A 55913-nucleotide genomic window follows, 5' to 3' on the forward strand; every position below is an offset into this window, starting at 1 on the left:
CTGCCCTTGAGCCTGTTCTGGGTGGTTCTGGTATCCGGCTGGCTGGTGTTCACGGGCCATTATTCGGCCCCGGTGGCCGCGCCGACGGTTGTTACAGGGGGGGCAGCATGAGCATCTTTCAAGCCGCCAAGTCGCTGCTGCTGCTGGAGTTTATCCGCGGCCATGCGCTGACCTTCAGCTACATGTTCAAGCCGACGCGCACGGTGAACTATCCTTATGAAAAGGGGCCGATCAGCCCGCGCTTCCGGGGTGAACATGCGCTGCGCCGCTACCCGAATGGCGAGGAACGTTGCATCGCCTGCAAGCTGTGCGAAGCGGTGTGCCCGGCGCAGGCGATCACCATCGAGGCGGAGCCGCGCGCGGACGGATCGCGCCGCACCACGCGCTACGACATCGACATGACGAAGTGCATCTATTGCGGCCTCTGTCAGGAGGCTTGCCCGGTGGACGCCATCGTGGAGGGGCCGAATTTTGAGTTCGCCACCGAAACCCGCGAGGAGCTGATGTACGACAAGGACAAGCTGCTCGCCAATGGGGAGCGCTGGGAACGGGCGATTGCGGCAAACCTTGCCGCCGACGCCCCCTATCGCTAACGGCTGCCGGGGCTTTTTCGATGACTCTTTCCAACAGGGGCCGCGCACAGCCGTGATACAGGCCGCAATCTTCTATCTGTTCGCAACCGTCGTCGTCGCCTCCGGGCTGATGGTGATCCTTGCGAAAAACCCGGTGCACTCCGTGCTCTGGCTCATCCTTGCCTTTTTCAACGCGGCGGGCCTGTTCCTGGTGATCGGGGCGGAGTTCGTGGCGATGATTTTGGTGATCGTCTATGTCGGAGCGGTCGCCGTGCTGTTCCTGTTCGTGGTGATGATGCTGGACATCGATTTCACCGAAATGCGGGCCGGTTTCGTGCGATATCTGCCGTTCGGCATGGTGCTGGCGCTGATCCTTGCAGTCGAGCTGGTGATGGTGGCCGGGGCCTGGGCCTTTGGCGACATGGTGCCCGAAGCGCGGATGGCACCGAAGCCCGGCGTGGATGCGCAGCTTTCGAACACGCAGGCGATCGGGACGATCCTCTACACGGATTATGTCTTCATCTTCCAGATGGCGGGGATGATCCTGCTGACGGCGATGATCGGCGCGATTGTGCTGACGCTCAGGCATCGGCCGGGCGTGAAGCGGCAGAATGTGGCGGCACAGAATGCGCGCACACCCGCGAGCGCCGTGACCATCACCAAACCCGCCATCGGCGCGGGCGTGGATACCGGCGCAGGCGTGCAGCCGCTGATCGAGAAGGAGGGCCGTTCATGATCGGCATCGGCCATTACCTGACGGTGGGGGCGATCCTGTTCACGCTGGGCGTGTTCGGCATCTTCATCACCCGCAAGAACATCATCGTCATCCTGATGTCGGTCGAACTGATCCTGCTGGCGGTGAACATCAATTTCGTCGCCTTTTCGGTGTTCCTGAACGATATGGTGGGGCAGATCTTCGCCATGTTCGTGCTGACCGTCGCCGCGGGCGAGGCCGCCATCGGGCTGGCCATTCTCGTCATCTATTTCCGGAACCGCGGGACCATCGCTGTCGATGATGTCCGCCAGATGCGTGGCTGACATGATCCAGGCAATCGTCTTCCTTCCCCTCATCGCCTTCCTGATCGCCGGCATCGGCAATCGGGCCATCGGCAACACGGCGGCCAAGTTCGTCACCACCGGCGCGCTGTTCATCAGCTGCGCGCTGTCGTGGGTGATCTTCATCGGCCTGATCGGCGGCGCGCCCGCTGAGGATCATGTGGTGGCCGAATGGTTCAGCAGCGGCGACCTCGCCGTGAACTGGACCTTGAAGGTGGATATCCTGACGGGCGTGATGCTGGTGGTGATCACCTCGGTGTCGGCGCTGGTTCACCTGTATAGCTGGGGCTATATGGCGGAAGACCCGGATCAGCCGCGCTTCTTCGCCTATCTGTCGCTGTTCACCTTCGCCATGCTGATGCTGGTGACGGCGGACAATCTGGTGCAGATTTTCTTCGGCTGGGAAGGCGTGGGCCTTGCCTCCTATTTGCTGATCGGCTTCTGGTACAAGAAGCCCAGCGCATGGGCCGCCGCCATCAAGGCGTTCGTGGTGAACCGGGTGGGCGATTTCGGCTTCATGCTGGGCATCTTCGGCCTGTTCATGCTGTTCGGCACGGTGGATATCGACACCATCCTGCAAGGCGTGCCGCTGGCCAAGGGGGCGACCTTCACCTTCCTCGGCCATCAGGTCGATGCCATCACCACCATCGCGCTGTTGCTGTTCGTGGGGGCGATGGGCAAATCCGCGCAGGTGCCGCTGCACACATGGTTGCCGGATGCGATGGAAGGGCCGACGCCGGTGTCCGCGCTGATCCACGCCGCCACCATGGTGACGGCGGGCGTGTTCCTGGTGTGCCGGATGTCGCCTTTGTTCGAAGCCAGCCCGACGGCTTCCACCGTTGTCACCTATGTCGGCGCGCTGACGGCGATCTTCGCCGCGACCGTCGCGACGACGCAGCACGACATCAAGCGGGTGATCGCTTACTCCACCTGCTCGCAGCTGGGCTTCATGTTCTTTGCGGCGGGTGTCGGTGCCTATGGCGCGGCGATGTTCCACCTGTTCACCCACGCCTTCTTCAAGGCGCTGTTGTTCCTGTGCGCAGGGTCGGTGATCCACTCGATGCACCATGAGCAGGACATGCGCTATTACGGGGCCTTGCGGAAATCGATCCCGCTGACCTTCTGGGCCATGGTGATCGGCACCATCGCCATCACCGGCGTGAATTATACCTCGGGCTATTTCTCCAAGGATTCGGTGCTGTTCGCGGCATGGGAATCCGGCACGGAGGCAGGGCGCGTCGCCTTCTTCACGGGCATCTTCGCCTCTCTGCTGACGAGCTTCTACAGCTGGCGGCTGATCTTCAAGACCTTCTTCGGCGAAGCGCGCTGGGCGGGTTCGGAGCATATCCAGCATGCCGTGCATGATGCGCATGGGCACGATGATCATGCGCATCATGACGATCACCACCACGCCCCGGCGACCGGCACGGCGGGCTATCATCCGCATGAAAGCCCGATCGTCATGCTGATCCCGCTGGTGGTGCTCAGTTTCGGCGCGCTGTTCGCGGGTGCCATCTTCAACGACTGGTTCGTGGGCGGCGCGGAGCATGCCTTCTGGAACGGCGTGATCGTGCATGATGGCGAGTTCTTTGAAAGCCTGCACCATGTGCCCGCGCTGGTGCACTGGGCCCCGGCCATCGTGATGCTGATCGGCCTTACCACGGCATGGGCGGTCTATATCCGCAACCCGGGCTTCGCCGACACCTTTGTGAAGCAGTTCCGGCAGTTGCACGCCTTCCTCTATAACAAATGGTATTTCGACGAGCTGTATCGGGCGATCTTCGTGAAGCCGGCGCTGTGGCTGGGCCGCTTCTTCTGGAAGGTGGGTGATCAGGGCACGATCGACCGCTTCGGCCCGGATGGGCTGACGGCGGTGGTCGCCCATGGCTCGGTGGTGGCCAAGCGCTTCCAGTCCGGCCTCGTCTATTCCTATGCGCTGGTGATGCTGATCGGCGTCGCTGCCTTCGCAACATGGTTCATGGTCAGGTGAGCAGTCGCATGAACCCTTTTCCTTTCATCTGTGCGCATCCGCGCATTCTCTTTGTCTGTGCGCAGCCGCGCACGGGGTTCATGGTGCGCTGACCGATGCTTTCCGCGATGATCCTCCTGCCCCTCGCGCTCGCGCTGGTGGTGCTGTTCCTTCCCGGAGACGAGGCTGCCAAGGCCCGCACCGCGCGCTATATCGGGCTGGGCACCACGTTGCTGCTGTTCCTGATGGGGCTTCTGCTCTGGTCCCGCTTTGACACCTCCACGGCCGCCTTCCAGTTCACGGAGCGCGCGGAACTGTTCGGTGGCCTGTTCAGCTGGCACCTCGGCATCGACGGCATCAGCTTCGTGCTGATCCTGCTGACGGTGTTCCTGATGCCGCTCTGCATCCTCGCCGGGTGGGACAGCGTGAAGACCCGCGTGCCGGAATATATCGCCGCCTTCCTCGCCATGGAGGCGATGACGATCGGCGTGTTCTCCTCGCTGGACCTGTTCCTGTTCTACATCTTCTTCGAAGCTGGCCTCATCCCGATGTATCTCATCATCGGCATCTGGGGCGGCAAGCGGCGCATCTACGCCAGCTACAAATTCTTCCTCTACACGCTGCTCGGCTCGGTGCTGATGCTGCTGGCGATGCTGTGGATGGTGCGCGTGGCGGGCACCACGGACATTCCGGCGCTGATGGCCTATGATTTCCCGGTGAAGGCGCAGACATGGCTGTGGCTGGCCTTCTTCGCCAGCTTCGCGGTGAAGATGCCGATGTGGCCGGTGCACACATGGCTGCCGGACGCGCACGTGGAAGCGCCGACGGCGGGTTCGATGATTCTGGCGGGCGTTCTCTTGAAGATGGGCGGCTATGGCCTCATCCGCTTCAGCCTGCCGATGTTCCCGGAAGCCTCGGTGCAACTGATGTGGATCGTGCTGGCGCTGTCGATGATCGCGGTGGTTTACACCAGCCTCGTCGCGCTGGTGCAGGCGGACATGAAGAAGCTGATCGCCTATTCCTCCGTTGCCCATATGGCCTTTGTGACGGGCGGTCTGTTCGCCTTCAACACACAAGGGGTTGAAGGGGCGATGGTGGTGATGCTGAGCCACGGCGTGGTGTCCGCCGCGCTCTTCTTCTGCGTCGGCGTGATCTATGACCGGCTGCACACGCGGGAGATCGACCGTTACGGCGGCGTGACGACGAATATGCCGCGCTATGCCATCTTCTTCCTGCTGTTCACCATGGCCTCCATCGCGCTGCCCGGCACCTCCGGCTTCGTGGGTGAATTCATGGCGCTGACGGGCATCTGGAAGGTGAACACCTGGGTTGTGTTCGTGATGGCCACCGGCGTGATCCTTGGCGCGGCCTATATGCTGTGGCTGTTCGCCCGGGTGATGTATGGCGCGCAAAAGAATGCGGATGCCGCCGCCATGCCCGATCTGAACAAGCGGGAATGGGCAGTTATGCTGCCGCTCGCCGTAGTGGCGTTGTGGATGGGGGTTTACCCCAAGCCCTTCCTTGCGCCGCTGAAGGCCCCCGTCGCCAGCCTGATGGCGCGGCTTGACCGGGCCGATCCGCCGCAGACGCAATTTACCCCCCTTGTGGCGTCGGCACCGGTGCAACTGGCCGCCGCCAGCGCTGGAGAGACCAAGTGACGCTCGCCCAATCGCTTTCCATCGGCGCACCCGAAGTGGTGCTGGCGGCCGGCGCGCTCGTGCTGCTGCTGCTGGGCGTGTTCCGCGGCAATGACAGCCTGAAGGGCCTCAGCTGGGGCGCGGTGATCCTGTTCGGTCTTACCGCGTTGACGGTGATCGACGACGCCCCCGCGCGCGAACTGGCGTGGAACCAGATCTATGTGGCGGACAGCCTCTCGGCCTTCCTGAAAATCCTGATTCTGGCCGGGGCTGCCGCCGCCGTGCTGATGGCGCTGCCCTATATGCAGCGGGTGAAGCAGCACCGCTTCGAATATCCGGTGCTGATCGTGCTGGCGACGCTGGGCATGTGCGTGATGGTGAGTGCCAACAACCTGCTGACGCTCTATATCGGCCTCGAACTGATGAGCCTTGCCGCCTATGTGCTGGCCGCCTTCAACCGCGACGAACAGCGTTCGACCGAGGCGGGTCTGAAGTATTTCGTGCTGGGCGCACTGTCGTCGGGGATGCTGCTTTATGGCGTCAGCCTTGTGTATGGCTTCGTCGGCTCCACCGAATTCACCCGCATCGCTGCCGGGCTTTCCGCCGGAGGCGAGCGCAACATGGGCGCGCTGTTCGGGCTGGTGTTCGTGTTCGCAGGCCTCGCCTTCAAAGTGTCGGCCGTGCCGTTCCACATGTGGACGCCGGACGTGTATGAGGGCGCGCCGACCCCGGTTGCCGCCTTCTTCGCCACGGCCCCCAAGGTGGCGGCCATGGGCCTGTTCATGCGTGTGGCGCTGGACGCTTTTTCCGGCATGATCGCGGATTGGCGGCAGATCGTGATTTTCATGTCCATCGCCTCCATGTTCGTGGGTGCGGTGGGGGCCATCGGCCAGAGCAATGTGAAGCGGCTGCTGGCCTATTCCTCCATCAATAATGTCGGCTTCATGCTGATCGGCCTCGCGGCGGCCAACGCCGCCGGGGCGTCGGCCGTGCTGCTCTATCTCACCATCTATCTGGTGATGACGCTCGGCTCCTTCCTCGTGGTGCTGTCGCTCACGGATGCGGACGGCAATGCGGTGGAGACGCTGGACGATCTGGCGGGCCTTGCCCGCAGCCGCCCATGGCTGGCGACGGCGCTGGCGATCTTCATGCTCTCGCTGGCGGGCCTGCCGCCGCTGTTCGGCTTCATGGCGAAGCTGGCGGTGTTCAACGCCGCGGTCGATGCCGGCCTGTGGCTGCTGGCTGTGCTGGGCGTGCTCTCCAGCGTGATCGCGGCCTATTATTATCTGCGCGTGGTGAAAATCCTGTTCTTCGATCCGCCAGCCGATGTGGTGGTGAACGGGGAGGGCGGGGCTGTCATCAACAACGGCATGATGATCGCGGCGGCTGTGTTCTGCTCGCCCATCGGCTATCTGCTGCTGGGGCCGCTGGCGCAGGCGACCCGCACTGCGGCGAGCAGCCTGTTCTAACCGGCTGGGCCTGATCTGATCCTCACCCTTCCCGAAGTCGGCTCCACCAACGACTGGCTGCGCGAAAACGCCAGCCAGTTTCCGGACGGCCAGTGGGTGCGCGCCGAACGCCAGACCAGCGGCCGGGGGCGGCTGGGGCGGCAGTGGCAGATGCCGGAAGGCAATCTTGCCATGTCCGGCCTGATCCGCCCGCAGCCGGGCGAGGGCAACCCCGCCGAACTGGGCTTCGTGGCGGCGCTGGCGCTGCACGATGTGATGGCGGGCCTGACGGATACCGCCCGGCTGCAGCTGAAATGGCCGAATGACGTGCTGCTGGACGGCGCGAAACTCTCGGGCATCCTGCTGGAGCGGGAGGGCGATCAGCTGGTGCTGGGCATCGGCGTGAACATCGTCGCCGCGCCGAAGCTGCCGGATCGCGCCACCATTTCGCTGGCCGATCTGGGGCTGGTGATCGCCGCTGCCGATTTCGCCGAGCGGCTGGCCGCCAGCTTCGCCGCTCGCCGCGCGGAATGGCGGGCAGGGGGCTTCGCCGCCACCCGTGCGGAGTGGCTGGCCCGCGCCCACCCCATCGGCACCCCGCTTTGGGCTTCGCAGCAGGAAGGCCGGGTGGCCGGTCGCTTCGCCGGGCTTGATCCCGATGGCGCGCTGCGGCTGGACGGCGAGGACGGGCGGGTTCATGTGATCCATGCGGGCGATGTGTGGGGTGCGCCGCCTGCCATAGGGCCAACCAATGGGGAGCGGGGCTGATGCTGCTCGCAATCGATGTGGGGAACACCAACATCATGTTCGCGCTGGTGGCGGATGGCGAGATCGCCTTTCGCTGGCGGATCTCCACCGATGCCAAGCGCACGGCGGATGAATATGCCGTCTGGCTGAACCAGCTGATGCAGATGCAGGGGCTGGATCGCAACGCCATCGACGATGTGATCATCGCCAGCGTGGTGCCGCAGACTCTGTTCAACCTGCGCGGCCTCGCCCGGCATTTCGCCAATGTGGAACCGATGGTCGTCGGCGCGCCGGGCGTGGACTATGGCATGCCCATCAACCTGCCCAATCCGGCGGAAGTGGGGGCAGACCGGGTGGTGAACGCCGTCGCCGCGCACGCCATCTGGCCGGGCGATCTCATCATCATCGATTTCGGCACCGCCACCACCTTCGATGTCGTTTCCGCCAGCGGCAGCTATGAAGGCGGCGTGATCGCGCCGGGCATCAACCTGTCGATGGATGCGCTCTACAGGGCCGCCGCCAAGCTGCCGCGCATCGCCGTGGAGCCGCCCTCGCAAGGGCTGGGCGTGATCGGCAAGGGCACCGTGCACGCCATGCAATCGGGCGTGTTCTGGGGCTATGTCGGCCTGATCGAGGGCCTTGTGTCGCGCATGACGGCGGAAATCCTCGGCGGCGAGCGCAGCCTGTTCGCGGGGCAAAGCGTCACGGTGATCGCAACCGGCGGCCTTGCGCCATTGTTCAGCCGCCATACCGACGCTATCTCTCATGTAGACCCGGACCTGATGATTAAGGGACTGGCGCGCATTCACGCGGCCAACCGGGGCGCTTTCGGAAAGGCCTGACCGTTTTGACACCCGGTGACGAACTGATTTTCCTGCCTCTGGGCGGGTCCGGCGAGATTGGCATGAACGTCAATCTCTATGGCTGCCGTGGCAAGTGGATCATGTGCGACCTCGGGATGACGTTTGCCGACCCGTCTTTGCCCGGCGTGGACCTTGTGCTTCCGGACCTGCAGTTCATCGAGGAGCGGCGCGACGATCTGCTGGGCGTGATCCTGACGCACGGCCATGAAGATCATATCGGCGCCATCCCCTATCTGGCGGGCGAACTGGGCGTGCCGCTCTATGCCACCCCCTTCACCGCCGGCCTCATCCGCCGCAAGCTGGAGGAGGAAGGCATCGCCGACGATGTGAAGCTGAACATCATTCCCATGGGCGGCAGCTTCGATCTGGGGCCGTTCCGGATCGGCTATGTGGCGCTCGCCCATTCGATCCCCGAAGGCAATGCGCTGGTGATCGACACGCCTTATGGCCGCCTGTTCCACACCGGGGACTGGAAGCTGGACGCGAAGCCCATCTTGGGCGACCCGGCCTCCGCCGAAGAACTGACCGCCATCGGCGACAATGGCGGCAAAGGCACGCTGGCGCTGGTGGGGGACAGCACCAACGTCTTCAACGCCGAGCCATCGGGCAGTGAATCGCAGGTGTTCGACGGGCTGATGCAATTGGTGAAAAGCCGCAAGCGCGGCCGCGTCGTCGTCACCACCTTCGCCTCCAACGCCACGCGCATCCACACGCTGGGCGAAGTCGCCAAGGCGACCGGCCGCCGCCTCGTGGTGGCCGGGCGCTCGCTGGATCGCATCATCGCCGTCGCCCGCTCCACCGGTTACCTGCGCGATTTCCCCGAAACGCTCAGTCAGGATGCCGCAGGCGATGCCGCGCCGGAATCGCTGCTGATTGTGGTGACGGGCACGCAGGGCGAGCCGCAGGCCGCGCTCGCCAAGATCGCCGACGGCAACCACCCCTATATCAAGCTGCAGGCGGGTGACCTCGTCGTCTATTCCTCCAAGCAGATTCCCGGCAACGAACTGGCGATCGGCAAGGTGCAGAACGCGCTGGCCGCGCGCGGGATCGAGATCGTGGGGGACAGGCAGGCGCATGTCCATGTCTCGGGCCACCCCGGCCGCCCGGAGCTGGAGGCGATGTACAGCTGGATCAAGCCGAAGATTTCCGTGCCGGTGCATGGCGAGCGGCGGCACATGGAAGAACATGCCCGCCTCGCGCGCGGCTGGGGCGTGCCCGATGCCATCGTGCCGATGAACGGCTCCGTCATCCGCCTCGCGCCCGGCCGTCCGCAGGTGATCGGCCATGAACATCATGGCCGCCTCGTGCTGGACGGCGACGTGATCCTGCCCGCCGACGGCGCGACCATCGCCGCCCGGCGCAAGATGGCATGGTCCGGCCTGATGCTGGTGACGTTGGTGGTGGCCGGCAAGGGCAGGCTCGCCGCCGAGCCGCGCGTGATCGCCAAAGGCGTGCCGGTGGAGGAGGATGAGGAAGCCTTCCTCGCCGAAGCCGCCGATGCCGCTGCAGCGACCTTTAAAAAATATGGCATGGCAGACCGCCGCAGGCTGGAAGACGAAGTGAAAATCGCCGTCCGCCGCGTCGCCCGCCAGTGGACCGGCAAGAAGCCGCCCACCGAAGTGCAGATCATCAGCATCTGATTGCGCGCAGCCCCCTGATGCCCCGGATTCTGTAATGCCCTGGTATTCGGCCCTTGCCATCTACATGCTGTTCTGGGTGTTCACCCTGTTCCTCGTCCTGCCCTACGGCGTGCGCACCTCCCGCGAATTGGGCGAGGCGCAAGTGCCCGGGCAGGCCGACAGCGCGCCACACCAATTCTCCCTGCCGCGCAAGCTGCTGTGGACCACGCTGATCTCCGCCCTGTTCTTCGGCCTGTTCTGGCTGAACTGGAACACCGGATGGATCACCCGCGCCGATCTGGACGCCCTGCTGCCAAAATCCGGCCGCTCGCTGCCGCCGGTTTAGCCGCGGCGGGGGGAGGGGGCCGAGCGGGCAGGTTTTTTTGCCTCCGGCGGGCAGGGAAATGATTTCCCTGCACCCTCGAAATTCACGTCGCGGCTCAACTCCAGCGCCGTGCAGGTGATCAGATTCCATTGCCTGCGGCGCTACGCAGCTCTCTCCCCCTGCAAGGGGGAGAGATGGAGAGGGGGTGTCACCGGTTGGCCTGATCCACAAACCTCCCCACAAACCACCACCTCAAAAACCCACCGCCACCCCAACCCACCCCTCAACCCGCTCAGGCTGAGCTTGTCGAAGCCCCCAACGCAAAAGCGCAACGGTTCAGCCCCACTCACCCCACAAAGGGCTTCGACAAGCTCAGCCTGAGCGGAGTGGGGCCAGCCTGAGCGGGCGAAGGGATAACCGGGCCCACCCAAAAGCGCCGCAGGCGATAAACCAGCGCTCGTCACAACCCCAACCGTCACCCCGGACTTGATCCGGGGTCCCGCTGTTCTGCAGCAACGTCGGAGACGAAAGCGCAGCCCCAGATCAAGTCCTGGGCGACGAGTGGAGAGGCGGGTGGGACACCCCCCGAAGCGCCGCAGGCATTAAGCCTCCAACCTTGCGCCGAGCGGATGGCCCCCACCCCAACCCCTCCCCTCGAAGCGAAGCTGACGCGAAGCGTCAACGGGAGGGGCTAAGCAAAAAGTTCGGGGGTGCAGGGGAATCATTCCCCTGCCGGGGGAGTTTGAGGGGGCAGAGCCTCCTCAACTGCAACGTCGCCGAAGAACAGCTGGACCCCGGATCAAGTCCGGGGTGACGCGTGGAGGTCCGCTTACCCCTCCAGCGCTTCGCTCAGCGCCGCCGCCAGCCGCCCCTGCTCGGACCCGAGCAGGGCTGCCGCCAGCGCCGGGGCCTGCCCCTCGAACCGCTGCACGAGGGCGTCGAAGCTGCGCGTGTAATCCCGTGCGGCGCTGGCGAAACTGTCGTCCCGGGCGATCAGGTCTTTCAGCTCCTTCGCTTCGCGCTTGTCCAGCAGGGCGACGGCACGGCGGTTGAACAGGCCGCGCTCGCCCTTGCGCCATTGCGCCCAGTCCGCATCGTCCATCGGCTTTCCCAGCGCAGAGGCGATGGAGACGGAGGCGTCGGACAGCCGTTCCGTCAGCACGCCCGATGCCGCCAGCAGTTCGGCCTGCCGCGCCTCCTCGAACTGCACGACCCGGTCTGTCGAGCGTTCTTCCAGCAGCTTCAGCGTGTTGGCGAGTGCGGCCATGCTGGTGGCGGTGCGTTCTGCGGCGGATGCAGCAGCGGCTTCGGCTTCGCGCGCCTTTTCCGCGATGGGCTCGGCGAAGCTGCGGCGCATGGCGTCATCGGCCGCGTCAGACAGTGCTTCCTTCGCTTCAGACAGAACATTGTCCAGCATTTCGCGCATGGTGCCGGTGGTTTGCGTGGCAACATCGCGCACGCGGGCCATGGCGTCCACCAGACGGGTGGCGGCCGCGAGCGAAGTGTCGCGCGTCTGTTCCTCCACTTCGCCGATGAGGCGGCTGGCCTGCTGCAATTCGGCGACCAGTGCTTGTCCGGCAGCCTCGATCGCCTCGCGCTGGGCGGCATAGCCAAGGCTCGCGGCTTCCAGCGCGGCGCGGCTTTCGGCGATGGGGGCGGCCAGCGCCGCAGCCTTGCTGTGGGCCTTGTCGATGGCGCTGACCAACCCGTTCAGCTCGGCGGAAAGCGTTTCGGCGGCGCGCCCCGCGTCCACCGTGCGCGCGGGCAGGGTTTCGCCCAACACGTCCACCGTTTGCAGTGCGGTTTCGCGCAGGCTTTTCACGGCGGTTTCCAGCGATTGCGTGGCGGCCTGGCTGTCTTTCAGCGGCTCGGCGATGCGGCCCAGTTCGCCATTCACCCCCTGCACCCGCGACAACAGCCGCTCCAGCACTTGTCCCGAGGTATCCTGACTATGCTGCAAGCGGGCGTCCAGCAGCTTGAACGCCCGTTCCGCAGAGGCGGACAGGCTTTCCGTCAGCGCGCCCTGCGCCTTCAGCCGCCCTTCGATGGCTTCGGCCTGATTGCCGAGTTCGCGCAGCCGTTCGCCCAGTTGCGCGGTGGCGGCGGTGCCCATGGCGTCCAGCCGCTGATAGGCTTCGTTGATCTGCGCCGACATCGCCTCGCCCTGCTGGCGGGCGGCTTCGCGCTTGGCGGTCAGCGTGTTTTCCAGCAGCTCGAACAGGCTGTCGGCCTCGCTGCGGATGGCGCGCATACCCGCCTCGCTCTGGCTGCGGCCGCGGTCTGCCTGCGCTTCCAGCGTGGCGAGCGCCTGCGACAGCTGATCGGCGGATTGCGCGCCGCGTGCGCTCAGCGCGTCCAGCCCGTCTGCCACGGAGCGGGCTGCCTGTTGCGCCCGGTCTGCCTGCGCTTCCGCGACGGCCCCGGTTTCGCCCAGTGCCAGCCGCAGTCGTTCGGCGGCGGAGGCCGCCTGAGGCAGCACCGATTCGAGCACGCGGCTGGCTTCCAGCGCGCCGCTGGTGGCGGTGGTGAGATCCGACACGAGGCGCTGCGCCTCGCGTGAGCGGGATTCGAGCAGGTCTGCCGTGGAGGCGAGCAGGCCCAGATCCTTGTTCAGCGATTCCTTCAGCGCATCGATCCGCGCGGCCGCGCCGGACACGCGGGCTTCGGTTTCCTCCAGCGCATCGGACTTGTCGAGAACGGGGATATGTTCGCGGTTCTGCAGCGCAGAGGCCAGCGCATACATGGCGGCGATGGGCATCAGCAGGATGCCGACCTGCTGAACCGCTTCGGAAATGGTGTGCGGGCCGGTGCCATCGGCCGTCATTGCCCAGACGCCGAAGCCCAGCCACAGCAGGCTCAGCAGGCTCGCGATCACGAACGGAAGGCGGACGGTGGTGATTTCAGACATGGCCCCTCACTTTTTCGCCCCTCAATCCCGCACCGCAACATCGGTGCGCGTGGATTCCGCCTGCCTCAGCCGCGCGTTGGCGGCAAGCGCCAACAGGCTGAGACCTGCAATCTCCCACAGCCAATAGCAGATTGGCTCGCCGATCAGCAGCGCCAGCCAGATCACGATCACTCGCCCGTCGGCGCTGAGCGGCGACATCAGCCGCAGCGTCTCAGCCGCGCGCGGCTGCCACTGCTGCAGCATTGCCTGCCGCTGTTCGGGCGGCGTGGCGGCCAGTGCCTGATCGAACGGGCGGGTGCGGTTGGCCAGCAGCGCTTCTGCGCGGTTGTAGAAGCGTTCGAACGGCCCGCCGGTTTCCGGGCGGACCACCGCTTCGAACTGGCCGCGCAGGCGGCGCACATAGGTCGCGCGTTCGCCCTCATAGAATTGCGCCTGCAACGCATGCGCCACGCCCGCCGCCGCCGCCAGCCCTGTCGCCAGAAGCGGACGCGGATGGGTGAGCACAAGCGCCAGATAAGTGGCGACGAAGGCGGCATAATCCGCCAGCCCGTCCAGCAGCCGCCCGATGTCGCTGCTCTTGCCAGTGGCGCGCGCCAGCTGGCCGTCCAGCCCGTCCATCACCAGCCAGCAGAGCAGCAGCCCGAACCCGAGCGTGGCAAAGCGCGGATCGGCCCAGCGGGTGAAGGCCGCGCCCGCGCACAGGCCGAATCCAAGCCCGGCCAGCGTGACGAGATTCGGGTGCAGCCCCAGCCGGATCGCGCCGGGCAGCAGTGCGCGCGACAGGCGTGAATCAGCAAGCGATTGGGAATCGTCTCGATTTCGGGGGGGCGTGCGCCTGTCATCGCCGATCATCCTTCGCAAAAGCGGCGGCAGGCTGGCAAGCCCGCTGCTGTGCCATTAAGGACGTGGCCGATGGAATTTCTTGCGCTTGTGATGGTGGGCGAAAGCCTTGGCGGCTCCGAACCGGCGGGGTTGGGGCAGGTGGGCGGCATCAGCCTGCTGGAGCGGCAGTGCCGTATGGCGCTGAAGGCGGGGGCGGCGCAGCTTCTGCTCGTCGCGCCCGCGCTTCCGGCCGATCTGGGTGCGCGCCTGTCGGACGATGCGCGGATCGTGCGCCTGCCGACAGAGGCCGCGCTGGTCGAGGCGCTGGAGGACGAAGAGCGCCCCGTGCTGATGCTGGCCCCCGGCCTGCTGGCGGATGAGAGGCTGATCCCGACGCTGCTGAAAGGGCAGGCACCGCTGCTGGCGGTGTTCGAAGCCCCCCCGCCGTCGGCTGCGCAGCGGCTGGATGCCAACAGTCATTGGGCGGGCGCGGCCCTGCTGCCCGCTGCGCTGGTGCAGGATGTGGCGGCCGGGCTGGGCGACTGGGAGCTTTCCGGCACGCTGATCCGGGCGGCTTGCGAATCGGGCGCGGCGCGCGTGGCGGTGGAATCGATCCCGGCCTATGTCTCCAACCGGCGGCGGGACGTGCCGCTGATCTGGGCCATGCCGGAAACAGAGGCGGAGCGCGCCGCGGGCACGGATGTGCTGCTGGCCTCTGCGCAGAAGGGCTGCCTCGACTGGCCTGCGCGCTTCATTCACCCGCCGGTGGAAAATGCGCTGGTGCGGCTGCTGCTGAACACGCCGGTCACACCCAACATGATCACCATTGCGACCGGCGTGCTGGGGCTGGGTGCGATCTGGCTGTTCGCCACCGGGCATCTGTGGTGGGCGCTGGCGATCGTGCTGCTGGTGGGGCCGCTGGACGGGGTGGATGGCAAGCTGGCGCGCACCCGCCACGAATATTCCAGATGGGGCGATCTGGAGCATGTGCTGGACAAGGTTCTGGAATATGGCTGGATTCTGGCGCTGGGCTTCTGGTTTTCGAAAACGCACGGGCTGGCGGCATGGCTGGCGGCGGGCGGGATCATCATCTTCGCGCTGGCAGAGGCGCTTTCCGGCGAATTCTTCCGCCGCTTCACCGGTCAGCAACTGGATGACTGGGGGCCGTTCGAGCGCCGGTTCCGCCTGATCGGCGGGCGACGCAACACCTTTTTCTGGACGCTGCTGCCCTTCGCTGCCTTCGGTCTGTGGTGGCAGGGTTTCCTGATGATATTGGGCTATGCCGTGCTGACATTCGCCATTTCCCACTGGCGGTTGCTGAAGGCGATCGGGGATTATGGGCAACAGGTGAGCGACGAGGTGCGCGCGAATTTCGCCGGAACGTCCTATGATTTCTTGCCGAAGCAGCAGACGGGGGCTAGGTGAGCCCCTTCACATTGCAGATTGTTGACGCTTCGGCCCCTGGGGGGATGGTTCGAGCGCCTGAACAGAAGGACAGACAGGCCGAATGACGCCGATCAATGTCGCGATCGCGGGAGTTGGAAATTGCGCCAGCTCGCTGGTGCAGGGCATTGCCCATTATTCCAACGGCGGCGCCAACGAGGCCATCGGGCTGAGCCACTGGGATCTGGGCGGCTGGCGCCCGAAAGACCTGCGCGTGGTCGCCGCCTTCGACGTGGACCGCCGCAAGGTGGGCCGCGACGTGGCCGAGGCGATCTTTGCCAAGCCCAACTCCACCGCTGTTTTCTGCGACCATGTCGCCCCCACCGGTGCCATCGTGCAGATGGGCGCAGTGCTGGACGGCGTGGCCCCGCACATGCTGGAGGCGGCGGAGGACCGCAGCTTCCGCTTGTCTGACGCGGCTGAACCCAGCCTTGCGGACGTGGTGGAAAGCCTGAAGCGGGCAGACGCGCATGTGCTGATGAACTACCTGCCGGTGGGCAGCCAGAAGGCGACGGAATTCTATGCCGAAGCCGCGCTGAAGGCGGGCGTGGCGTTCGTGAACAACATTCCCGTGTTCATCGCCAGCAACCCTGCGTGGGCGAAGCGTTTTGCAGACGCGGGTGTGCCGCTGATCGGGGACGATATCAAGGCGCAGCTGGGCGCGACCATCGTGCACCGCACGCTGACGGAGCTGTTCGCCCGGCGCGGCGTGCGGCTGAAGCGCACCTATCAGCTGAACACCGGCGGCAACACGGATTTCCTGAACATGCTCTCGCACGAGCGGCTGGAATCGAAGAAGATTTCCAAGACGGAAGCGGTGCAGTCCGCCACCGACCGGCGGCTGGACGACGAGAATATCCATGTCGGCCCGTCTGACTATGTCGCATGGCAGAATGACAACAAGGTCTGCTTCCTGCGCATGGAGGGCGAGCTGTTCGGCGGCGTGCCGATGAACCTGGAGCTTCGTCTTTCGGTGGAGGACAGCCCCAATTCGGCGGGCGTCGCCATCGATCTGGTGCGCTGCGCGGCGCTGGCGCGGTCGCGCGGGCAGGGCGGCATCATCGAAGCGCCGGCAGCAGCCTTCTGCAAACACCCCCCGGTTCAGATTGAGGACGGCGCGGCGCATGAAGCGCTGGAGGCGTTCATCGCCGGGGCGGCGGGAACCCGACACTAAGCCGTCACGCGAACAGGGCAGGGGATGGCGATGAGCCATGATCATCCGGCCGGTCGTCATGCCGTCGTGCTTGCGGCGGGGGCAGGCTCGCGCATGTCTGACGTAGAGCCGGTGAAACCGCTGGCCGAAGTGCAGGGCCAGCCGCTGCTGCTGCATGTGCTGGCGTCTCTGGCGGCGGCCGGGGCGACGGGGGCAAGTGTGGTGACGGGCCATCGCGCGGCGGAGATCGAGGCGGTGTTGCCGCGTTCACCCATTCCCGCCGAGGCCGTTCGCAACCCGGACTGGGCGTCTGCCCCGAACGGCGTCTCCGTGCTGGCCGCGGCAGACAGCATCCGGCCGGGCAGCTTCCTATGCATGTCGGACCATCTGATCGATCCGCTGCTGGCGACGCGGCTGGTGGCGGAGGCCCGCGCGCCGCTGTCTCTGGCGGTGGACCGGCGGCTGGGCCATCCGTGGGTGGATGAAGCCGATGTCACGCGGGTGCGCACGGCGGGCCGGGCGATTCGGGCCATCGGCAAGCGGCTTTGCGTGTATGACGCTTATGACACCGGCCTGTTCCTGATCGGGCCGGAGCTGGTGGAAGCGCTGCGGCAGCAGAAATCCCCCTCCCTGTCTGACGGCGTGGCCGTTCTGGCGCGGCTGGGGCTTGCCGAGGCCATCGATATCGGCGACGCCCCATGGTTGGACGTGGACGACGCCCGGGCGCTGGAGCTGGCGCGCCGCAAATGGAGAATCTGATGCGTCGCTTGTTGGCCCTGATCTGCCTGTTGCTGGCTGCCCCGACGCTGGCCGCGCCGCTGGCCGCGCCCGGCGATGCACGGTTGCGCACCGATGTGGAGCTGCTGCGTGCGCATGGCTATATCGTCGGCCCGGTGGACGCATGGCCGCTGCCATGGGCGCAGATCGATCGCGGGATCGAACGGGCGCGCAGCGATCCCGCTTTGCCGCCGCACCTGCTGCTGGCGGTGAACCGCGTGGCCGCGCTATCCGATCATTACAATCAGCGCACCACCTACGAAGTGCGCGCATCCGTCACCAACGATGCCGCGCTGGTGCGCACCTTCGATCGCGTTGCGCGCAATCAGGGTGATGTCAGCGTGTCCGCCGCGCATGATCGTGGCGCGCTCTATGTGCAATGGGGCGCGACATGGCAGAGCGACGGCACCGACCGGCAAGAGGCGACGCAGCATAAGAACGGCTTTTCCCCCGATCCGACGCAGGTGGTGCTGACGGTGGGGCAGAATTGGGCGATCTACGGTGGCTGGATGGACAATTGGTGGGGGGCAGGACAGGACGGCGCGATGCTGTTCTCTACCAGCGCGCGACCCTTCCCGCGTGTGGGCTTCCGGCGGCTGGAGCCGTTCAGCATCGACGCGCCGGTGCTGCGCTGGCTGGGGCCGACGACCTTCGACATGTTCGTGGGCGTGGCCAATGAGGAGCGGGATTGGGACAATCCGGCGATGATCGGCATGCGGCTGGCCTTCCAGCCGACGCCATGGTTCGAGATCGGTCTGGTGCGTGGGCTGCAATTGTGCGGAAGCGGGCGGCCTTGTGACGCGCGAACCATTGCCAAGGCGCTGATCGGCTTCGGCGATTTCGACAACACCGGCACACTGGACGAGCCGGGCAACCAGCTGGCCGGGTTCGACATGAGCTATAAGCGGCCGATCGGCAAAACCGGGCAGATTCTAAAGCTGCACTTTTCCACCGTCGCCGAAGATGCCGACAATATCCTGATCGAGCAGTTTGGCCGCCAGATCGGCGCTGGCATTTCCGGCCCGGTGGGCGAGAAGGGCGCGCTGCTGGATGCGGGCTTTGAATATGTGGACAGTCAGGCTGCCAAGTTCTTGGGCCGGCTGATGGGCGGCAAGGCCTATCCCGGGTCGCTCTACAACAATTTCATCTATTATGACGGCTGGACCTATGGCCGCCGCCCGGTGGGCCATTCGCTGGACGGGGATGCGCGCGGCATGACGGTGCATTGGGCGCTGACAGACCCGAAGAACCGCCGCTGGAACCTCTCTGCCCGGCACATCATCCTGAACCTGCACAGTTATGAAGCATATCGCATCTCGCGCAACCGCGAGGAAATCGTGCAGGTGGAAGGCGGGGTGAACTGGCCGACGAAGCTGGGCGATGTGAAGGCGTCTGCCCGGCTGCAGAAGAACGGCCCGAACACGCCCGATTATGACCCGACATGGGTGCAGGGCGAGTTGAGCTGGACGACGCGTTTCTGAACAGGATTGCGGTGGCGCGGCCATCTGGCTACAGCCCGCGCATGGGCGATGTTTCCCTTTCGTTCCCGCTTTTGCAGCTCGGCGACAGCCGCTTCCGGGCGCTGCCCTGCGGCGCGCTGTTCTGGGAAGAGGAGCAGATGCTGCTGGTGGCGGACCTACATCTGGAGAAGGGCTCTGCCTTCGCCGCGAAGGGCTGGCTGCTGCCCCCGCATGACAGCCAGGATACGTTGCAGCGGCTGCTGACGGCGGTGCGCCGCACGGGCGCGCGGCGGGTGGCCGCGCTGGGGGACAGTTTCCACGATCAACGCGGTGCGGGCCGTCTGCCGGGACCGGCGCGCGAGCTGCTGAGCCAACTGTTCGAAGCGGCGGACTGGCTGTGGATCACCGGCAATCATGATGGGGACAGCGGGGCAGGGCTGGGCGGCACGGCGGAGGTGGAGTTGCAACTGCGCGGCATCTGGCTGCGGCATGAGGCGGAACCGGGCTGCACCGCGCCGGAGATCAGCGGCCATTTCCACCCCAAGGTGCGGGTGCCGTTGCGCGGGGGGCGGCAGGTCGCGCGTCGTTGCATGGCGCGCGCCGGGGATCGGCTGGTGCTTCCGGCCTATGGGGCCTATGCGGGCGGCCTGTTCGTGGATGACCCGGCCTTTGTGCAGGCGCTGGGCCGCGCGCCCGATGCACTGGTGGCGCTGGAGCAGGGCTTTGTGCAGGTGAATGCCGCGAAAGGGGAGATGGTTGAATGAGCTGGTTTCCGAAGCCTGAAGCGCGGATTTTCTGTGCAGCGGTGAATTACGCCGCCCACCGCGACGAGATGGGGCGCGGCGAAAGCGGCCCGAACCCCATGCTGTTCATGCGCACGCCTTTCTCTCTGGTGCGCGCGGGCGAGCCGCTGCTGCTGCCCCCGGAATCCGAGCGCTTCGATTATGAAGGCGAGCTGGCGCTGGTGATCGGCAAGCCCGGCCGGAGGATTTCGCGCGAAGCGGCGCTGTCGCATGTGGCGGGGTGGACGCCGTTTCTGGATGGCTCCATCCGGGACTGGCAGCGGCACACCGCCCAGTTCACGCCGGGGAAGAATTTCGATTCGTCCGGCTCGATCGGGCCGGAGCTGATCCCGGCCGACGCGTTTGGCGATTACAAGTCGCACAGCCTCACCACCCGGCTGAACGGCGAGGTGCTGCAGCACACCGCCATTTCGCTGATGCTGTTCGATGCCGAAACGCTGATCCATTATATCTCCACCTTCACCGAGCTTCGCGAGGGCGACATCATCGCCACCGGCACCTGCGGCGGAGTGGGCGAAAAGCGCGATCCGCAGCGCTGGATGCGGCCCGGCGATGTGGTGGAAGTGGAGGTTTCCGGTATCCCGGTGCTCCGCAACCCGGTGGTGGCGGAAGTCTGATTCATCTGCGATTCAGGCTGAGATGCGAGGGTCTGCGCTTATGATGGTCCGCCTGTTCTCCGCCCTGCTGATCGCAGCAGCCCCCGCCGCAGCGCTCGCGCAGGCCGAAGCGCCTGCGCCTGTCCCTGCGCCGCCGCCCAGCGACGGCAGCTTCAAGGGCGATGCGCAGGCCGCCGCCTATGAGATCGGCGAGATCACGGCCGCGGCAGACGGCGCGTTCGGCGAGGCCACCGAAGGGGTGGCGATGGTGGTCCAGAAGGTGTTCGCCGATCTGGGCAAGCCCACCGCCTATATCGTTGGCCGCGAAGGCAGCGGCGCCTTCATCGTCGGCCTGCGCTATGGCAGTGGCAAGCTGTTCTCCAAGATCGAGGGCGAGCGGCCGGTTTACTGGACCGGTCCGTCCGTCGGCCCGGATGTCGGCGGCGACGCCTCGCGCAGCTTTGTGCTGGTCTACAATCTGCACGACAGCGAGGAGCTGTATCAGCGCTTCCCGGCGGTGGAGGGCAAGGCCTATCTGATCGGCGGCGTCTCCGCCAATTACCACCAGCGCGGCAATATCATCCTTGTGCCGATCCGGCTGGGCGCGGGCTGGCGGCTGGGCGCGAACGTCGGTTATCTGAAATACACCAAGGGCGGCAGCGTAATTCCCTTCTGAGCCGCATCCATGGCACTCGACGCGCCGCCTGAACGCCCTTAAAGCCGCCGATGGCCATGCTTCGCCGAACCTCCCTTCCCGCGTCTGTTCTGGCGCTGCTGCTCGCGTCTGCCGCTTATGCGCAGGAGCCGGGGCCGCCGTCTGCCGCGCCCGCGCTGGCGACGCCGATGGTGGAGTTTCAGGCGGACACGCTCTCTTACGATGAAAATCTGGATGTCATCACCGCTGAGGGCAATGTCGCCGTGCAGCGCGACGGGCAGCGGCTGACGGCGGACACGGTCGTCTATAACCGCAAGCTCGGCACGGTGTCCGCCAGCGGCAATGTCCGGGTGGACAGCGGCGACGGCACTGTCGCCGTGGCGGACGGTTTCGAACTGACGGAAACCCTGCGCGATGGCGCGGTGGACAATGTGCTGTTGATTCTGGCCGATGGCAGCCGCCTCGCCGCGAAAGACGGCAAGCGGGAAAACGGCCTCTCCACGCTGAACCGGGCGGCCTATTCGCCCTGCGCCGTGGTGGATGATGCGGGCTGTCCCACCCGGCCGGTGTGGCAGCTGAAGGCGGTGAAGGTGGTGCATGATCCGGCGCGGGGCCGGGTGTTCTACACCGGCGCGCGGCTGGAGATGTTCGGCGTGCCGGTGATGGCGCTGCCGCGCCTCTCGCATCCGGACGGGTTCGATCGCAACCAGTCGGGCCTGCTCTCGCCGGACGTGCGCTATACCCGCGAACTTGGCGGCGAACTGCGCATCCCCTATTACTGGTCCATCGCGCCGGGCAAGGATTTCACCGCAACCACCCATGTCTACACCAATGTGGTGCCCATGGTGGAGGCGCAGTATCGCCAGCTGTTCGCGGGCGGGCCGATCCAGATCGGCGTGATGGGCACCTATGCCAAGGGCGAGGCGGAGGATTCGCAAACCGGCGAGATCGTCACCACCGGCGCGCGCTTCCGCGGGGCGTTCGATGCGCGCGGGCAGATCGAACATGGCGACGGCTGGCGCTCCAGCTTTTCCAGCCGCCTCACCAACGACGATAACTTCCTCGGCCGCTATCAGGTAAGCTTGGATTCCCGCCTGCGCACCACTTACGCGCTGGAGCGGTTCGAGCCGAACCGGTATTTCTCGGTGCGCGGCTGGGCCTTCCAGGATCTGACGAGCGGGGTGGACGGCAAGCTGTCTCCGTTCGTGCTGCCGCTGGTGGATTTCATGTGGCGACTGCCGGATAAAACCCCGCTGGGCGGCTCGGTGCTGCTACAGGCGAACAGCCTTGGCCTCTATCGGCGGGAAGGGCAGTCCATGGCGCGAGCGCTGGCGTCCGCGCAATGGGACCGCAGCCTGCTCACGCCGCTGGGCCAGCGCATCACCTTCACCGGGCTGGTGCGCGGCGATGTGTATACCTCCAGCGACAGCAGCGAGGCCGATATCGCCTTCTACGCCGGGCGCGATGGCTGGAAGGCGCGGCTGATCCCGCTGGCGGCGGTGGATATGGAATGGCCGTTCGCAGGCCCCTTCTTTGGCGGCACGCAAACACTCTCACCCCGGCTGCAGTTCGTCGCCTCCACCGCCACCGCGAACGAGAGTATCCCCAACGAGGACAGCCGCGCCGTCGATCTGGAGGAATCCAATCTGTTCGCGTTGAACCGCTTCCCCGGCTACGACCGGTGGGAGGGCGGCGCGCGCATGACCTATGGCGTGGACTGGCGCTGGCAAAAGCCCGGAATCGCGGTGCAGGCGCAGGTCGGCCAAAGCTACCGGCTGGACGACAAGGACAATCTGTTCCCCGAAGGAACCGGCCTTGCCGGCCGCGTCTCGGATGTGGTGGGCCGCGCCTCTGTGCGGATCGGCCGCTATGTGGAGGTGACGCAGCGCCTGCGGCTGGACAAAGACAGCCTTGCCATTCGCCGCAACGAGACGGACCTGGCGATCGGCAGTCGCCGCTCCTTCCTGTCTGTCGGCTATCTGAAATACAACCGCAACATCGCGCTGGAGGATCTGCCCGATCACGAGGAAGTGCGGGCGGGCGCGCGCGTGGCCTTCGGCAAATATTGGGCGGTTTTCGGCTCCACCGTGATCGACCTCACCTCGACCGCCGAAGACCCGTTGACCACGAACGACGGCTGGCAGCCGATCCGCGCCCGGCTGGGCGTGAGCTATACCGACGAATGTTTCGATTTCGGCCTGACGTGGAAGCGCAACTATATCGACAACCCCAATGCGCGGCAGGGCGACACCATCCTGTTCACGCTGGCGCTGCGAAATCTGGGTTAGCGTGCATTTCGGGCGTGTCATCGCCGGTTCAGGCAGGATGCCTTATGTGCTGGCGCCGGAATGGCCGCTCGTCTATGCGGGCGGCTTGAGGGATTGTTTGCACAGGATCGTCCGGCCCGAATGACGACTTTTCAGAAATATTGCCGCCGCGGCGTTGCAGTGGCGGTGCTGGCTGCGGTTCCGCTGGCCTCCAACGCTCAGCAGGTGACGGGTGGCGGGCAGACCGCCTCTCAGCGCCATGCCGCCGCCGCCGCTCTGCAACTGCCCGACATCACAGTGTTCGGCACCTTCGATCCCAACGTCCGCAAGGCAACCGCGATCGTGAACGGCGACATCATCACCGATACCGATGTCGATCACCGGCTGGCGCTCGTGATGATCGCCAACAGCGGCAATGTCTCCCACGAGGAAAAGGAAGTGCTGCGCCTGCAGGTGCTGCGCAACCTGATCGACGAAAAGCTGCAGATTCAGGAAGCCGCACAGAATGAAGTGAAGGTGCCTGAAGAGGAAGTGGAGCAGGCCTATTCGCGCGTGGCGGCGAACTTCCGCCAGTCGAAAGAGGCGTTCGAGGTCTTCCTGCGCGAAAACGGCTCCTCGCCGGCGTCCATCAAGCAGCAGATTCGCGCGGAAATCACATGGAACCGTCTGCTCAGGCGCAAGGTGGAACCGTTCATCAACGTCGGCGACGATGAAGTCCAGGCGGTGATCCGCAAGCTGGAGGAAGCCAAGGGCAAGGACGAGTTCCGTGTTGGCGAAATCTTCCTGTCGGCCACGCCGGAAACGCAGGGGCAGGCAATGGCCGATGCCGCGCGCATTGTGGAGCAGGTGCGCAACGGCGCAAGCTTCGTCGCCTATGCCCGGCAATTCTCCGAAGCCTCCAGCGCCGCACTGGGCGGCGATCTGGGCTGGGTGCGGGCCGAACAGCTGTCGCCAGCGTTGCAGGGGATCGTCACGGCGCTGCCGCGCGGCGGCGTCTCCGATCCGGTGCCGGTGCCGGGCGGGGTTACGGTGATCGCGCTGGTGGATAAACGGCAGGTTCTGTCTGCCGATCCGTCTGCCGCGATCCTCAGCCTGAAGCAGATGACGCTGCCGCTGCCGGACAACATCACCGAGGCAGAGGCGCGCAAGCTGGCCGCCAATATGCAGGAAAAAACCCGCAATATGGGCGGCTGCGGCAAGGCCGATGAAGTGGCGCGCTCCATCGGCGCGGCGATTGTCTCCAACGATCAGCTGCGCATGGGCGATCTGCCGCAGCAGTTGCAGCAGATTCTGGGGCAGATGCCGATCGGCGCGGCGACACCGCCCTTCGGCTCAGCTCAGGACGGCCTGCGCGTGCTGGTGCTGTGCGGGCGCGATGATCCGCCGGCCAATGCGAATGTGCCCAGCTTCGATCAGGTTTACGGGCAACTGAACGACACCCGCGTGAACAGCGCGGCCCGCCGCTACCTGAGAGATCTCAGGCGCGACGCCGTCATCGACTACCGCTGACATGATCGCCCCCGCCGAAAGTGGCGCTGCTCCGGAGATCGCTCCCGCAGCGCCGCCTGCCGTTTCGCCGTTGGCGGTGTCGCTGGGCGATCCGGCCGGAATCGGCCCTGAGGTGATCGCCAAGGCGTGGGCGGTTCGGTCAGCGCACCGGCTTCCGCCCTTTTTCGGCATCGGCGACAGGCGCAGCCTTGAGGCCGTGTGGGACGGGCCGATCATCCCCATCGCCCATCCGGCGGATGCCATGGCGGAGTTCGAGCGCGGCCTGCCGCTGTTGCAGGTGGACGATCCGGGCGAGATCGAGCCGGGCAACCCCAATCTGGCAGGCGCGCGCTGCGCGCTCGATTCGCTGGAGATGGCGGTGGGGCTGGCGCGATCCGGCGCGGTTTCGGGGCTGGTGACCGGCCCGGTGGCGAAGGCGCAGCTCTATGCCATCGGCTTCGCGCATCCGGGGCAGACGGAATTCGTGGCCGAACGCTGCGGCGTGGCTGCGGAAAATGTGGCGATGATGATGGTGGGGCCGGATCTGCGCACCATTCCCGTCACCATTCACCGTCCGCTGGCCAGCGTGCCGGACGTGCTGACGGCGGAGCTGATCATCTCCCGCGCGCGCACGGTGGCGCGAGGGCTGATCCGCGATTTCGGCATCGCGAAACCGCGCCTCGCGGTGGCCGGGCTGAACCCGCATGCGGGGGAGGGCGGCACCATGGGGCGGGAGGAAATCGACATCATCCTGCCCGCCATCGCCCAGCTGCGCGAGGAAGGGCTGGAGGTATCCGGCCCATGGTCCCCCGATACGATGTTCCATGCCGCCGCCCGCGCCGATTATGATGCGGCCATCTGCATGTATCATGATCAGGCGCTGATCCCCTTGAAAACCTTGTATTTCGATAGCGGCGTGAACATGACCTTGGGGCTGCCGTTGCTGCGCACCTCGCCCGATCATGGCACGGCCTTTGGCATTGCGGGGAAGGGCGCGGCAAACCCGCGCGCGATGATCGCGGCCATCGCGCTGGCCGGGCAATGCGCCCGCGCCCGCCAGCTGGAAGGCGCAGCTTGAGCCAAGCGATCGCGGAGCGGATCGCGGCACTGCCGCCGCTTCGCGACGAGATCGCGGCTGCAGGCCTCAGGGCGGACAAGGCGCTGGGGCAGAATTTCCTGCTGGATCTGAACCTGCTGGATCGCATCGTCCGCTCCATCGGCTTGCAACCCGGAGACCGGGTGTTCGAAGTCGGCCCCGGGCCGGGCGGGCTGACGCGGGCGCTGCTGAAAACCGGCGCTCAGGTGATCGCGGTGGAGCGGGACGCGCGGGCGCTGCCGATATTGCAGCGGCTGGCTGCCGCCAGCGACGGCGCGCTGACGCTGATTCACGGCGACGCCATGGCAGTTAACGCGCGCGAACTGGCAGGGGAGGGCGCGCATATCGCCGCGAACCTGCCCTATAATATCGGCACCCCGCTGCTCACGGGTTGGCTCACCCAAACTCCATGGCCCGGCTGGTGGCGCTCCGCGACCTTGATGTTCCAGAAGGAAGTGGCGGACCGCATCGTCGCGGCCCCCGGCACCGGCGCTTATGGGCGGCTGTCTGTGCTGGCGCAGCACCGGGCGCAGGTGGCGATTGAAACCATCCTGCCCGCACGCGCCTTCACCCCGCCGCCCAAGGTGGACAGCGCCGTTGTCCGGCTGGTTCCGAAGCCTGCGCCAGAGGATGTGCCGGTGGCGCTGCTGGAACGGGTGACGGCGGCGGCCTTCGGGCAGCGGCGCAAGATGCTACGGCAAAGCCTGAAGGGGTTGCCGGGCGGGCTGGAGGCGCTGGCCGCGCTGGGGATCGATTCAACCCGTCGCGCCGAAACGCTCTCCGTCAACGAGTTTGTCGCGCTCGCACGGGTGCTACACTCAAGCCCTGCAGATAGTTGAGCTCGATGCGCACCGGCGTCACCCCGTCCACGGCGATGGCCACGGCCGCCACCTTCGGCTTCCCCAGTCCCAGCTTCGGGTTGCGGGAAAAGCCCACGCCATCGCGGAACGGGCTGAGTTTGCCGTTGAGATCCCGATCATGAAGCGCAGTGATGATCAGTTGCCCGGCGGCGGGAACCGGCGCACACACCGTCATCTCTCCTTCGGGCGTCAGCGGCACATCGATGCGCTGCACATAGCGGGCGGGGGCAAGGAAATCCGCCTCGTTCGCCGGGTAGATGGCGATTCGAAGCTGGCCTTCGCGATCCTTGAAGCCATGCACCGTGACCAGCGCGGCGTTTCCGGCTGCACCGGGTTCGCAGGCGGCGGGGGTTCCGAAGATGGCGGCGGCGGCAAGTGCGGCAAGAACGGACATGCCCCGCGGCTAGCCCGGATCGCCCGTTTGCGGAAGCGGCCCCATTTCCTGAAGCGGCATTGGCTTGCAGGCAAAGCTGCTGCTAAGGGCGCTGCACAATGCTGAACGCGGTCGACCGCTATCTGTTCCGGCTCATCATCGTGCCCCTTGTCGGCACGCTGGTGATCGCGGCCATGCTGCTCCTTCTGGAGAAGATGCTGAACCTGTTCGATTTCGTGGTGAACGAAGGCGGGCCGGTCTCTGTCGTGTGGCGGATGCTGGGCAATCTGATCCCGGAATATCTCTCGCTCGGCATCCCCATCGGCGTCACGCTGGGCATCCTGCTGGGCTTCCGCCGACTCGCGCTGTCATCCGAACTGGATGCGCTGAACTCGGTTGGGGTGGGCTATGGGCGGATGCTGCGGGTGCCCTATATTCTGGCGGCGGTGTTCGCGCTGCTGAATTTCGGCATCGTCGGCTTCCTGCAACCGTACTCCCGCTATGCCTATGAAGGGCTGCGCTTCGAACTGCGCTCGGGCGCGCTCGGGGCCTCCATCAAGGTGGGCGAATTCACCCGCATCGCCGAACGCACCACGCTGCGCGTGGAACAGAGCTTCGATCAGGGCGCGGACCTGCGCGGCGTGTTCGTGCGCGCGGCGCAGGCCGATGGTCGCTCGCTGGCAGTCTCTGCCGCGCGCGGCCAGTTCCTGATCACCGACGATCCGGACATCATCATCCTGCGGCTGAAAACCGGCACGCTGGTGCATGATGCGCCCAACACGCCGACGCCGCGCGTGCTGACCTTCGTGCAGCATGATCTGCCGGTGAACCTGCCGGCGATGGAGAATTTCCGCTCCCGCGGGCTGGAGAATCTGGAAAGCACGGTGCCCGAACTGTGGGCGAAGATGCGCGATCCCGGCGTGTCTGCGGATGATCGCCGCAAGGCCTCTGCCACCTTCCACCGCCGTACGGTGCAGTGGGTGGTGATGTTCGTGCTGCCGCTGCTGGCGGTGGCGCTGGCGGTGCCGCCCAAGCGCTCCACCTCTGCAATCGGGGTGTTCCTGTCTGTGGTGATATTGGTGACCTACCACAAGATTTCCGAATATGGCGAACGCATGGGGGCCATCGGCCGCATCGATCCGATGCTGGCGCAATGGATTCCGTTCGCGCTGTTCACGGCGCTGAGCGTCTGGTTCTATCATGTGCTGGCGCACAAGCCCGGCGGCCAGCCCATTGGCGCGCTGGACCGACTGTTCAAGAAAATCGGCGGTTTGTTCAAGGGGTTGCGCAAGCCTGCCGCGAAGATCGGGCTGGTGCCGGATGAACCCGAACCGCAGGCGCAGCCCTGATGTTCAGCCGGATGTTCCCCTCCCGCACGCTGGCGCTCTACACGGCGCGGATGTTCCTGATGCGCACCTTCGCCTTTCTGGCGGGGCTGGCGCTGATCCTGATGACGCTGGATCTGCTGGGCGAATCCGCCCGCATTCTGGCTGTGCCCGGCAATGGCGAGGCGGAGCTGTGGAAATATGTGAGCATCCGTATGCCGCAGATCATAGCCCTGTTCCTGCCCTTTTCCGTGCTGCTGGCGACGCTGCTGACCTTCATGACGCTGAACCAGAACAGCGAAATCACCATCTTCAAGGCTGCCGGGATCAGCGCGCACCAGATTCTGGCCCCGCTGATGGTGGCGGGCCTTGGCATCGCCGCGCTGAATTTCGCCTTCAACGAGCGGGTGCTGGTGCGCGCCAACGCCGAATATGATCGCTGGAAGGCGAATGAATATCGCCCGCTGGCACCGGAAACCCGCCACAACCGTGAAGTGTGGGTGCGTGCCGGAGACGATCTGTGGCACGCCGCCAGTGCGACGGGGCAGGGGACCGCCACCCTGCTGAAGGATGTGACCGTCTATAACCGGGAGGCGGATCAGCTGGTGGAGATCATCCGCGCGGAAGAAGCGACGCCCAATGATCGCGGCTGGACCCTGAACATGGTGCGCCGCTTCGATGTGCAGACGGGGCGGCTGCAGACCCTGCCGCAACAGACGATCATTTCGCCCGCCACGCCGCAGCAGTTCACCACGCAAGGGGTGAATGCGGATCATCTGCCGATGTGGGAGCTGGTGCCCGCGATCGCTGCGCTGAAAGAGGCGGGGAAGCCGACGGACCAACTCGTCGCCAAGCTGAATCACAAGATTTCCGGCCCGCTGTCGGCCGTGCTGATGCCGCTGCTGGGGGCCGTGGCGGCCTTCGGGTTGGCGCGGTCGGGCAAGCTGTTCATCCGCGCGGTGGCGGGGCTTGCGCTGGGCTTCGCCTTCTTCGTGGCAGACAATTTCGCCATGGCGATGGCGGATTTCGGCACCTATCCGCCATGGGCGGCGGCATGGGCCCCCTTCATGCTGTTCCTGCTGGTGGGCGAAAGCGTGCTGATCCGCACGGAGGAATAACCGGGAAACAGCCGGGCGGGTGACGGCAACGGCCTGTCGTATGGACGGATTGTCTCACCCCATCCTGCGCCTTGCTTCGGCCACAGCCGGTCCCACATTTGCCGCAATGGCTTCCTAGATGCAGAATCCAAGTCCACACTCGGAGCAGAACCTTGTTCGCAGACCATAGCAATCGCACCGGAATCTGGAACCGTGCCCATTATCTGGATCGGATGACGCTGAAGGAACTCACCGTCGCCTATTTCCAATATTATGCCATTCAGGCCTATCTCCTGCTGGCGGCCGTTTCCATTGCCTATGTGGTGTGGAATCCGCCCAGCCTGCTGGCTGGCGTGGCGGCTGCAGCCTTCACCGTGCTGGCCTATCCGATGATCTGGTATCTGCTGCACCGCTATGTGCTGCACAGCCAGTGGATGTACAAATCGCCGCTGACGGCGAAGGTGTGGAAGCGCATCCACTATGATCACCACCAGGATCCGAACCATCTGGAGGTGCTGTTCGGCGCGCTCTATACCACGCTGCCCACCATCGCCATTTCGGTGATCCCGGTGGGCTGGCTGATCGGTGGCCCGGGCGCCGCCGCCGTCGCCTTCGCGACCGGCCTGCTGGTGACGGCTGCCTATGAATATTTCCACTGCATCCAGCACCTCAGCTACAAGCCGAAGCACCCCTGGCTCGTGAACATGAAGAAGCGCCATATGGAGCATCACTTCCACGACGAGAATGGCAATTTCGGCATCACCAGCTTCTGGCCGGATCGGCTGTTCGGTTCCTATTACGAGCGGGACGAGCGCCCGGCGAAGTCCGCCACGGTGTTCAACCTTGGCTATACCGAGGAAGTGGCGAAATCCTTCCCATGGGTCTCCCGCATGTCGGGCGGCGTGGCGAAGGGCCACCCCCGCAAGCGGGCCGCCAACCAGAATGAAAAGCCCCGGCAGGACGCTGCGTAACGTGGCTGTCGACATAACTCCGGTCGGCTCCAAAGCCGACCGGAACGCCTTTGTGGACATGGTCTGGCCGCTGTATGCGAACGACCCGAACTGGCGGCCGCCGCTGAAAGATGAAGTCCACGCCCTGATCTCCGGGCCACGGCGCAACCCATGGTTCCTGCACGGCCGTGCGGCCTTCTTTCTTGCCCGGAAAGACGGCAAGATCGTCGGCCGTATTTCTGCGCAGGTCTGCGATCTGGTGCAGGAACGCCGCCCGGGCCTTGGCCAGTGGGGCCTGTTCGAAACCATCGACGATGCCGAAGTCGCCTCCGCGCTGATCCGCACGGCCGAAGATTGGCTGCGCGGGCAGGGCATGACGCAATCGCAAGGCCCGATCAGCATCTCCATCTGGGATGAACCCGGCCTGCTGGTCGATGGCTTTGATACCCCGCCCAAGGTGATGATGGGGCACCATCTGCCTTATTACGAGCGGCATGTGCTGGCGGCGGGCTATACCGGCGTGAAAGACCTGTTCGCGTGGAACGTGCCGGTAACGGATGGCTTCCCCGAAGTGGTGAACCGAATCGTTGCCGCCGGGGAGAAGAACAAGCGAATCAACATCCGCCCGGTGGATCTGAAGAAGTTCGATTCGGAAGCGCGAATCATCCTCGACATCCTGAACGAGGCGTGGGGCAACAATTGGGGCTTCGTGCCGCTGACCGATGCCGAGGTGGAGCATGTGGGCAAGAAGCTGAAGCCCATCGTTCTGCCGCATCAGGTGCTGATCGCCGAATATGATGACGAGCCCGTCGCCTTCATGATGTCGCTGCCGGATATCAATGAATTGACTCGCGAGCTGAACGGCCGCCTGCTGCCGTTCGGCTGGGCGAAGCTGTTGTGGCGGCTGCGCAATCCCCAGACGGAGTGGTTCCGCGTGCCGCTGATGGGCGTGCGCACGAAGCTGCAGGCCACGCGGACGGCTTCGTTGCTGGCGTTCATGATGATCGAATATGTGCGCCGCACCGGCGTGGGAAATCATGGTGCCAAATGGGCGGAGATCGGCTGGATTCTGGACGACAACGGCCCGATGATTTCCATCGCGGACGCCGTCGGGGCGAAGGTCGCCAAGACCTACCGCATCTACGAATCCGCACTTTAAGCGCGATTCACCCGAAAAGGACGCTGTTGGGTTAACGAAACTATGGCCCAACGGCGAGACTGTGGTATCCAACCCATCGGACCGCAGGGGGTGACAATCCTTTGCGATTCGATTCGTGTTGGGGAAACTTTCTGGCAGGATCGAAGCAGTGGCGTCTTCACGCATGGCAGACGTTGATCTCGCAGCCCGGGTCGCCCGGCTGACGGCTGGTCAGCGCGAATGTCTTGACCTTGTGGACGATCACGCGACCTCGAAAGAGATCGCGCGCCAGCTGGGAATCTCCCGCCATACCGTTGATGCGCGCCTGCGCGGCGCAATCCAGACATTGGGTGTGAGCAGCCGCCGAGAGGCCGCCATCATCTATCGTGCGGCGATGCAGGCAGAAGCCTATCAGCCGTTCGCATATCAATCGTCGCGGATTGTGACAGAGCTGCCCGAGCCGGAAAATGCCGGCCATGATGCAGACGACGAACCCGACGAATCGACCCTTGCGGCACCGGCCGCGGCAGCTGCCCACGCAGTTCCGCAGCCAGCCGTCGGTGTCGTTTCAGACAGTGCGGTGTGGACGGCAGTCCCCTCGCATGGGCTCCCGCTGCGTCAGCCCGCGCTCCGGCTCTGGGGAGGCTCAAATGACCTGAGCCCCTCCCAGCGAGTTGTCGGCATCCTGGTTGTGACGATCTTGGCGATGCTGGCATTCGGAGTGTTCCTGACAGGAATAGAAGCGCTCTCGCTCCTCCGTTCCTGATTTTCTTTCCTCCCTGGCCCAACGGACCATCCCGGAGCTTCCGGCGATGGCAGGAGAAATATTATGTCCAAGCATCGCAAAGAAGTCGCCATCACTGTTGCTCGTTCGCTCTATGCTTCGGAAGACGCGATCGACAGCGCCCTGACGCAAGTCGCCAACTTTGTCGCCATGATGCCCACCGCCCGGCAGGACGCCAAGTTCGCCGCCTGCGTTGGCCAGGATGCGCTGGCTCAGGCGATCGCTGCGATGACGATGCTGAATCAGGCCCGCGAAGCCATGGTCCGCGCCCACGACGCGCTGGCCGAAGTGCGCGACCAGTTCCACATCGGCCCGATGGGCTATGGCGTGGACCCCAACAAGCCGCTGCGCGAAGCCAGCAATCCGCTTCAGATTGTCGCCTGAAACGGACAAGCTTCAGGGAAATGGGCTTGTCTTTGAACGGTTGGTCAGCTGGATGCGAGGTATGCACATGTCAATGATGTTCATGCTCTTCGCCATCGCAACGATCACATCGATCGTTCTGGCCTGGTGGAAGGGAGGACGTGACGAGCGGCTGGCGGCAACCGCTCTGCTCGTCGCGGCCCTCATCTCCCCCATCCTGCAATCTCACCGCTATGCCTCCCCCGAAATGGGAATCGTGCTGGTCGATATCGGGTTGTTCGCAGCGCTTCTCGGCATTGCGCTCGTCTCGAAGGCTTTCTGGCCGATCTGGGCGACCGGTTTCCAGCTTTGCGCGGTCGCCGTGCATCTGGCCGCCGCCAAGTCGCCTCTCATGTTGCCGCAGACCTACGCCGAAGCACTTGCGATCTGGACCTTCCCGGTTCTCGCGGCGCTGATCCTTGGAACCTGGCACGAAGGAAGGATGCGCCATGGCAATGGCTAATGCGCTCCAGATCGCGCCGCCCGTCGGCGGCAATCTTCGGGCCGCCGCACAGCATCAGCCACGCGATCGCTGGCTGCTGATGCGGCTTCTGGCCGCCGGCCAGTCCACGCCGAAACTCGCGGAGCGGCTGATCGAGGAGCAAGGCTCGCTCGGCTCCGTCCTTTCCACCAGCGAGGAGCGGCTGCGCCAGCTGGGCGCTGATTCAAACGGAATCGCGATCCTGAACCTGATCCGCGAAACCATCGGCGTGGTGCTGGAACGCGGCGCGCAGGAACGGCTGCCCGTGGAAGGCGGGCTGGCACTCGCCGAAGCGATGTTCGCGGAGATGGCGCACCTCACCGTCGAGCAGGTCCGCGTTGCCTTTCTGGATGCCGGCCGCCGGCTGATCCGGGTGGAGGTGATGGGCAATGGAACTGTGCATGTCGCGCATGTCTATCCGCGCGAAATCGCCCGCCGTTGTCTGGAATTGTCGGCGTCGGCCGCAGTGCTGATCCACAACCACCCGTCAGGCGATCCAACGCCGTCATCAGAGGACATCCAGATGACTCGCAAGGTGCGCAAAGCGCTGGAAGCCATTGATGTTGCACTGGTCGATCATCTTGTGATCGGTCGGAAAGGCTTTCTGAGTTTCAGCGAGTGCGGATTGAAATAGGAGCTAAGTGATTGAAATCAAACAATGCGGGCATATCAACTGTTCGTATATCAATCATCCTAGATTGTTCGAGGCGGCAGCCATGACCCATAACGGGCTCAAGGCAACGAGGAAGAGTGGTTCCCACAGTCAAGGGAGCAGGCAGCCTCAACCAGCCAACCAGTCACGGCACGTCCGGGCCCTCCCCCGGGCATGACGGAGGTGACGGTGGCGTCCGATTTCCGACCCTGCGGACGCCACCGTCACCGAATTTTTCCACCAGAAATCCGTTCTGCACCAGATGTAGATTTTGCTCGCCTGAATTGTCTGGCGGGCCGGTTTGCGCGTGGGTGAAAATGTTCCGAACTGGCGGTGCGGTGTCCGGGGGATTCTTTGCCTCCGGCGGGCAGGGAAATGATTTCCCTGCACCCTCTAAGTTGGCGTTGTGGCCCAACTCCAGCGTCGTGCGGGTGATCAGATTCGATTGCCTGCGGCGCAACAGGCTCTCTCCCCCTGCAAGGGGGAGAGTTGGAGAGGGGGTGTCACCGTTTGGCCTGATCCACTGATATCACAACAAGCTCAACGGAAGCGCCGCAGGCCAAAACACCCAGCCTCACGCCAAGCGGATGGCCCCCACCCCAACCCCTCCCCTAAAGGAGGAGGGGCCAAAAAGTCCGGGGGTGCAGGGGCGTCACGCCTCTGCCGGGGTGAAGGGGCAGAGCCCCTTCGTTCTTCTTGCAAACCAACAACCTAAGCCAGTTCCACCCATACCGGCACATGGTCGCTCGCGCGTTCCGCGCCGCGCACTTCGCGGTCGATGCCGCAATCCGTCATTCGGTCTGCGGCGGCCGGGGAGAGCATCAGATGGTCGATGCGCAGGCCCCAGTTTTTCGGCCATGCGCCCGCCTGATAGTCCCAATAGCTGTAGCAGGGCGCGTGCGGGCGCTGGGCGCGGATGGCGTCTGTCCAGCCGGCTGCTTCCAGCATGCGGAAGCGGGCGCGCGATTCGGGCTGCACCAGCGCGTCTCCGGCCATCATGTCGGGGCGGGCGAGGTCGAGATCGGTTGGGCAGACGTTCCAGTCGCCAGCGAGGATCACCGGGGTTTCCTGTTCCCACAGCTCGGCTGCGCGGGCGGCCAGACGATCCATCCAGCCCAGCTTGTAGTCGAACTTGGGGCCGGGAACCGGGTTGCCGTTGGGCAGATACAGGCAGGCGAAGTGAACGCCTTCGATCCGGGCCTCGATCCAGCGCGATTGCACATCCTCCTCATCGCCGGGAAGTGTGCGCTGCACCTCCTCCATCGGCAGGCGGGAGAGGATGGCGACGCCGTTGAAGCCCTTTTGGCCATGTATCAATGATTGATATCCCAGCGCCTCGATGGCGGCGGCGGGGAATTTCTCGGATTCCGTCTTGATTTCCTGCAGGCCCACCACGTCGGGCTTCGCGCTTTCCAGCCACTCCAGCAGGCGGGGCAGCCGGGCGCCGATTCCGTTCACGTTGAAGGTGGCGAACTTCACTTGGACGTCAGACAGAGAAAGAGGTGCCGCAGCCGCAATTGGATGCGGCATTGGGGTTGCGCACCTGAAAGGCGGCCCCGCCCAGATTCTCCACGAAATCGACGACAGAGCCTTCCACCAGCGGCAGGCTGATGCTGTCCACCAGCAGGCCGACGCCGTCTGTGATCACCTGCACGTCGTCGGCGAGCGCGGTGTCCGCCATTTCGAAGCGATATTGGAAGCCCGCGCAGCCGCCGCCATCCACGGACAGTCGCAGGCGCGGCTCGGCGCGGCCCTGCTTCAGGGCGATCGCCGCGACACGCGCGGCTGCGGCGGATGTGAGGGAGATATCGGCCATGCGCCCGAAGTAGGCCCCGCACCGGCTGCCTGCAAGCCCCGCGCAGGGCGGGGCGGGTGGCTTACTGCGCCGAAGAGAGTTCCGGCCCGGCCTTTTCACTGTGATAGGCCAGCAGGTAGCGCGAGGATTCCAGGAACGGGCGCGGGTTCACCGGGCGGCCGTCGATCCGGACTTCATAGTGCAGGTGGGTGCCGGTGGAGCGGCCGGTGGAGCCCATCGCGCCGATCACTTCGCCGATGGCGACGGTGTCGCCCACATTCACCTTGATCTTCGAAAGGTGGCCATAGCGGGTCAGGATGCCCCGGCCATGGTCGATATCCACCGCCAGACCATAGCCGCCGAAGCGCTCGGCGCGGACGACGCGGCCCGCAGCGGCGGCATAGATCGGCTCGCCCATGGAACCCGCCATATCCAGCCCGGCATGTTGCGCCGCGCGGCCGTTGAACGGATCGTAACGGACGCCGTAGCTGGAGGTGAGCGTGTAGCTTTTGGCCGGAATGAAGGAGGGGAGCGACACCATCGCTTCTTCCAACTGCTCCACCCGTTGCCAGTTCACGAACAGCTCGGTGAAGCGCGGATCGGTGCCGCCCATCGCGTCGCCTGCGGGGATGAACGGGCCGCCGAGGCCGGTGCGGGTGAAACGTCCGGCGGATTGGGCGATGAAGCGGCCTGGGGTCAGCCCCAGCTTGCCGATCAGCGCCTCGGCGTCGCGAAGCCGGGTTTCGGCGGTGGCGGAAGCCTTGTCCACCAGCGCGAGCTGCTTTTGCTCCAGCGCGGCGAAGGGAGCGAGCACCCCGGCAGCGGCGGCCACATCGGCGGTTACCTTCCGCGTGGTGCGGGGCAGAAGTTCGGCGAGCGCTTCGCCACGGGCCTTGCCCGTCAACAGCGCGTCGAGGAATTGCTGGCGGGATTCGATCCGCTCGGCCGTGGTGGCAACGGTGCCTTTCAGCGCGGCGGTGTCGGCTTTCAGCGCCTGAACCTGTGCGGCCATCCGGGCCAGATCGGCCTGTGCCTGACTGTCGGCGGCCTGATCGGCGGCGGCTCCATTCACGGTGGAAACGGTCATCCACCCGGCGATCATTGCTGCAGTGCCAAGTCCCATGAGCTGTGCGTGCGTCCCGATTTTGATCGAGCGGTGCTCGCCATGGGATTCGATCCAGATCCGCCGTTCGGGAAGAAGCGAGCGCAACGAAGCTGCGGCGCGCTCTGCGGCACGGTTCACATGCTTCTGCATTGGCTTCCTTTGTAACCCCTCGTACGTGACCCGCGAAACCCTTGCGGCATTCGCCCGTTCTGGCTTCAGTTCAAGTTCGAATTTCGGTTCGAATTTTGGCCCCGCCTTCGTTTTGTGCCGGTCGCCCGGAACAACAACGTCAGCGGATGGTTACCGTTTAGAGACCGGGGCCGCGCCGCCAAGCGCCGTATACCATTCCGTCGTCAGACCGGCTTGTCGGCGCGCCGAGTCGTTGAACGGTGGCTTAACAGACCCCCGAAACAGCTGAGTCACCAGCTGTCGGAAGCGGCCTGAAGCTTCTGTCACTGATTCGGCACAAAGTTCGCGGAACCAGCGATTCCCTGCTTCCACATGGCCGATCTCGTCCGCCAATATTCGCTTCAGCACGGCGGCGGCGGCCTCGTCGCCCATCGCTTCGAACCGCTCGATCATCGCGGGCGTCACATCCAGCCCGCGCGCCTCCAGCACCTGCGGCACAAGGGCGAGGCGCGCTTCCAGATCATGCGCCGTCAATTGGGCGGCTTCCCACAGCCCGTCGTGCGCGGGCAGGTCGCCATAGGTGCCGCCGCCCGCGCGCAGCAGCCCCTGCACCAGTGCGAAATGTTGCGCCTCCTCGTCGGCGATGCGCAGCCAGTCATTGGTGAAGGCGCGCGGCATTCCGGCTCCCCAGCGCGCCACCAGATCAATCGCGAGGTCGATGGCATTGAACTCGATATGCGCCAGCGCGTGCAACAGGGCGAAGCGCATCGCCGGTGATCCCGCCCGCTTGCGCTTCGGCATCGCGCCGGGTGGCAGCAACTCCGGCCGGGCAGGGCGCGCGGGCCGGTCCGGCACGTCTGGCCCCTCTGCGCTGAAGCGGATGCCGCCCGCCTGCCAGCGCGCGAACAGTGCCCGCGCGGCGTCTGCCTTGGCATCCGCTCCGGCGGTCAGCAGCACCGCTACACAGGCTTCGCGGAGCGTTTGCATCGCCGCCGTCAGAGCGCCTGCGCCGCCTTCAAAACGGCTTCGGCATGTCCCGCCACCTTCACCTTGCGCCAGATGGCGGAGATCCGCCCGTCCGGCCCGATCAGGAAGGTGGAGCGGTCGATCCCCATATATTTCCGCCCATAGAGGGTCTTTTCCACCCACGAGCCATAAGCCTCGATCACCGCGCCCTCCGGGTCAGAGCCAAGCGCCACCGTCAGCGCATGCTTGGCCGCGAACTTGCGGTGCTTGGCCACCGTGTCTTTCGAAACGCCCAGCACGGCGGTCCCGGCCGCTGCGAACTGGCTCAGCAACCCGGAGAACTGGATCGCTTCGGTGGTGCAGCCAGCGGTGTCGTCTTTGGGGTAGAAATAGAGCACCAGCTTTTTCCCTGCATAGCCGAACAGGCTCACCGGCCCATCGGCCGTTTCCAGCGTGAAGGCGGGGGCGGGGCTGCCGATGTCGATGCTCATTTCGTCTCTCCCTGAAAAGTCTCGGCCCATATGCGGTTCACGGTGGCGCGCGCCTCGGCCAGATCGGCCTTCAGCGCGGGCAGGCCGGATCGGCCACAGGCGCGCGCGATCAAAGCTCCGGCGGCTGAATCCGGCGCGGCGGCGGCGTCATGCGGCTGCACCAGCCGCAGCATCACCAGCATCGCGTTCATCAGCCGGGCCGGTTCCACCAGTTCGGGCGCCAGCAGCGCGGCGGCCTTGTCCAGCGCGGGCGGCACCGGCTTGCCCGATGTCAGCGCCCGCACGGCAAGGATGAACTCGATATCGACAAGCCCGCCCTTCATCAGCTTCACATCGAACGGCCCGGCCGCGCCCTTGTGCTTCGCCATGTGTCGCCGCATCTCCAGCGCCTCGCGCTTCACATGCGCAGCATCGCGCGGAGCGGACACCAGCGCGTCGATCGCGGCTTGCGCGGCGGTGCGGTCCTCGGGCGTGCAGGCGATGGGCCGGGCGCGGGTCAGCGCCATCTGCTCCCACACGCCCGCATCCTCGCGCTGGTATCGCACGAAACTGTCGAGGCTGGCGGCGTGCAGCCCGTCCGCGCCGGAGGGGCGCAGCCGCGTGTCCACCTCATACAGCGGCCCGGCCGCAGTGGGCACCGTCAGCGCGGCGGTCAGCCGCGGCACCAGCCGGTTGAACCATGCGCTGGCGGTCATCGGCGGTGTGGCCGTGGAGTGGGCCTGATAATCGCCGGAAAACAGGAAGATCAGGTCCAGATCGGATTGCGCCGTCAACTGGCCGCCGCCGAAGCGGCCCAGCGCCAGCGGGATCAGCCGCCCGCCGGGGACTGAGCCGTGGCGCGCGGCGAACTCCGCCGTCACCGTGTCGGCCAGCAGCGCCACGGCGGCTTCGGCGATCAGCGCCAGCTCGCGGCTGGCGGAATCCGGGGTGATGGTGCCGTCGATCAGCTGCACGCCCAGCGCAAAGCGACGTTCCGCCGTCCAGATGCGTACCCGGTCCAGCAGTGCCTCGCCCTCCAGCCCCCGGCACAGGCTGCGCAGTTCGGCTTCAGCGGCGTCCGCATCGGGCAGCGGCGCGGCGGGCTCCAGCATCACGTCCAGCAGGCTGGGCCGCTTCGCCAACGCGTCGGCCAGCAAGGGCGTGGAGGTCAGCAGCCGCCCCAGCACCTTCGCCAGCGCCGGATGCGCCGCCAGAAGCCGCCAGAATTGCACGCCGGAGGGGAGAGCGGAAATCATCTGGTCCAGCCGCAGCAGCGCCTCGCGGCCGGTGCGGCCCACGCCCAGCTGCTGCACCAGCGCCGGGATCACGCTTTCGAAGGCGCGCTGCGCTTCCGGCGCGCGCAGCGAGCGTGGGCGGCCGGATCGCCAGCCTTCCACCAGCGTTGCCAGCAGCCGCCCGTCTTTCAGCTTCGCGCTTGTGGCCCATGCCTCCACTTCGGCGGGCAATTGCGGCAGGCGCGGACCGCGCTGCCCCTCGCCGGTTTCCAGCAGCCGGTCATACAGCTTCGCAACTGCCTTCAGCCGGGGGCTGAGCGTCGCCTCCGCCGCGCGCCAGTTGGCCATGCCCATCAGCCCGGCCACCTGCGCCCGCTCGGCGGCCTGTTTGGGCACGGCATGGGTCTGCTGATCCGCGATCATCTGGATGCGATGCTCCACCATGCGGTAATGGCGATAGGCGTCCGCCAGCAGGGTGGCATCCTCCGCACCGATCCGCCCGGCCTCGGCCAGCGCCGCCAGCGCATCCAGCGTCGCGCCTGCCCGCAGCGTGGGATCGCGGCCACCGAAGATCATCTGGTGCACCTGCGCATAGAATTCGCATTCGCGGATGCCGCCGCGCCCGCGCTTCAGGTCGAATCCCGGCCCCAGCTTCTCCACTTCGCCGAAATGGTCGCGGATCTGCTGTGACACATCGCGGATTTCCGCCAGCGCGGAATAATCGAGGCTACGCCGCCAGATGAAAGGCGAAATCTCGCGCAAGAACGCCTGCCCCATGGCGATATCGCCCGCCGCCGCGCGGGAGCGGATGAAGGCGGAGCGTTCCCATGCCAGCGCCTGAGACTGGTAATAATGCTCGGCCGCGCCGAGCGGCAGGGAGGAAGGCGTCGAATCCGGGTCCGGCCGCAGCCGCAGGTCCACCCTCAGCGCATAGCCGTCGCCGGTGCGCTCGCTCAGCAGGCTGCTCACCCGCCGCACCAGCCGCACGGCAGCCTCCGTCGGGTCTTCGCCGGGCCGGTGCGGCAGCACATCGGGATCGTGCAGGAATATCAGGTCGATGTCGGAGGAATAGTTCAGCTCGAAGCTGCCCATCTTGCCCAGCGCCAGCGCGACGAGTCCCCTGGGCGTCTGCTCGCGTTCGGCAAAAGCAGCGGTGATGGCAAAATCCAGCGCGCTGTCGGCAAAGCGGGTCAGCGCCCCCGTCACCTGCTCCAGCGGCCATGCGCCGGCCAGATCGGCCAGCGCCACCGTCAGCGCCACGCCGCCGCGCGCCTCCCGCACGGAGGGGAAGGGGCGTTCGGCATCCAGCCGCGCCACGCAGGCCGCCAGCGCCGCCTCGAAGCCGTCCGCCTGCATGATCTCCAGCAACTCGCCCTCGCGCCGGATCAGCCCGCGCAGGAAGGGTGAATGGGCTTCGGCCCTCGCGCGGGCATCGGCAAGGCTCATGTGTTGAACTCTCCGCGCGCGAAGGGGGCGCAAGGGCCGCCAATCCACACCCCGTCTGCGCGCACCTCGGCCAGAATCTCTGACGGCCGACCGATATGCCGCCCCTGCGACATCAGGAACCGCGCCTCCGCAGGCCGCAGGCTGTGCAGAAACGCCCCGAGTGCCGCCGCCGCGCTGCCGGTCGCCGGGTCTTCCGATATGCCGGAAAGCGGCGCGAACATCCGCGCATCCACCCGCGAGGGATCATTGCTGTCGCGCACATGCAGATGCAGCCCCAGCAAGCCGCCGGTCTGGCCGATGGTCCCCTCCACCCGCGCGAAGGCCTCCGCGTTCGGGCGCGCCCGTTCGAGCGCATCCGCCGTCACTTCCGCAAACAGGAACTCTGCGCCGACCGAGGCGAACGTCGGGCTGAAGCGCCCGTGCAGGATATCGGCCTCGGCGATCCCGGCCAGCCCGGCCACCACGGCAGGCGCAACCGCCGCGCCCAGCGCCAGCGCGCGCGGCGCACGGCACCATGCCCCCGTCACCGCGCCGCTTTCGCGAAGCACCTCCAGCTGCACCAGCCCGGCGGCTTCCTCGAAGCGCATCGCATCGCCCACCGGCTTGCCGAACAGGCTGCCCAGCCGCGCCGCGACAAAGGCGGTGCCCACATTGGGGTGCCCGGCAAACGGCATTTCCTCCTCCGGCGTGAAGATGCGCACTTGCGCATCGTTGGCGGGATCGGCGGGCGGCAGGATGAAGCTGGTTTCGGCGAAGTTGAACTCCCGCGCGATGGATTGCATCGCCGCCGTGTCCAGCCCGCGCGCATCCGTCACCACCGCCAGCTGGTTGCCCGCGCGCGCCGTCGCGGTGAACACATCGACGATCTCGAAGCTGTGGCTCATCGCGGCATCACCGGCAGATTGTCGATCAGCCGGGTGGTGCCCAGCTTCGCCGCCACGAACAGCCGCGCGCCCGCCACCGGACCTGAGACGGGTTGCAGCGACGCTTCATCCGCCAGTTGCAGATAATCCACCCGGAACCCGGCCGATTCCAACGCCGCCCGCGCGGCAGACAAAGTGTCCGGCACAGAGGCCCCGCCGCTGATCGTGCTGGCCGCCGCCTGCAAGGTATGGAACAGCGCCCCCGCCACCGCCCGCTGCTGCGGCGACAGGTAGGCATTGCGAGAACTCATCGCGAGGCCGTCGGATTCGCGCAGGATGGGTGCGCCCACGATTTCGGCGGGAATGTTCAGATCAATGGCAAGGCGGCGGATGATCGCCAGCTGCTGCCAGTCCTTCTCGCCGAATATCGCCACATCAGGGAAGGCCATCAGCAGCAGCTTCGTCACCACCGTCGCCACCCCGTCGAAATGGCCGGGGCGCGATGCCCCCTCCATCGGCCGGTCCAGCCCGCCCACGCTCACTGTGGTGGCATAACCGGCGGGATAGACCGCCTCCACCGGCGGCAGGAACAGCAAGTCGCACCCCGCGCCGCGCAGCAGCTCGGCATCGCGCGCCTCCTGCCGCGGGTAGCGGCCCAGATCCTCGGTCGCGCCAAACTGTTTGGGGTTCACGAAGATGCTGGCGACAACCCGGTGCGCCCGGCGCTTGCCGATTTCCACCAGAGACAAATGCCCCGGGTGCAGCGCCCCCATGGTGGGCACCATGGCGATCTTGTCGCCCGCCGCGCGCCACGCCCTGATTTTCGCCCGCAGGGCCACCACTGTCCGCGCCGTGTCCATCATTATCCTTGCTACCGGCCAGCTCTCGATTGACGAATCCCGGCATCTGGCCGCATGAGGAAGGGAAATGCGCCGGCGATGGGCCGGCATTCGCCGGAGGCAGGGCGTAATGTCAATCACGGGGATGTCCGGCCCGAATCTTGTGGGCAGCCGGGGCCGGAAAGGCCCGCACGTGATCGTGCTGGGCAATGAAAAGGGCGGGTCGGGCAAATCGACCACCGCCGTCCACCTCGCGCTCGCGCTGGCGCAGAGCGGAATCCGCCTTGCCGTCGCCGATCTGGATCACCGCCAGCAAAGCACGGCGCGCTATTTCGAGAATCGCCGCAACTGGGCCGAGCGGATGGGAATCGAGCTGTCGTCGGTGCCCGTCACCGTGCTGGGCGATGGCTCCACCGGCGCGCTGGACACGCTGGTTCGCGCCGATCTGGACGCCGTGGTGATCGACACGCCCGGCCGCGACTCGGAGATCGGCCGCGCCGCGATCGCCCGCGCAGACACGCTGATCACCCCCATCAACGACAGTTTCATCGATTTCGATCTGCTGGGGCAGGTCGATCCGGAAACCTACAAGGTGGTCCGCCCCAGCTTCTACGCCGAACTGGTGTGGAAGGCGCGGCAGGAGCGCGCCAAGCTGGACGGCGGGCAGGTGGACTGGATCGTGGTGAGGAACCGCCTCTCCACGCTGGAGGCGCGCAACCGCCGCCGCGTGGGCACCGCGCTGGAGGAACTTTCCAAGCGAATCGGCTTCCGCGTGGCGCCGGGCTTTTCTGAGCGGGTGATCTACCGCGAACTGTTCCCGCGCGGCCTGACGCTGCTGGATATGGAGCATCTGGAAGCGTCCGTCAGCCATGTGGCCGCCCGCGCGGAGCTTCGCGAGCTGATCGCGGCGCTGCAACTGCCGCTGGCCCCGGCCGACAGCGGGGAAACCGAGCCCAGCCGGGAGGCTGCCGCCTAGGTAGCGCCGCCGATGGGGCCGTTCGCATTATTGCTGGTCGCCGCAGTCGGTTGGCTGTGGTGGAAGGGGCATCTGGGGCGCGATTCCGGGCGCAAGCTGGCGCTCGCCGGTGGAGCGGGCTTGTCTGCATGGCTGATGGCGCGCGGGCAGACGCTGCCCGCGCTGGGGCTTGCGGCGGCAACCGTAGCGCTGGGCTTCGGCGGCTGGATGCGGGCGAAAGTGTCCGCCATTCCCATGGACGAGCTGGAGGCGCGGCAACTGCTGGGTTTGCCGCTTCGTGCCAGCACAGAGGAGATTCAACAGGCGCACCGGCGGCTGATCACGGCTGCACACCCGGATCGTGGCGGAGACCCCGAACTGGCGCGTCGGCTGAACGCGGCGCGCGATCTGTTAATAGGCATTAATAAGTCGCGCGGTTGAACGGGGTTCCGCCTGCGTCCATATTGCAGCGCAACAACAGGTCCGGGTTCGCTTTGAGGAGTTAGGGGCAAATGCAAAAGCATGATTTCCACCCGACATCGCTTCGGGAATATGACATTCGCGGCATCATCGGCGAAACGCTGGGCGAACAAGACGCCTATGCCATCGGCCGGGGCTTCGGCACGGTGGTGCGCCGCGCGGGCGGTAAGCTGGTCAGCGTCGGCTATGACGGCCGCCACAGCTCCCCCGCGCTGGAAGCAGCACTGGTGGAGGGGCTGAACGCCAGCGGCGTGGACGCGGTGCGCGTGGGGCTGGGTTCCACCGGCATGCTCTATTATTCGGTGTATGAACTTCAGGCCGATGGCGGCGTGATGATCACCGGCAGCCACAATCCGCCGGATTACAATGGCTTCAAGATGCTGCTGAAGGATCGCCCCTTCTTCGGCGCAGACATCCGCGCGCTGGGCGAAGCCGCTGCCAAGGGCGATTGGGACAGCGGGCAGGGCATCAGCACAGAGGTTGATCTGCTGGATCGTTACGTGGCGCGCTTGCAGAAAGACAATCAGGTGAAGCCGTTCCGCATCGGCTGGGATGCCGGGAACGGCGCGACGGGCGAGGCGCTGGAAAAGCTGCTGAAAACGCTGCCCGGCGAACATCATGCGCTGTTCACGAAAATCGACGGCGATTTCCCGAACCACCATCCGGATCCGACGGTGGAGAAGAATCTGGAAGATCTGCGGCAACTGGTCGCGGAACTGAAGCTCGATTTCGGCATCGCCTTCGATGGCGACGGAGACCGGATCGGCGCGATCGACGGGGAAGGGCGGATCGTCTGGGGCGATCAGCTGCTGGCGATTCTGGCCGAGCCGGTGCTGAAGGAACTGCCCGGTTCCACCATCATCGCCGATGTGAAGGCCAGCCAGGCGCTTTATGATCGCATCGCAGAACTGGGCGGCAAGCCCTTGATGTGGAAGACAGGCCATAGCCTGATCAAGGCGAAGATGAAGGAAGTGGATTCGCCGCTGGCGGGCGAAATGTCCGGCCATATCTTCTTCAAGCACCGCTGGTATGGCTTCGACGACGCGCTCTATGCCGCCATCCGCCTGATCGAGGCGGTCGGCGAACTGGGCGGCTCGCTCACCGCGCTGAAATCGGCGATGCCCGCCGTGGTGAACACCCCGGAAATGCGCTTCCCCTGCTCGGAAGAACGCAAGTTTGTCGTGGTGGACGAAGTGCTGGCCCGGCTGAAGGCGGACGGTGCGCAGGTGAATGACACCGACGGCGCACGGGTGAACACGCCCGACGGCTGGTGGCTGCTGCGTGCGTCCAACACGCAGGATGTGCTGGTGGCCCGCGCGGAAGCGAAAGACGAAGCGGCGCTGGAGCGGCTGAAGGCAGCCATCGATGCGCAACTGGCGCTGTCGGGCGTGGAGCGGGTGGAGACTGGCCACTAAGCGGTTGAAAAGGTGTAGCTTTCCCTTCATGCTGCACTGCACAAAAACATCTTGCAATCGGCGTTCCGATTGTTTATTGTGCGGTGCAGCAACAAAGGAGTGAGCACTCGATGGCTGCTGCCAAGCCTGTCCGTAAGTCTGTGCCGAAGAAGCCTGAGGCCGTGGCGGCTGAACCCGTCGCGCCTGCCAAGGTTTCGAAGCCAGCCGCGCTGAAGGCTGACGCGCCGGTCAAGGCTGCGCCGGTTAAACCGGCTGCCAAACCGGCCCCCGCAAAGGCACCGGCCAAGGCGGTTGTGAAGCCTGCACCGGAGCCTGAGTCTGCCGTGGTTGTGCCGGTTGCAGCCGTCGTGAAGGCGAGGCCGAAGGCCGCGAAATTGCCCGCTCCAAAAATTACCCCGCCCCCTGTTTTGGAGACTGCACCCATGAACGCCGATCCTTTCACCAAGCAATTCGAAGCCGTCGCGCCCGCCATCGAAAAGGCGACGTCCGATGCAGTTGCCCAGGCGCAGGCCGCGCAGGAGCAGTTCACCGAAAAGCTCAAGGAACTGATGGAGAAGAATATGAAGTCCGTCACCGAAATGTCTGATTTCGCCAAGGGCAATGTCGAAGCGCTGGTCGAAAGCGCAAAGGCTGCCGCCGCTGGTGCTGAAACGCTGACCGCGCACTTCGTGGAATCCTCCAAGAAGGCAGCAGAAGAAGCGCAAGCCGCCTTCAAGACGCTGTCTGCCAGCAAGAGCCCGAACGAGTTCATGGCCGCGCACAGCGAATACACCAAGGCGCAGTTCGACAAGGCCGTGGCGAACGCCAGCCACCTCACCGAAACCTGGCTGAAGCTGGCCGGTGAAGTTGTGCAGCCGATTTCCAGCCGCGTTGCTCTCGCGTCCGAGACCGTGAAGAAGTCGATCTCGGCGTAAAGCCAAAGGCGGCCGCGATTATGGCGAAGCCATAACTCGCGGACTCGCCGAAGGCTCGGCCGGCACGAAAAAAGGGCGAGGCATCAGCCTCGCCCTTTTTTGCGTGTCCGACGGCGCGGCTTCGCCGCGCTCTTACTTCCTTTTCTTCCTTCTTCCTCAACTCAACCGGACTCGCTGGCTAAGCCAGCGGCCGGTCCCTCCGCGCTGCCCGGCCTCGCCGCGTCCCGCACGGCCCCCAACAAAAACTCCACATTCCCCTCAGGCCCGGTGATCGGCGACGTCTCCACCCCCAGCACCCGCCACCCCTTGCTTGCCACCCACGCGGCAGCCTCCGCACACACCCGCGCGTGCACCGCCGGATCGCGCACGACACCCCCCTTGCCGACCTCCCCGCGCCCGGCCTCGAACTGCGGCTTCACCAGCGCCACCAGATGCGCGCCTTCGCGGGCGAACCCCAAGGCGGCATCCAGAACTTTCGCCAGAGAGATAAAGCTGGCGTCGCACACGATGATATCCACCGGCTCAGGCACATGCTCCGCCGTCAGCGCGCGCGCGTTCGTCTGTTCATGCACCACCACGCGCGGGTCCTGCCGCAGCTTCCACGCCAGCTGGTTGGTGCCCACATCCACCGCATACACCTTCGTGCTCCCACGCGAGAGTAGCACATCGGTAAACCCCCCGGTAGAGGAGCCAACATCCAGCCCCACCGCGCCCACCACATCAATGCCGAAATGCGCCAGCCCGTGGTCCAGCTTCAGCCCCCCGCGCGACACCCACGGATGATCCTTCCCCCGCACATCCAGCACGGCATCAGCAGCCAGCATCTCGCCAGCCTTCGCAACCTTGCGCTCCCCGGCAAACACCAGCCCGGCCATGATCAACGCCTGCGCCCGCGACCGGCTCTCAGCCAGCCCACGCTCCACCAGCAGCTGATCCACACGGCTTTTCGCCATCAGACGAAGGGGTTTCGAATGGTGAGCCGCCCGTCGATCACGAGGCCATCGTGCATGTCTTCGGACCAGAAAATGGAGCAGCCAATCGAAAGCGCGGCCGAAAGAAGGAGGGAATCGTAGATCCCGAGATCATATCGCTCAGCAAGCCCGATGCCGCCGCGATGGATATCGAGGGTCAGCGGCACGGGTTTGGGCACGAGATCCTGAAGGACCGCAAGCGCGCGATTGATTTCCGGCCACTGCATTCGAAGCCTGCGCCGGGCGGCAAGCGCAAATTCGTTCAGTGATTGAACGCCAAGGTAATTGGCTCCGTTTAACAAGGCAAAAGCCTTGTCCGCCTTCCCATCATCGGGCTGGAAGGCGTAGACCAGCACATTCGTGTCAAGAAAACCCTTCACTTGCCGGGCACGATATCCGGCCCGCGCAGGTTTTCCGTTTCGAAATCGATCTTCCAATCGGCAGGCAGGGGGCGGGCAAGCCGACGAATTTCCGCCAGCGCAGCCGCGCGGCGATCCCGGGGCGCAAGTACCAGCGTTCCGTCGTCCCCGGCCGTCACATCGACATCATCGCCTTCCTTGATTCCAAGCGCCCGCGCGACATCGGCGGGAATACGGACAGCAAGGCTGTTGCCCCAGCGGGCGATTTGCATGGCGAACTCCGTGGATATACGTTGACAAGAAGTATATCCAACGAACGCTGTCCCGACAAGCCAGTGCGGGACCAGTCAGGCAGAAGCCGCGTCTACGCCCGCGCGCCCTCGCTCACATCCACGCTGTTGTGGCGCAGCGTCGTCAGCACCGTTTTCACGATGCCTGCCGCGTCCAGCCCGGCTTCGGCATATTGTTTCGCGGGCGAGTCATGCTCCTGGAACACGTCCGGCAGACGCATGGTGCGGATTTTCAGGCCCGTATCCAGCAGCCCTTCGTCGCTCGCCAGTGTCAGCACATGCGCGCCGAAGCCGCCGATGGCGTTTTCCTCGATCGTCAGCACCACCTCGTGCGACGCGCACAGCTTGCGGATCAGCGCTTCGTCCAGCGGCTTGGCAAAGCGCAGGTCGGCCACCGTGGTGGAAAGCCCCTTGGCATCCAGCTCGTCGGCGGCCTTGAGCGCCTCGGCCAGGCGGGTGCCCAGAGACAGGATGGCAACCTTCTTGCCCTCGCGAACGATGCGGCCCTTGCCGATCTCCAGCTTCTCCGGCGTGGCGGGCAGGGGCACGCCCACGCCTTCGCCGCGCGGGTAGCGCAGGGCAATCGGCCCGGCGTCATATTCGTTCGCCGTGTGCACCATATGCACCAGCTCCGCCTCGTCGGCGGCGGCCATCACCACCATGTTCGGCAGCGTCGCCAGATAGGTGACGTCGAAGCTGCCCGCATGGGTGGAGCCGTCCGCGCCCACCAGCCCGGCGCGGTCGATACCGAAGCGCACCGGCAGATTCTGGATGCACACATCATGCACCACCTGATCGTAAGCGCGCTGCAGGAAGGTGGAATAGATAGCCGCCCACGGGCGGAACCCTTCCGCCGCAAGGCCAGCCGCGAAGGTCACGGCATGCTGTTCGGCGATGCCCACATCGAAGCAGCGATCCGGGAACGCCTTCTGGAATTTGTCGAGGCCCGTGCCGGACGGCATCGCGGCGGTGATCGCCACCACGCGCGGATCGCGCGTGGCTTCCGCCACCAGCGCATCGGCGAACACGCCCGTATAGCTCGGCGGACCGCCCGGCGCGGGCTTGTGCTGCTTGCCCGTCACCACGTCGAACTTCACCACGCCATGATATTTGTCTGCGGCGGCCTCGGCCGGGGCGTAGCCCTTGCCCTTCTTCGTCACCACATGGATCAGGCACGGCCCTTCGGCGGCGTCGCGGATATTCTCAAGGATGGGCACCAGCACATCCAGATTGTGCCCGTCGATGGGGCCGACATAATAAAAGCCCAGCTCCTCGAACAGGGTGCCGCCGGTACCCAGCGTGCGGAAGAATTCGTCGGCGCGCTTCGCCGGGGCCTTCAGCGGTTCGGGCAGGGCCTTCTTCGCCAGTTGCCGCACGGCATCGCGGATTTCGAGGAAGGTGTTGGAGCTATAGGCCCGCGCCAGATAGGCCGACAGCGCGCCCACCGGCGGCGCAATCGACATGTCATTGTCGTTCAGCACCACGATCAGCCGGTTGCCCGCCTCGCGCGCATTGTTCATCGCTTCATAGGCCATGCCCGCGCTCATCGCGCCATCGCCGATCACGGCGATGGCCTTGTTCGGCCCGCCGGACAGCTTGTTGGCAATGGCGAAACCCAGCGCGGCGGAGATCGAGGTGGAGCTGTGCGCCGCCCCGAACGGATCATATTCGGATTCGCTCCGCCGGGTGAAGCCGGACAGCCCGCCGCCTTGCCGCAGCGTGCGCATGCGGTCGCGTCGGCCTGTCAGGATCTTGTGTGGATAGGCCTGATGCCCCACGTCCCAGATCAGCTTGTCGTCCGGCGTATTGAACACATAGTGCAGCGCGACGGACAGCTCCACCACGCCCAGCCCGGCCCCCAGATGCCCGCCGGTCACGCTGACCGCGTCGATCATCTCAGCGCGCAACTCATCGGCCAGCTGGCGCAACTGTTCGGGCTTCAGCGCCCTCAACTGGGGCGGAATCACTGCCTTGTCGAGAAGCGGGGTCTCGGGCCGGCGATAGGGCGGCGTGGGGGCCGCGCCTTGGGTCTTGTCCGTCATGCGATCCGATTTAGCGCGAACTGCACGTTCACGAAAGCGACATTGTCACGCCGCGCCCTCAGGCGTTGCCCGTCTGCGCGGCTCCGTTGCAGGCCGAACACAGGCCCATCAGCTCAAGGACGGGGCGGCGCGGGGTGAATCCGGCGGTTCGCGCCCGGCTGCGCATGCCGTCGGCCAGCTTGTCGTCATCCAGATGGGCGATCTGGCCGCAATCTTCGCACACAAGGAAAATGCAGTCATGCGAACAACTTGGATGCACGTTCACCACATAGGCGTTGCGGCTTTCCACCCGCTTGGCCAGATTGTGCGCCACGAACAGGTCCAGGATTCGATACACGCTGTTGGCCGCGATCCGCCGCCCGGTGGCCGCCGAAACCCTGTCCGCCACATCATAGGCGGAAACCGGCGCACCGCCGCCCGAAGAACCACCGGCCAGCGCATCGAACACGGTTTCGCGCAAATCCGTCCATTGCACGCCCTGTTCGGCCAGCGTGGCGACAGCGGCCTGCTTCAGCGCATCGCTTCCGGCCTGCAAATGTGCGCCGGTGCGATGGGGGTGGGGAACGGGGGCCTGAACGGTCATTGCCGTGCTCAGTCCTCGCTCTCGTCGGGCTTGGCGGCATTCGCCTTCGCGCCGGTGTCCAGCTTCGCCGTCTGCTCCACCGGGGTTTTCGGCCCGCGCGCGATAGCTGCGGCCAGCCGGTCTGCCTGTGGGCAGGGGCCTGCGCACAGCGTTTTCACCCGTTCAAGATTGGCTTCCGCCCGCGCCTTCGCGCCACGCTCCACCATCGCCACGCCTTGCAGTTCCAGCGTGGAAAGATCGTTCGGCTCGATGGCCAGCGCCTCGCGATAGAAGCGCACGGCCTTGCCTGGCAGGCCGTCCGCCTCGGCCGCGCGGGCCATGCCGATATAGGCCTGCCGGTTGCGTGGATCTGCAGCCAGCGCCGCTTCGAACTGGTCCGTCGCCTCCTGCGCCTTGCCCTGCGCCAGCAGCGCTTCGCCCGCCTTCAGCTTTTCCAGCGACAGCGGCGCGATCTGGTTGTCCGGCAGGCCGCGCGCGGGGGCGGCATCGGGCACAGCGGCGCGCGGCTTCGCCGCAGACAGCGGCGCGGCGGCAACCAGCGCCAGCCCGATTGTCATCCCGGCTGTCAGGGCGATCCGTGCAAAACCCTTACGGCGGGCTGCAAAGCCTTCGACCATCTTTATCCCTCTCTTGGCGGGCAAACCGCCAGTCCGTCCCGAGTCCCCACCGGGAACTGTCGTTCAGGAAGCCATGTCTAGCCCCGCTTGTCGAGCCGTGCGACGAAAAAGCCGTCGCAGCGGTCGTGCAGCGGGGTCAGCGCCTTGCGTCCACCCGGCGTCAGCCCCGTGCGAGCGGCGGCGGCCTCTGCCTGCGCCGGGCCTTCTTCCGTCAGCACCGAACAGACCGCGTAGATAAGGCGGCCGCCCGGCTTCACAAGCGATGCCCCCAGATCGATGAGCCGCGCCTGAACATGCGTCAGCCGCGCCAGCCGCTCGGCCGTCAGCCGCCAGCGCAGTTCCGGGTTGCGCCGCCATGTGCCCGTGCCGGAACAGGGCGCATCCACCAGCACCAGATCGGCCGCGCCTTGCAGATCGGCCAGCGCCTCCATCTCCCGCCCCGGGTTCAGCAGCCTTGGCTCCACGAATTCGCCCAGCCCGGCGCGCTGCAGCCTTGGCCCCATCGCCTGCAAGCGTGTGCGGTCCGTGTCAGAGGCGATCAGCCGCCCTTCGCCAGCCATGTCCGCCGCCAGCCCCAGCGTCTTGCCGCCCGCGCCCGCGCACAGGTCGATCACGGTTTCGTGCGGCTGTGCGGCGGCGAAGGCCACCACCAGCTGGCTGCCCGCATCCTGCACTTCCACCGCGCCGCTCTCGAACAGCGGGTGCCGCTCCAGCGGGCGAGGCGTTTCCAGCCGCAGCGCGCGCGGCAGGCCCGGCACCGGTTCGGCTTCCAGTTCGGCGGCCACGGCGGCAATGTCCGCGCCCGGAGCCACCCGCAAATCCAGCGGCGCGCGGGCCCCCAGCGCCAGCGCCTCGGCCTCGAACGCGTCGCCAAAGCGCGCCCGCATGGCAGGCTCCAGCCACAGCGGGGCCAGCGCCGCCTTCGCCCGCGTTTCATAAGGCTCCACGGGGGAGGGTGCATGCGCGCTTCCATCGAACAGGGCCAGTTGCTCCGGCGCGTCCGCCTCCAGCCAGCCAATCAGCGCGGCGCGGCCCGAATAGGGCCGCTCGGCGGTGAAGCGGATCGCGCCATAGACCAGTTCGCGCACGGCGGCGCGATCCTTCGATCCGGCATAGCGCCGGGTCTGGAAATAGCGTTGCACCAGCGTATCGGCCGCCGCGCCCTGATGCGCGGCGGCCTCGATCACCTGATCCAGAATCTCGATGGCAGCCTGAAGCCGCGCCTGCGGCCGCATCAGCGCGTCGGGTAATTCGGCGCCTCGCGCGTGATCGTCACATCATGCACATGGCTTTCGCGCAGGCCCGCATTGGTGATCTGCACGAATTGCGCCCGCTCGCGCAGGTCTTTCAGGGTCGCCGCACCGGTATAGCCCATCGCCGCCTTCAGCCCGCCCACCAGCTGGTGCAGCACATCGCGCGCAGGCCCCTTGTAAGGCACCTGACCTTCAATGCCTTCAGGCACCAGCTTCAGCTGATCCTTGATATCCTGCTGGAAGTAACGGTCCGCCGAACCGCGCGCCATCGCCCCCACGCTGCCCATGCCGCGATAGCTTTTATAGGCCCGGCCCTGATACAGGAAGGTTTCGCCCGGCGCTTCCTCGGTGCCTGCCAGCAGGCTGCCGATCATTACCGCGCTCGCGCCCGCCGCCATCGCCTTGGCGATGTCGCCCGATGTGCGCAGCCCACCGTCGGCGATCACCGGGATGCCCAGCTTCGCCGCCGCTTCCACCGTGTCCATGATGGCCGTCAGCTGCGGCACGCCCACGCCCGCCACCACGCGGGTGGTGCAGATGCTGCCCGGGCCGATCCCCACCTTGATTCCATCCGCGCCCGCGTCGATCAGCGCCTTCGCGGCTTCGGCGGTGGCGACGTTGCCCGCGATCACCTGCGCATGGTTGGACCGCGCCTTGATCCGCCGCACCGCTTCGGACACCTGCCGCGAATGGCCGTGCGCGGTATCCACCACCACAAGGTCGCACTCGGCGTCGATCAGCGCTTCGCTGCGTTCGAACCCGGCTTCGCCAACCGTGGTCGCGGCGGCCACGCGCAGACGCCCGGCGGCGTCCTTGGTGGCATCCGGGTAGGTCACCGCTTTCTCGATGTCCTTCACGGTGATCAGCCCCACGCAGCGCCCGGCGTCGTCCACCACCAGCAGCTTTTCGATCCGCCGCTGGTGCAGCAGCCGCTGCGCTTCTTCCTGTGAAACGCCTGCCTTCACCGTCGCCAGATTCTGCCGCGTCATCAGTTCGGCCACCGGCTGCAGCTTGTTTTCCGCGAAGCGCACGTCGCGGTTCGTCAATATGCCGATCAGCTTGCCCGGCTGCCCCGGCTCAGACGGCTCCACCACCGGAATGCCGGAAATGCGGTGCCGCGCCATCAGCTCCAGCGCTTCGCCCAACGTCTGGTCCGCCGTCATGGTGATGGGGTTCACCACCATGCCGGATTCGAAGCGCTTCACCTGCCGCACGGCTTCCACCTGTTCGGCGATGGTCAGATTGCGGTGCAGCACGCCGATGCCGCCGGCCTGCGCCATCACGATGGCCATCTGGGCTTCCGTCACCGTGTCCATCGCAGACGACAGCACGGGGATGTGCAGCCGGATGTCCCTGGTGATGCTGGTCGACGTATCGGCCTGCGATGGCAGCACGGCGGATTCCGCCGGCACCAGCAGCACGTCGTCGAAGGTGAGCCCCAGCCTGATCGCCATACCTGATCCGTCCGATCTTCAAATATGAGAATGGGGCGGGCCACGGTCGGCCCGCCCCGAATCTCGTTCAGCAGTAGCCGCGTCAGCTCTTGGTGGCGAGCCACGCCGCATAATAACGCGCCAGCTGGTTGCGCGGAGCACCGGAAACCTTGGCCAGCGCTGCCTCTGCGCCCGCCTTGTCTCCGGCATTGCCCAGCGTGAAGGCCAGCCGCAGATTCGCGGTATCGGCATCGATGCCGCCCTTTTCAAGGGCCAGCTTGTAAAGTTCCGCGGCCTTGGCCCAGTTGCCGAAGCCCAGATTGGCATCCGCGGTGCCCATGGCGCTGCGGCCGTTGGCGGCGGCGCGGGCTTCCTTTTCCAGCTGGTTCAGCTGTGCCTTGTCGGCTGCGGCTTTCGGCGTCACCACCGCCGACAATTCCTTCACGAACGGCGTGGTGCTTTTCAGCGCGCCCTTCGCAATGCCTTCATCCAGCACGGATTTCGCTTCGCCCGGCAGGCCGCGCGTCGTCGCCGTTTCGGCGAACTCGGCATAATCGCGTTCGCCCGTCAGCGCGTTGTTGGCGCGGATCAGCCGCATCACGTCCAGATTGCCCTGATCGTCCAGCTTCGCGCTTTCGCGATAGATGATCAGAACGTCGCGCCAGTTGGTGGGGCTGGGATAGGCCTTCACCAGCGCTTCGCTGGTGGAAACGATTTCCGCCGGCAGCTTGCTATCATAGGCGATGGCCAGCGCGCGGCGGTACCAGGTTTCGTCGGCCTTGCTGGTCTTTTCCTGCGTGGCGATGGCCTGTTGCAGCGTGGCGATGGACTTCTGGGGCAGCTTCTGCCGCTGTTGCAGCTCGGCGATTTCCACCAGCAGCCCGGCGTCGCTGGGGTTCAGCGCCAGCACCTGCTCGAACTCGGCCTGCGCCTTGCCATAGTCCCCCCGCTGCAGCGCCAGCGCGCCGAGGTTGCGGCGGAACTTCACCACATCTTCGGCGGGCAGCTTGCCGGATGCAACCGCGCCTTCGAGAGACTTCTCGATCAGCGCATTGTCCTTCAGGTTGATCGCCGAATTCAGCGTCAGCATGTTGACGATATACAGATCGTCGGCGTTCTTGTTCGGGATTGCATCGGCCTGCTTCAGCAGCTCGACAGCACCCGCCCAATCGCCTGCGCCTTGCGCCTTCTGCGCTTGCGCCGCCAGCGATTGCACCGGCTTGGAAAGCTTCAGCGCCGGCGGCTTCTGCTCTTTCTGTGCCATCGCCGCCTGCGGCGTGGCGGCCAGAAGAAGCGCCGCGAATGCGGCTGCGGATGCGCGTCCGAAAACGGTTGTCATGTGCCCACTCTCCTCAGTGCCCGGTTTTGTTGCGGCCCTATGGGTTCAGGGGGTCGGCCTTGCAGCCGCCGCCGTGTCCCGAAGCTGAACGGCTCCTCGCACCCGGCCCGCCAGCCGTCAAGCGGCGGCGGCATCCGTATCGGCAGGCGGCGGCGCGGGAATGGTCAGCCGTTCATTGCCCGTCCAGCGCAGCAACCAGTCCAGCAGTTGCGCCGCGCACGCCGGGTCTGCCGCTTCCGCGCGCGCCAGTTCCGCGCCCAGCGCCGCCATCAGCCGGTCTGTCCCGGCCTGCCAGCCTTCATCTGCCGCCGCCGTCTGGCCCAGCAAGCCCTCCAGTTCGGCGCGCAAGGCGATCCGCCGCGTCTGTCGTATATCCTCGCCATCGGCCAGCATCAGCATCAGCCCGGCGAGCGTTGCCGCCGATTTCCCCGCATAGCTGTCGCCCAGCGCGGGCAGCACCATCACGCCTTGCGCCATGGCGAAACAGCCCAGCGCCTCGCTGTTGGAAAGGCTCATGCGCGCAGCTCCTTCAGCAATTCCACCGCCTGAAGGTTGTGCGCGCGATAGGGGTAGAGCGAGGCGAAGATCATCGTCGGGTCCGCCGTTTTCTGCATCGCCACTTCGAAGGCAGAGGTGATCCAGATCGCC

At 65.8% G+C, this 55913-nt stretch carries 56 protein-coding genes (2 of these 56 cut by a window edge); 34 read left to right on the top strand and 22 right to left on the bottom strand.

All coding sequences use genetic code 11. The annotated features are described in order from the left end of the window. The 11 genes from nuoH to FJQ54_RS09035 form a co-directional block, all read left to right on the top strand. Positions 1 to 111, top strand: the final stretch of a protein-coding gene (gene nuoH / locus FJQ54_RS08985; RefSeq protein WP_140928086.1) for an NADH-quinone oxidoreductase subunit NuoH. The gene continues 975 nt to the left of window position 1, outside the view; the window shows 111 of its 1086 coding nt (coding positions 976-1086); its start codon lies off the left edge, out of view; its stop codon occupies positions 109 to 111. Further along, on the top strand, positions 108 to 593 hold the full coding sequence (gene nuoI / locus FJQ54_RS08990; RefSeq protein ID WP_140928087.1) for an NADH-quinone oxidoreductase subunit NuoI: 486 nt from the start codon (positions 108 to 110) through the stop codon (positions 591 to 593). Before nuoH ends, nuoI begins: the two co-directional genes overlap by 4 nt. Before the next feature lie 52 nt (positions 594 to 645). Then, positions 646 to 1308 carry an NADH-quinone oxidoreductase subunit J gene (locus FJQ54_RS08995; RefSeq protein WP_235890377.1) on the top strand — a complete coding sequence of 221 codons (663 nt, stop codon included), beginning with the start codon at positions 646 to 648 and terminating at the stop codon, positions 1306 to 1308. Continuing rightward, complete coding sequence (nuoK, locus tag FJQ54_RS09000; RefSeq protein WP_140928089.1) at positions 1305 to 1610, top strand: NADH-quinone oxidoreductase subunit NuoK; 306 nt, start codon at positions 1305 to 1307, stop codon at positions 1608 to 1610. Before FJQ54_RS08995 ends, nuoK begins: the two co-directional genes overlap by 4 nt. A 1-nt stretch (position 1611) precedes the next feature. Next, entirely contained in the window at positions 1612 to 3618 is a 2007-nt protein-coding gene (gene nuoL, locus FJQ54_RS09005) for an NADH-quinone oxidoreductase subunit L (protein WP_140928090.1), read from the top strand. 95 nt (positions 3619 to 3713) lie between these two features. After that, positions 3714 to 5255, top strand: a complete 1542-nt coding sequence (locus FJQ54_RS09010; protein WP_140928091.1) for an NADH-quinone oxidoreductase subunit M — start codon at positions 3714 to 3716, stop codon at positions 5253 to 5255. Continuing rightward, positions 5252 to 6703, top strand: a complete 1452-nt coding sequence (gene nuoN / locus FJQ54_RS09015; RefSeq protein WP_140928092.1) for an NADH-quinone oxidoreductase subunit NuoN — start codon at positions 5252 to 5254, stop codon at positions 6701 to 6703. Before FJQ54_RS09010 ends, nuoN begins: the two co-directional genes overlap by 4 nt. An 18-nt stretch (positions 6704 to 6721) precedes the next feature. Beyond that, on the top strand, positions 6722 to 7450 hold the full coding sequence (locus FJQ54_RS09020; protein ID WP_268920570.1) for a biotin--[acetyl-CoA-carboxylase] ligase: 729 nt from the start codon (positions 6722 to 6724) through the stop codon (positions 7448 to 7450). Further along, positions 7450 to 8271 (top strand): type III pantothenate kinase, encoded by an 822-nt coding sequence (locus tag FJQ54_RS09025; protein ID WP_140928094.1) that lies wholly within the window; start codon positions 7450 to 7452, stop codon positions 8269 to 8271. The genes FJQ54_RS09020 and FJQ54_RS09025 overlap by 1 nt, the downstream gene beginning before the upstream one ends. Positions 8272 to 8276: 5 nt before the next feature. Next, entirely contained in the window at positions 8277 to 9932 is a 1656-nt protein-coding gene (locus FJQ54_RS09030; protein WP_140928095.1) for a ribonuclease J, read from the top strand. A 34-nt stretch (positions 9933 to 9966) separates the two neighbouring features. Next, positions 9967 to 10257 (top strand): DUF1467 family protein, encoded by a 291-nt coding sequence (locus tag FJQ54_RS09035; RefSeq protein WP_140928096.1) that lies wholly within the window; start codon positions 9967 to 9969, stop codon positions 10255 to 10257. An 808-nt stretch (positions 10258 to 11065) separates the two neighbouring features. Here the strand turns inward: FJQ54_RS09035 and FJQ54_RS09040 are convergent. Then, positions 11066 to 13144: a coiled-coil domain-containing protein gene (locus tag FJQ54_RS09040; protein WP_140928097.1), complete on the bottom strand. Its 2079-nt coding sequence runs from the start codon at positions 13142 to 13144 to the stop codon at positions 11066 to 11068. A gap of 21 nt (positions 13145 to 13165) precedes the next feature. Further along, on the bottom strand, positions 13166 to 13996 hold the full coding sequence (locus FJQ54_RS09045) for a CDP-alcohol phosphatidyltransferase family protein (RefSeq protein WP_140928098.1): 831 nt from the start codon (positions 13994 to 13996) through the stop codon (positions 13166 to 13168). Positions 13997 to 14056: 60 nt separating this feature from the next. Between FJQ54_RS09045 and FJQ54_RS09050 the strand changes: the two genes are divergently transcribed. The 11 genes from FJQ54_RS09050 to rsmA all read left to right on the top strand — a co-directional run bounded on the left by FJQ54_RS09050 (position 14057) and on the right by rsmA (position 26543). Next, entirely contained in the window at positions 14057 to 15391 is a 1335-nt protein-coding gene (locus tag FJQ54_RS09050) for a CDP-alcohol phosphatidyltransferase family protein (protein ID WP_140928099.1), read from the top strand. An 82-nt stretch (positions 15392 to 15473) separates the two neighbouring features. Further along, positions 15474 to 16583 (top strand): inositol-3-phosphate synthase, encoded by a 1110-nt coding sequence (locus FJQ54_RS09055; RefSeq protein WP_140928100.1) that lies wholly within the window; start codon positions 15474 to 15476, stop codon positions 16581 to 16583. 30 nt (positions 16584 to 16613) lie between these two features. Then, positions 16614 to 17321 carry a phosphocholine cytidylyltransferase family protein gene (locus FJQ54_RS09060; protein ID WP_181160071.1) on the top strand — a complete coding sequence of 236 codons (708 nt, stop codon included), beginning with the start codon at positions 16614 to 16616 and terminating at the stop codon, positions 17319 to 17321. Then, positions 17321 to 18820, top strand: coding sequence for a capsule assembly Wzi family protein (locus tag FJQ54_RS09065; protein ID WP_181160072.1), 1500 nt, complete (start codon positions 17321 to 17323; stop codon positions 18818 to 18820). The genes FJQ54_RS09060 and FJQ54_RS09065 overlap by 1 nt, the downstream gene beginning before the upstream one ends. Before the next feature lie 41 nt (positions 18821 to 18861). Further along, entirely contained in the window at positions 18862 to 19563 is a 702-nt protein-coding gene (pdeM, locus tag FJQ54_RS09070; protein ID WP_140928103.1) for a ligase-associated DNA damage response endonuclease PdeM, read from the top strand. Then, on the top strand, positions 19560 to 20219 hold the full coding sequence (locus FJQ54_RS09075) for a fumarylacetoacetate hydrolase family protein (RefSeq protein ID WP_140928104.1): 660 nt from the start codon (positions 19560 to 19562) through the stop codon (positions 20217 to 20219). The genes pdeM and FJQ54_RS09075 overlap by 4 nt, the downstream gene beginning before the upstream one ends. A gap of 40 nt (positions 20220 to 20259) precedes the next feature. Then, positions 20260 to 20874, top strand: coding sequence for a DUF1134 domain-containing protein (locus tag FJQ54_RS09080; protein ID WP_235890379.1), 615 nt, complete (start codon positions 20260 to 20262; stop codon positions 20872 to 20874). 50 nt (positions 20875 to 20924) lie between these two features. Next, entirely contained in the window at positions 20925 to 23141 is a 2217-nt protein-coding gene (locus FJQ54_RS09085) for an LPS-assembly protein LptD (protein WP_140928105.1), read from the top strand. Between the two features lie 120 nt (positions 23142 to 23261). Further along, complete coding sequence (locus FJQ54_RS09090; protein WP_140928106.1) at positions 23262 to 24629, top strand: peptidylprolyl isomerase; 1368 nt, start codon at positions 23262 to 23264, stop codon at positions 24627 to 24629. A 1-nt stretch (position 24630) separates the two neighbouring features. Beyond that, positions 24631 to 25686 (top strand): 4-hydroxythreonine-4-phosphate dehydrogenase PdxA, encoded by a 1056-nt coding sequence (pdxA, locus tag FJQ54_RS09095; protein WP_140928107.1) that lies wholly within the window; start codon positions 24631 to 24633, stop codon positions 25684 to 25686. After that, positions 25683 to 26543 carry a 16S rRNA (adenine(1518)-N(6)/adenine(1519)-N(6))-dimethyltransferase RsmA gene (gene rsmA, locus FJQ54_RS09100; RefSeq protein WP_235890380.1) on the top strand — a complete coding sequence of 287 codons (861 nt, stop codon included), beginning with the start codon at positions 25683 to 25685 and terminating at the stop codon, positions 26541 to 26543. Before pdxA ends, rsmA begins: the two co-directional genes overlap by 4 nt. Here rsmA and FJQ54_RS09105 read toward each other — a convergent pair. Then, the gene (locus FJQ54_RS09105) at positions 26488 to 26958 is read right to left on the bottom strand and encodes a DUF2141 domain-containing protein (RefSeq protein WP_140928109.1); all 471 of its coding nucleotides are present in this window, start codon (positions 26956 to 26958) and stop codon (positions 26488 to 26490) included. The two genes, rsmA and FJQ54_RS09105, sit on opposite strands and share 56 nt — an antisense overlap. A gap of 98 nt (positions 26959 to 27056) precedes the next feature. Here FJQ54_RS09105 and FJQ54_RS09110 point away from each other — a divergent pair, with 98 nt between their 5' ends. The 8 genes from FJQ54_RS09110 to FJQ54_RS09145 all read left to right on the top strand — a co-directional run bounded on the left by FJQ54_RS09110 (position 27057) and on the right by FJQ54_RS09145 (position 33748). After that, entirely contained in the window at positions 27057 to 28286 is a 1230-nt protein-coding gene (locus FJQ54_RS09110) for an LptF/LptG family permease (RefSeq protein WP_140928110.1), read from the top strand. Further along, positions 28286 to 29380 (top strand): LPS export ABC transporter permease LptG, encoded by a 1095-nt coding sequence (lptG, locus tag FJQ54_RS09115; RefSeq protein ID WP_140928111.1) that lies wholly within the window; start codon positions 28286 to 28288, stop codon positions 29378 to 29380. The genes FJQ54_RS09110 and lptG overlap by 1 nt, the downstream gene beginning before the upstream one ends. A 212-nt stretch (positions 29381 to 29592) precedes the next feature. Continuing rightward, positions 29593 to 30330, top strand: a complete 738-nt coding sequence (locus tag FJQ54_RS09120; RefSeq protein ID WP_140928287.1) for a sterol desaturase family protein — start codon at positions 29593 to 29595, stop codon at positions 30328 to 30330. Beyond that, on the top strand, positions 30323 to 31468 hold the full coding sequence (locus FJQ54_RS09125) for a GNAT family protein (protein ID WP_140928288.1): 1146 nt from the start codon (positions 30323 to 30325) through the stop codon (positions 31466 to 31468). The genes FJQ54_RS09120 and FJQ54_RS09125 overlap by 8 nt, the downstream gene beginning before the upstream one ends. Positions 31469 to 31631: 163 nt before the next feature. Then, the gene (locus FJQ54_RS09130; RefSeq protein ID WP_140928112.1) at positions 31632 to 32213 is read left to right on the top strand and encodes a helix-turn-helix domain-containing protein; all 582 of its coding nucleotides are present in this window, start codon (positions 31632 to 31634) and stop codon (positions 32211 to 32213) included. A gap of 63 nt (positions 32214 to 32276) precedes the next feature. Further along, a complete protein-coding gene (locus FJQ54_RS09135) occupies positions 32277 to 32615 on the top strand; it encodes a hypothetical protein (protein WP_140928113.1) in 339 nt (112 codons plus the stop codon). A 67-nt stretch (positions 32616 to 32682) separates the two neighbouring features. After that, the gene (locus tag FJQ54_RS09140; RefSeq protein ID WP_140928114.1) at positions 32683 to 33096 is read left to right on the top strand and encodes a hypothetical protein; all 414 of its coding nucleotides are present in this window, start codon (positions 32683 to 32685) and stop codon (positions 33094 to 33096) included. Further along, positions 33083 to 33748: a JAB domain-containing protein gene (locus FJQ54_RS09145; protein WP_140928115.1), complete on the top strand. Its 666-nt coding sequence runs from the start codon at positions 33083 to 33085 to the stop codon at positions 33746 to 33748. Before FJQ54_RS09140 ends, FJQ54_RS09145 begins: the two co-directional genes overlap by 14 nt. Positions 33749 to 34477: 729 nt before the next feature. Here FJQ54_RS09145 and xth read toward each other — a convergent pair. The 8 genes from xth to panC form a co-directional block, all read right to left on the bottom strand. Next, positions 34478 to 35245 carry an exodeoxyribonuclease III gene (gene xth / locus FJQ54_RS09150; RefSeq protein WP_140928116.1) on the bottom strand — a complete coding sequence of 256 codons (768 nt, stop codon included), beginning with the start codon at positions 35243 to 35245 and terminating at the stop codon, positions 34478 to 34480. 7 nt (positions 35246 to 35252) lie between these two features. Continuing rightward, complete coding sequence (locus FJQ54_RS09155; RefSeq protein WP_140928117.1) at positions 35253 to 35582, bottom strand: HesB/IscA family protein; 330 nt, start codon at positions 35580 to 35582, stop codon at positions 35253 to 35255. A 61-nt stretch (positions 35583 to 35643) separates the two neighbouring features. Continuing rightward, the gene (locus FJQ54_RS09160; protein ID WP_140928118.1) at positions 35644 to 36816 is read right to left on the bottom strand and encodes a M23 family metallopeptidase; all 1173 of its coding nucleotides are present in this window, start codon (positions 36814 to 36816) and stop codon (positions 35644 to 35646) included. Positions 36817 to 36966: 150 nt separating this feature from the next. After that, the gene (locus tag FJQ54_RS09165) at positions 36967 to 37782 is read right to left on the bottom strand and encodes a ferritin-like domain-containing protein (protein WP_140928119.1); all 816 of its coding nucleotides are present in this window, start codon (positions 37780 to 37782) and stop codon (positions 36967 to 36969) included. An 8-nt stretch (positions 37783 to 37790) separates the two neighbouring features. Further along, positions 37791 to 38252, bottom strand: coding sequence for a peroxiredoxin (locus FJQ54_RS09170; protein ID WP_140928120.1), 462 nt, complete (start codon positions 38250 to 38252; stop codon positions 37791 to 37793). Continuing rightward, positions 38249 to 40912: a [protein-PII] uridylyltransferase family protein gene (locus FJQ54_RS09175; RefSeq protein WP_140928121.1), complete on the bottom strand. Its 2664-nt coding sequence runs from the start codon at positions 40910 to 40912 to the stop codon at positions 38249 to 38251. Before FJQ54_RS09175 ends, FJQ54_RS09170 begins: the two co-directional genes overlap by 4 nt. Further along, positions 40909 to 41796: a PhzF family phenazine biosynthesis protein gene (locus tag FJQ54_RS09180; protein WP_140928122.1), complete on the bottom strand. Its 888-nt coding sequence runs from the start codon at positions 41794 to 41796 to the stop codon at positions 40909 to 40911. The genes FJQ54_RS09175 and FJQ54_RS09180 overlap by 4 nt, the downstream gene beginning before the upstream one ends. Beyond that, complete coding sequence (gene panC / locus FJQ54_RS09185; RefSeq protein ID WP_140928289.1) at positions 41793 to 42635, bottom strand: pantoate--beta-alanine ligase; 843 nt, start codon at positions 42633 to 42635, stop codon at positions 41793 to 41795. Before panC ends, FJQ54_RS09180 begins: the two co-directional genes overlap by 4 nt. A gap of 109 nt (positions 42636 to 42744) precedes the next feature. Here panC and FJQ54_RS09190 point away from each other — a divergent pair, with 109 nt between their 5' ends. From FJQ54_RS09190 to FJQ54_RS09205, 4 genes are all read left to right on the top strand, one after another. After that, positions 42745 to 43590 carry a division plane positioning ATPase MipZ gene (locus tag FJQ54_RS09190; protein WP_328592171.1) on the top strand — a complete coding sequence of 282 codons (846 nt, stop codon included), beginning with the start codon at positions 42745 to 42747 and terminating at the stop codon, positions 43588 to 43590. Between the two features lie 12 nt (positions 43591 to 43602). Continuing rightward, positions 43603 to 44010 (top strand): J domain-containing protein, encoded by a 408-nt coding sequence (locus tag FJQ54_RS09195; RefSeq protein WP_140928123.1) that lies wholly within the window; start codon positions 43603 to 43605, stop codon positions 44008 to 44010. A 71-nt stretch (positions 44011 to 44081) separates the two neighbouring features. Then, entirely contained in the window at positions 44082 to 45464 is a 1383-nt protein-coding gene (pgmG, locus tag FJQ54_RS09200; RefSeq protein ID WP_140928124.1) for a phosphoglucomutase/phosphomannomutase PgmG, read from the top strand. 110 nt (positions 45465 to 45574) lie between these two features. Then, on the top strand, positions 45575 to 46378 hold the full coding sequence (locus tag FJQ54_RS09205; protein ID WP_140928125.1) for a phasin family protein: 804 nt from the start codon (positions 45575 to 45577) through the stop codon (positions 46376 to 46378). 161 nt (positions 46379 to 46539) lie between these two features. On the opposite strand, the gene FJQ54_RS09210 is transcribed toward FJQ54_RS09205, so the two are convergent. From FJQ54_RS09210 to FJQ54_RS09260, 11 genes are all read right to left on the bottom strand, one after another. After that, the gene (locus FJQ54_RS09210) at positions 46540 to 47331 is read right to left on the bottom strand and encodes a TlyA family RNA methyltransferase (protein WP_140928126.1); all 792 of its coding nucleotides are present in this window, start codon (positions 47329 to 47331) and stop codon (positions 46540 to 46542) included. Then, entirely contained in the window at positions 47331 to 47729 is a 399-nt protein-coding gene (locus FJQ54_RS09215) for a PIN domain-containing protein (protein WP_181160073.1), read from the bottom strand. The genes FJQ54_RS09210 and FJQ54_RS09215 overlap by 1 nt, the downstream gene beginning before the upstream one ends. After that, positions 47726 to 47980, bottom strand: a complete 255-nt coding sequence (locus FJQ54_RS09220; protein ID WP_140928128.1) for an AbrB/MazE/SpoVT family DNA-binding domain-containing protein — start codon at positions 47978 to 47980, stop codon at positions 47726 to 47728. Before FJQ54_RS09220 ends, FJQ54_RS09215 begins: the two co-directional genes overlap by 4 nt. Positions 47981 to 48072: 92 nt before the next feature. Next, positions 48073 to 50040: a 1-deoxy-D-xylulose-5-phosphate synthase gene (dxs, locus tag FJQ54_RS09225; protein WP_140928129.1), complete on the bottom strand. Its 1968-nt coding sequence runs from the start codon at positions 50038 to 50040 to the stop codon at positions 48073 to 48075. Positions 50041 to 50098: 58 nt separating this feature from the next. Then, positions 50099 to 50623: a Fur family transcriptional regulator gene (locus FJQ54_RS09230; RefSeq protein WP_140928130.1), complete on the bottom strand. Its 525-nt coding sequence runs from the start codon at positions 50621 to 50623 to the stop codon at positions 50099 to 50101. An 8-nt stretch (positions 50624 to 50631) separates the two neighbouring features. Continuing rightward, on the bottom strand, positions 50632 to 51240 hold the full coding sequence (locus FJQ54_RS09235; protein WP_181160074.1) for a tetratricopeptide repeat protein: 609 nt from the start codon (positions 51238 to 51240) through the stop codon (positions 50632 to 50634). A gap of 77 nt (positions 51241 to 51317) precedes the next feature. Continuing rightward, entirely contained in the window at positions 51318 to 52475 is a 1158-nt protein-coding gene (locus tag FJQ54_RS09240; protein WP_140928131.1) for an RsmB/NOP family class I SAM-dependent RNA methyltransferase, read from the bottom strand. Continuing rightward, positions 52475 to 53947, bottom strand: coding sequence for an IMP dehydrogenase (gene guaB, locus FJQ54_RS09245; protein WP_140928132.1), 1473 nt, complete (start codon positions 53945 to 53947; stop codon positions 52475 to 52477). Before guaB ends, FJQ54_RS09240 begins: the two co-directional genes overlap by 1 nt. A gap of 82 nt (positions 53948 to 54029) precedes the next feature. Next, positions 54030 to 55265, bottom strand: a complete 1236-nt coding sequence (locus FJQ54_RS09250) for a tetratricopeptide repeat protein (RefSeq protein ID WP_140928133.1) — start codon at positions 55263 to 55265, stop codon at positions 54030 to 54032. 117 nt (positions 55266 to 55382) lie between these two features. Continuing rightward, a complete protein-coding gene (locus FJQ54_RS09255; RefSeq protein ID WP_140928134.1) occupies positions 55383 to 55781 on the bottom strand; it encodes a hypothetical protein in 399 nt (132 codons plus the stop codon). Further along, positions 55778 to 55913: the 3' end of a phosphotransferase family protein gene (locus FJQ54_RS09260; RefSeq protein ID WP_181160075.1), read on the bottom strand. The gene runs 827 nt beyond the window's last position; 136 of the gene's 963 nt are visible here — the last part of the coding sequence; the start codon falls outside the window, past its right edge; the stop codon is at positions 55778 to 55780. The genes FJQ54_RS09255 and FJQ54_RS09260 overlap by 4 nt, the downstream gene beginning before the upstream one ends.

Origin of the sequence: Sandaracinobacter neustonicus, assembly GCF_006385875.1 — a bacterium.
Classification (GTDB): Bacteria; Pseudomonadota; Alphaproteobacteria; order Sphingomonadales; family Sphingomonadaceae; genus Sandaracinobacteroides; species Sandaracinobacteroides neustonicus.

Bases quoted from the DNA above. Each gene is read 5' to 3' on its own strand.
- nuoI (WP_140928087.1), top strand. From the start codon at position 108: ATGAGCATCTTTCAAGCCGCCAAGTCGCTGCTGCTGCTGGAGTTTATC.
- FJQ54_RS09210 (WP_140928126.1), bottom strand. From the start codon at position 47,331: ATGGCGAAAAGCCGTGTGGATCAGCTGCTGGTGGAGCGTGGGCTGGCT.
- FJQ54_RS09250 (WP_140928133.1), bottom strand. From the start codon at position 55,265: ATGACAACCGTTTTCGGACGCGCATCCGCAGCCGCATTCGCGGCGCTT.
- FJQ54_RS09205 (WP_140928125.1), top strand. From the start codon at position 45,575: ATGGCTGCTGCCAAGCCTGTCCGTAAGTCTGTGCCGAAGAAGCCTGAG.
- FJQ54_RS09105 (WP_140928109.1), bottom strand. From the start codon at position 26,958: ATGTCCGTTCTTGCCGCACTTGCCGCCGCCGCCATCTTCGGAACCCCC.
- FJQ54_RS09010 (WP_140928091.1), top strand. From the start codon at position 3,714: ATGCTTTCCGCGATGATCCTCCTGCCCCTCGCGCTCGCGCTGGTGGTG.
- pdxA (WP_140928107.1), top strand. From the start codon at position 24,631: ATGATCGCCCCCGCCGAAAGTGGCGCTGCTCCGGAGATCGCTCCCGCA.
- dxs (WP_140928129.1), bottom strand. From the start codon at position 50,040: ATGACGGACAAGACCCAAGGCGCGGCCCCCACGCCGCCCTATCGCCGG.
- FJQ54_RS09230 (WP_140928130.1), bottom strand. From the start codon at position 50,623: ATGACCGTTCAGGCCCCCGTTCCCCACCCCCATCGCACCGGCGCACAT.
- FJQ54_RS09160 (WP_140928118.1), bottom strand. From the start codon at position 36,816: ATGCAGAAGCATGTGAACCGTGCCGCAGAGCGCGCCGCAGCTTCGTTG.
- FJQ54_RS09075 (WP_140928104.1), top strand. From the start codon at position 19,560: ATGAGCTGGTTTCCGAAGCCTGAAGCGCGGATTTTCTGTGCAGCGGTG.
- FJQ54_RS09155 (WP_140928117.1), bottom strand. From the start codon at position 35,582: ATGGCCGATATCTCCCTCACATCCGCCGCAGCCGCGCGTGTCGCGGCG.
- FJQ54_RS09130 (WP_140928112.1), top strand. From the start codon at position 31,632: ATGGCAGACGTTGATCTCGCAGCCCGGGTCGCCCGGCTGACGGCTGGT.
- FJQ54_RS09065 (WP_181160072.1), top strand. From the start codon at position 17,321: ATGCGTCGCTTGTTGGCCCTGATCTGCCTGTTGCTGGCTGCCCCGACG.
- FJQ54_RS09110 (WP_140928110.1), top strand. From the start codon at position 27,057: ATGCTGAACGCGGTCGACCGCTATCTGTTCCGGCTCATCATCGTGCCC.
- pgmG (WP_140928124.1), top strand. From the start codon at position 44,082: ATGCAAAAGCATGATTTCCACCCGACATCGCTTCGGGAATATGACATT.
- FJQ54_RS09175 (WP_140928121.1), bottom strand. From the start codon at position 40,912: ATGAGCCTTGCCGATGCCCGCGCGAGGGCCGAAGCCCATTCACCCTTC.
- guaB (WP_140928132.1), bottom strand. From the start codon at position 53,947: ATGGCGATCAGGCTGGGGCTCACCTTCGACGACGTGCTGCTGGTGCCG.
- FJQ54_RS09050 (WP_140928099.1), top strand. From the start codon at position 14,057: ATGGAATTTCTTGCGCTTGTGATGGTGGGCGAAAGCCTTGGCGGCTCC.
- FJQ54_RS09025 (WP_140928094.1), top strand. From the start codon at position 7,450: ATGCTGCTCGCAATCGATGTGGGGAACACCAACATCATGTTCGCGCTG.
- FJQ54_RS09040 (WP_140928097.1), bottom strand. From the start codon at position 13,144: ATGTCTGAAATCACCACCGTCCGCCTTCCGTTCGTGATCGCGAGCCTG.
- FJQ54_RS09220 (WP_140928128.1), bottom strand. From the start codon at position 47,980: ATGCAAATCGCCCGCTGGGGCAACAGCCTTGCTGTCCGTATTCCCGCC.
- FJQ54_RS09165 (WP_140928119.1), bottom strand. From the start codon at position 37,782: ATGCAAACGCTCCGCGAAGCCTGTGTAGCGGTGCTGCTGACCGCCGGA.
- FJQ54_RS09135 (WP_140928113.1), top strand. From the start codon at position 32,277: ATGTCCAAGCATCGCAAAGAAGTCGCCATCACTGTTGCTCGTTCGCTC.
- FJQ54_RS09240 (WP_140928131.1), bottom strand. From the start codon at position 52,475: ATGCGGCCGCAGGCGCGGCTTCAGGCTGCCATCGAGATTCTGGATCAG.
- FJQ54_RS09085 (WP_140928105.1), top strand. From the start codon at position 20,925: ATGGCCATGCTTCGCCGAACCTCCCTTCCCGCGTCTGTTCTGGCGCTG.
- FJQ54_RS09235 (WP_181160074.1), bottom strand. From the start codon at position 51,240: ATGGTCGAAGGCTTTGCAGCCCGCCGTAAGGGTTTTGCACGGATCGCC.
- FJQ54_RS09190 (WP_328592171.1), top strand. From the start codon at position 42,745: ATGTCAATCACGGGGATGTCCGGCCCGAATCTTGTGGGCAGCCGGGGC.
- FJQ54_RS09120 (WP_140928287.1), top strand. From the start codon at position 29,593: ATGACGCTGAAGGAACTCACCGTCGCCTATTTCCAATATTATGCCATT.
- FJQ54_RS09090 (WP_140928106.1), top strand. From the start codon at position 23,262: ATGACGACTTTTCAGAAATATTGCCGCCGCGGCGTTGCAGTGGCGGTG.
- nuoK (WP_140928089.1), top strand. From the start codon at position 1,305: ATGATCGGCATCGGCCATTACCTGACGGTGGGGGCGATCCTGTTCACG.
- lptG (WP_140928111.1), top strand. From the start codon at position 28,286: ATGTTCAGCCGGATGTTCCCCTCCCGCACGCTGGCGCTCTACACGGCG.
- nuoL (WP_140928090.1), top strand. From the start codon at position 1,612: ATGATCCAGGCAATCGTCTTCCTTCCCCTCATCGCCTTCCTGATCGCC.
- FJQ54_RS09255 (WP_140928134.1), bottom strand. From the start codon at position 55,781: ATGAGCCTTTCCAACAGCGAGGCGCTGGGCTGTTTCGCCATGGCGCAA.
- FJQ54_RS09140 (WP_140928114.1), top strand. From the start codon at position 32,683: ATGTCAATGATGTTCATGCTCTTCGCCATCGCAACGATCACATCGATC.
- FJQ54_RS09055 (WP_140928100.1), top strand. From the start codon at position 15,474: ATGACGCCGATCAATGTCGCGATCGCGGGAGTTGGAAATTGCGCCAGC.
- FJQ54_RS09180 (WP_140928122.1), bottom strand. From the start codon at position 41,796: ATGAGCCACAGCTTCGAGATCGTCGATGTGTTCACCGCGACGGCGCGC.
- FJQ54_RS09195 (WP_140928123.1), top strand. From the start codon at position 43,603: ATGGGGCCGTTCGCATTATTGCTGGTCGCCGCAGTCGGTTGGCTGTGG.
- FJQ54_RS09035 (WP_140928096.1), top strand. From the start codon at position 9,967: ATGCCCTGGTATTCGGCCCTTGCCATCTACATGCTGTTCTGGGTGTTC.
- pdeM (WP_140928103.1), top strand. From the start codon at position 18,862: ATGGGCGATGTTTCCCTTTCGTTCCCGCTTTTGCAGCTCGGCGACAGC.
- FJQ54_RS09080 (WP_235890379.1), top strand. From the start codon at position 20,260: ATGATGGTCCGCCTGTTCTCCGCCCTGCTGATCGCAGCAGCCCCCGCC.
- panC (WP_140928289.1), bottom strand. From the start codon at position 42,635: ATGGACACGGCGCGGACAGTGGTGGCCCTGCGGGCGAAAATCAGGGCG.
- FJQ54_RS09045 (WP_140928098.1), bottom strand. From the start codon at position 13,996: ATGATCGGCGATGACAGGCGCACGCCCCCCCGAAATCGAGACGATTCC.
- FJQ54_RS09060 (WP_181160071.1), top strand. From the start codon at position 16,614: ATGAGCCATGATCATCCGGCCGGTCGTCATGCCGTCGTGCTTGCGGCG.
- FJQ54_RS09145 (WP_140928115.1), top strand. From the start codon at position 33,083: ATGGCAATGGCTAATGCGCTCCAGATCGCGCCGCCCGTCGGCGGCAAT.
- FJQ54_RS09170 (WP_140928120.1), bottom strand. From the start codon at position 38,252: ATGAGCATCGACATCGGCAGCCCCGCCCCCGCCTTCACGCTGGAAACG.